Raw genomic sequence first — 57,671 nt, forward strand, 5'->3', positions numbered from 1 at the left:
TCGCGCGCGTCGTCGCAGGCTTCCCAGCGAAAGACGCGCGAGAACATCGCTGCGACGAACGAGCCGAGGATGACGCCGGCGACCGAGCCGATCGCAAAATCGGCGTGGCTGCCCGAGAGCGTGGCGATGTAGAGCAGGCTGTTGCCGAGCGGGGCAACGAAGGTGAGCGAGGCCACCCGCTCCGGATCGAAATCGTCCTGTCCAAGCCATCCCGTGGCAAACCAGCCGAAGCCGACCGCGCCGCCGACCGCGAGCCCGGAGAACAGCAGTCGCGGCGATTTCAGCAGCCGGCCGTCGGCCAGCGCCCAGGCCGCCAGCGCGACCGCCGCGAGGGAGACCACAATCGGCCGGGCGTACGACCCGAGTGCGGGGGACAGCAGCGCGTCCATGCCCTGGGTCATCGCGTCAGGCAGACGCACGGACAGCGGCTCGATCAGGCCGACGCGCATGAAGCCGATGAGCCCGCGCATCGCCGCCAGCGCCGAAATGCCGAGCACGAGGAACACGACGATGGCGCGCAGATCGCCGCCACCGATGCGCACCAGGGTCCCGAAGCCGCAGGTGCCGACCAGCGCCATGCCGATCCCGAACAGCAGGCCGCCCAGGATGGCGCCGCCGAGCGGAATGGAGGAGGTGAGATAGATCGAGCGGGAGAGATCGACCAGGCCGAAGCTGGCGAGCAACTGGGTCGCGACCAGCGCTATGGCGGCGGCCAGGGCGAAGGATTTGAGCCGCCGCGTGTCGGCGCCGAAGAACGCATCCTCGAGCATTGCGAGCGTGCAAAAGCGCCCGGCGCGGCCGGCGACCCCGAGCACGGCGCCGGCCAGCAGTCCGCATATGAACGTCAAAGCTGACGGACCGAGCATGCCTCCCCGATGTCCTTGTTCTTGTCCGGGCGATTGTGCGCCAGGATCGACGGCGAAGCCAGATCTCTTGCCACGGCGGCTGCCGGCGTTCGCGCCCGCCCTTTGCGCGTGCGTCCGAGGATGCCGCAGCGCAGAGCGATGGTCAGCGACGACGCTTGCGGACCGGCTCGCAGAACACGTCGTAGATCGCGGTCAGGATCTTGCGAACGTCCTCGCTGGCGAGACTGTAGTAGATCGTCTTGCCGTCGCGCCGCGTCGTCACCAGCCGGTCGAGCCTGAGACGGGCGAGCTGCTGCGAGACGGTCGACTGCCGCTCGCCGAGGAACTGCTCGAGCTCAGTGACGGATTTCTCACCCTCGGAGAGGATGCACAGCAGCAGCAGCCGGGACTCGTGGGACAGCGCCTTCAGCATTTCGCTGGCTTCCCGCGCCTTCTCGATCATCTGCTCGAGCTCGGCGGAGGTTTCGATGTCCTTCATCTTCGGCAGCGGCATGAATGTGGAATCCTCGATCGTCGGTCAGGAGCGGGCCGGCGTCCCGCTTGTAGCATTTATGATGCGGCCGAGCAGCCCAAAGAAGAACGCATCGCCCGGATAGCCGCGGATCCGGCCGATCTCGCGGCCCTGGTCGAGCACCACGAAGGTCGGCGTGAAGGCGCCGGGATCGATGCCGGCGAGATCCGCCGGCAGCTTCTGGGTAAGGTCGACCCGTCGCAAGGGAAGGGCGCGCCCTTCGTCCGTCTTGGCATAGATCGGCGCGATCTCGGCATTGAACCGGGCGCACCAGCCGCAGCCGGGGCGCTCGAACATCACGAGCTCGGAGGCAGGGAGCGGGGACGACAGGCACAGCAGAGCGATCGCCACCGAGGGCAGCGTTGCGAGCCTGCGAAGTGTGATTTGACCGGACATGCCGCCATCCTCTCTGGACTTGCCAGCCAATCTATCATTAAATTCGAATATGTACTAGTGCGCGATTTCCGAAGCCTGCCGTCCGGGCCGGGTCCGCAGCGCTGGCCCCAGGGGAGGATCGATGGATCTCGACGTCACGCTCGGCGCTGCGCTCGTCGCCGGCCTCCTGTCGTTCCTGTCACCCTGCATTCTGCCGCTGGTCCCGCCGTTCCTGTGCTACATGGCCGGCGTCTCGGCGGCCGATACGATTGCCGAGGGCGGCGTGGTCCAGCGGCGGCGGACGGTGCTGACGGCGCTGTGCTTCGTCGCCGGCTTCTCGCTGGTGTTCATAGGCCTGGGGGCGACAGCCTCCGTGTTCGGGCGCTTCATCGCCGGTCATATCAGTCAGCTCGGAATCGTCGCGGGACTCGTCATCGTCGCGATGGGGTTGCATTTCCTCGGCGTGCTCAGGATTCCGCTGCTGTACCGGAGCGCGACGATCGATGTCGGCCGCAAGCCCGCCGGCCTGCTCGGTGCATTCGTCATGGGACTGGCCTTCGCCTTCGGCTGGACGCCGTGCGCGGGGCCGGTGCTCGCCGCCGTGCTGATGATGGCCGGTGCCGAGGCGACCGTGGGGAAGGGCGCGCTGCTGCTCGCGGCCTATTCGGTCGGAACGGGAATCCCGTTCCTGATCGCGGCGGCTTTCACGGGACAGTTCATGACGATGCTGAAGGGGATCAAGCCGCATCTGCCCTTGGTCGAGAAGACGATGGGCGGCTTTCTCGTCCTCACCGGCGTGGCCTTTCTCGCCGGTGTCATTCCGGAGATGTCGCAATGGATCTTCGAGCGCTTTCCCTCGCTCGCCACCATCGGCTGATCAGCCATAGCGAAAGTCGAGCAGGTTGACGAAGGATTGCAGCTCGATCTCGTAGCGATGCACGAGGCCGACATCGCCCGCGTGTGCAGCGCGGCCGATCTCCTGGGCGCTCGCGATGGCGCCGTCGATCAGGCGGCGAAATTCGGCCTGGCTCGCGACGTCGGGCGCGGCGAGGCCGTTGCAGCGCTGCAACTGCGCGCGCAGCGCGGCGCCGGCCTCGCCGACCTCGCCAGGCGTAGCCTTGGGCGATGCGAACCGCACTGCGACGTTGCGCAACGCGGTCATGACGGGAGCGAGCGCGAACACGCAGTCGCTGAGCTCGATCACACCCGCATCGCGCCTGACCGCGTGGATCGACTCGCGCAGCGCGGCGATGTCCGCCGCCGCGCGGGCGCCATCACCTGCGGTCAGCGCCGCGTCGGCCTTGCCCAGGCGATCGTTGCCGCCGGCGATCAGCCCCGCAAGCGATGTGTCCGAATAGGGGGCCACCGCGCGCTCGGTCACTCCGCCGAGCCTTGCCCACGCCCGCCGGGCATCGTCCAGCTCGATCTGCGCGAGGCCAATATTGCCGGTGCGCGCATAGCTCGCGGCCGCGCGCAGACTGGCCATCGCGGCCGGCATCAGCGCCGCGATGTCCGCTTTCTCCGCGGCATGCAGATGGACGCTTGGGGCGAGACACGACAGTACGAGGGACAGGATGATGGCGCGGCGCAGCATCGAATGTCCTTTTCACATTTTCTTATTCGAATATGGTGTATCGAAGTTCGAGAGGTTTGGCAAAGCGCGCGGGCAGGCTCATGACTTCGACTGGGACGATAACGCGGCGCGATCTCTTTGCCATGCTGCCCGCCGCGACCATTCTGGGTGCCGTGCCGCCGCTGGCGCGCGCCGATGCCGTGCTCGGCGACGACGGGCTCTATCATCAGTCGTGGTTTCTCAACAGCTTCCTCGATCTCCGCGAAGATCTCGACAGCGCGGCATCAGAAGGCAAGCGGCTCGCGATCATGTGGGAGCTGCGCGGCTGTCCCTATTGCCGCGAAACGCATCTGGTGAACTTCGCCGATCCTGCCATCACCGACTACATCCGCGCGAACTTCGAGGTGCTGCAGCTCAATCTGCTCGGCGCCCGGAAGGTGACCGATTTCGACGGCAAGGAGCTCACTGAGAAGGAGCTCGCCGAGCGCTACGCCATCAGGTTCACGCCGACCTTCCAGTTCTTTCCGCCGTCCGCCGACGGTGTCGCCTCCAAGGAGCCGCTCGCGCGCGAGGTGGCGCGCGCGCCGGGCTATCTCCAGCCGCCCCATTTCCTCGCGATGTTTCGTTTCGTGCGCGACAAGGCCTATGAGCGCGGCACGTTCCGCGACTATCTCGCCGCGTCCAAAGGTTGAGTGCACTGCCGTATCGAATTCTGTTGACTTCAATCACATTATCAAATCATAATTTATGAATATGAAGAGCCGTAAGTTCGTCGCATCATCAGGCGAGGGGAAGCCTCGTCGGTCAGGGTGGAAACATGCGCCGTTTGATTCCGGCCGCCTTGTTCTGCGCGTTGCTTTCCGCGACCGCGCGAGGCGACGAGCCGATCACGCTCGATGTCGTAGATTGCGCCATTCCGAAATCACTGACGGGCACGCCCGGCAATGCCGATGCCGGCAAGAAGGTCTTCCTGACGCGGACACTCGGCAATTGCCTGGCCTGCCATCAGGTGTCTTCGCTGAAATCCGAGGAGTTCCACGGCGAGTTCGGTCCGTCGCTCGACGGCGTCGCGACCCGCTACAACACGGCACAGCTGCGCCTCATCGTTGCCGATCCCAAGCGGATCTTCACCGATACGGTGATGCCCGCCTTCTACAAGAACGACGGTCTCAATCGCGTGCGTCCCGAGTTTGTCGGCAAGCCGGTTCTCACCGCCGCGCAGGTCGAGGATGTCGTGGCCTATCTCGAAACATTGAAATAACCGCCTCTGGAGGATGATGCATGGGCGCAATCAACAGACGACAGGCATTCCTTCTCGGCGGCGGTTTCGTCGCCTTGACGGTGCTGCCGATGGCCGCCAACGCCGAGCCGAGCAACGACGCGGCCGAGATGATCAAGAAGTTCACCGGCGGCAAGGAAGCCACGAAGGGCAAGATCACGCTCGATCTGCCCGAGATCGCCGAGAACGGCAACACCGTGCCGCTCGCGCTCTCTGTCGAGAGCCCGATGACGGCTGACAACTACGTCAAGGAGGTGCTGATCGTGGCCGACGGCAATCCGAACGCTGGCGTCGCGACGCTGATGTTCACGCCGATGTCCGGCAAGGCCGAGGCCTCGATCCGCATCCGCTTGGCGCAGACCCAGAACGTGATCGCGGTCGCCAAGATGAGCGACGGCTCGCTGTTCACCGAGCGCAAGACCGTCAAGGTCACCATCGGCGGCTGCGGCGGCTGACACAGGGGAGAGAAGACATGGCAGACAAGCCGCGGATCAAGCTTCCGAAGGAAGCCAAGAAGGGCGAGATCATCCAGATCAAGACGCTGGTCTCGCATCTGATGGAATCGGGCCAGCGCAAGGATGCGCAGGGCAAGCCGATCCCACGCAAGATCATCAACAAGTTCGCGTGCGAGTTCAACGGCAAGCCGGTGTTCTCCTGCGTGCTGGAGCCGGCGATCTCCGCCAATCCGTACATCCAGTTCGACGCGAGGGTCGACGAAGAAGGCACCTTCAAGTTCGCCTGGACGGATGACGACGGCTCGGTGGTGACGGCCGAGGAAAAGATCGCGTTGAAGGCCTGACCGGTTGCGTGTGATCGCTACGGGGAGTGACGGATGTCCATTCGCTACGGTTCTCTCGCTGTCCTGGCCACGGCCGCGCTGACCCTCTCGGTCATTGCGGTGTTCGGCCAGGAGGCGGAACGGAAGGGCATTCCGGCGCCTCCCGGCCACGTCTTCAAGACCATCATCTCGGGCTATCAGTTTCGCACCAAGGAAACGCGCGCACTCCAGGATGACGACCTGGAGAACCCGGGCTTTCTTGCGGTGGAGCGGGCCGCCGACATGTGGAAGACGGTCGAGGGCAGCGAAGGCAAGTCGTGCATGAGCTGCCACGGCGAGGCGGAAACCACCATGAAGGGCGTCGGCGCCGCAATGCCGAAATGGAGCGAGAAGCTCAACAAGCCGGTCAATCTCGAGCAGCAGATCAACATCTGCCGCAGCGAACACATGAAGGCGCAGCCTTGGGACTTCAGGTCCAAGGAGCTGACCGACATGACGACCTTCGTTCGCTTCCAGTCACGCGGCATGCCGGTGGCGGTGAAGACCGATGGTCCGATGTCGCCGTGGTTCGAGAAGGGCAAGGAGATCTACTATACCAGGGTCGGCCAGCTCGATCTCGCCTGCGCCTCCTGCCACGAGAAGAACAATGGCAAGTTCATGCGCGCTGACTTCCTCAGCCAGGGCCAGACCAACGGCTTTCCGACCTACCGGCTGCGAGATCAGCGCCTGATCCCGCTGCACGAGCGGTTCGAGGGCTGCATGTTCGACGTCCGCGGCGTTCCCTACAAGCCGCTGTCCGATGAGTTCCTCGCGCTCGAGCTCTACGTCGCCTGGCGCGGCATCGGTCTGCCCGTCGAGACACCGTCGGTCCGCAACTAGCGGACACAAGGATAGACATCATGATATCGCGTCGCGAATTCGTTCAGGTCGCATTGGCGGCGGCTGCCTTGTCGGGCGGCACGTCCCGCGCCTTTGCGCAGCAGAAGCTGACCGAGAAGGAGCTTCTTGCGTTCGATCCGGTCGGCAATGTCACGCTCGTGCATGTCACGGACATTCACGGCCAGCTGATGCCGCTGTATTTCCGCGAGCCGTCGACCAATCTCGGCGTCGGCGACGCCAAAGGCCAGCCGCCGCATGTCACCGGCAAGGATTTTCTCACCCGCTTCGGCATCGCGCCGGGCTCGTCGTCGGCCTATGCGCTGACCTCCGAGGATTTCGAGGCGCTCGCCAAGACCTATGGGCGGATCGGCGGGCTCGACCGCGCGGCCACCGTCATCAAGGCGATCCGCGCAGAGCGCGGCGACAAGGTCGTGCTGCTCGACGGCGGCGACACCTGGCAGGGATCCTGGACGTCGCTGAAGACACGCGGCCAGGACATGATCGACTGCATGGCGCTGCTCAAGCCCGATGCGATGACCGGGCATTGGGAGTTCACCTACGGCACCGAGCGCGTCAAGCAGGCGGTCGATGGTCTCGGCTTTCCGTTCCTCGGGCTCAACATCCGCGACACCGAATGGAGCGAGCCGGCGTTCGAAGCCTCAACGATGATCGAGCGCGGCGGCGTCAAGATCGCGGTGCTCGGCCAAGCCTTCCCGTACACGCCCGTCGCCAATCCGCGCTGGATGATTCCGAACTGGTCGTTCGGCGTGCGCGAGGAGGATGTTCAGACCCAGGTCGACAAGGCGCGCAAAGACGGTGCGGGTCTGGTGGTGCTGCTGTCGCACAACGGCTTCGACGTCGACCGCAAGCTGGCGAGCCGCGTCAAGGGCCTCGACGTCATCCTCACCGGTCACACCCATGATGCGCTGCCCGAGGCGGTCAAGGTCGGCAAGACCTTGCTGATCGCCTCGGGGGCGTCCGGCAAGTTCGTCTCGCGACTCGATCTCGACGTTGGGGATGGCGAGGTCAAAGCCTATCGTTACAAGCTGATCCCGCTGTTCTCCGACGTGATCACGCCTGATCTGGCGATGGCCGCCAAGATCGCCGAGGTGCGCAAGCCGTTTGCCGCCGATCTCGGCCGCGCGCTGGGACGGACCGAAACGCTGCTGTACCGTCGCGGCAATTTCAACGGCACGTTCGACGACCTGATCTGCCAGGCGCTGCTGCAGGAGCGCGACGCGGAGATCGCGCTGTCGCCGGGCTTCCGCTGGGGCACCAGCGTGATGCCGGGCCAGGACATCACCTTCGAGGACGTCACCAACGCCACCGCGATCACCTATCCGGCAGTGTATCGCATGGGCATGACCGGCACGCGCCTTAAGGAGATCATCGAGGACGTCGCCGACAATCTGTTCAACGTCGACCCCTACTATCAGCAGGGCGGCGACATGGTGCGCATCGGCGGCATGTCCTACGCGATCGACGTCAACAAGCCGCAGGGGCAGCGCATCTCCGACATGCGCCTGATCAAGACCGGCGCCGCGATCGACCCGGCGCGCGAATATCAGGTCGCCGGCTGGGCCAGCGTCAATGAAGGCACGCAGGGGCCGCCGATCTGGGAGGTCGTGTCGAGCTATCTGCAGCGCCAGAAAACCGTGCGTCTCGAGCCCAACCGGGCCGTCAAAGTCTCCGGAGTGTGACGACGGTGTCCAAGGACAAATCTGTTTCCTCAGCCCCGCGCGCGTCGCGTCGCGGCTTCCTGACCGCGGCGGGCGGCCTCGCGGCCACGGCGCTGGCGTCGCAGGCCCGTGCCGGCAACCCCGCCAAACAGCCGCCGAACGTGCCGGAATGGACGCGCACCCTCGGCGAGGGCGTGGCCGTGCGCCCCTACGGCAAGCCGTCGAAGTTCGAGAAGGATGTCATCCGCCGCGATGTCGAATGGCTGACGGCCTCGCGCGAATCCTCGGTCAGTTTCACGCCGCTGCATGAGCTGGAAGGCATCATCACGCCGAACGGGCTGTGCTTCGAGCGCCATCACGGCGGCGTCGCCGAGGTCGATCCGGCCGATCACCGGCTGATGATCCATGGGCTGGTCGAGCGTCCGCTGTTGCTGTCGCTCGACGAGCTCAAGCGCTATCCGCGTGTCAACCGCATCCACTTCATGGAATGCGCGGCCAATTCCGGCATGGAATGGCGCGGCGCCCAGCTCAACGGCTGTCAGTTCACCCATGGCATGATCCACTGCGTGCAGTACACGGGCGTCTCGCTGCGCACGCTGCTGGAAGAGACCGGCGTCAAACCCGGCGGCAAATGGCTGCTGGTCGAGGGCGCCGACTCCGCATCGATGGATCGCAGCCTGCCGATCGAGAAGGCGCTCGACGACTGCATCATCGCCTACAAGATGAACGGCGAGGCGCTGTATCCCGAGCAGGGCTATCCGATGCGGCTCGTGGTGCCGGGATGGCAGGGCAATCTCTGGGTCAAATGGCTGCGCCGCATCGAGGTCGGCGATCAGCCCTGGCATACCCGCGAGGAGACGTCGAAGTACACGGACCTGCTGCCGAACGGCAAGGCGCGGCGCTTCACCTGGTCGATGGATGCGAAGTCGGTGATCACGAGCCCGAGCCCGCAGGCGCCGATCAAGCACGGCAAGGGCTTTACGATCGTCTCGGGCCTGGCGTGGTCGGGCAACGGCAAGGTCAAGCGCGTCGACGTGTCGCTCGATGGCGGCCGCAACTGGTGGCCGGCGCGGATCGACGGCCCGGTGCTCGATAAGGCGCTGACGCGCTTCTACTACGAGTTCGACTGGAATGGCGAGCCGCTGCTGCTGCAGTCGCGCGTGCAGGACGAGACCGGCTACGTGCAGCCGTCCAAGGCCGAGCTGCGCAAGGTGCGCGGCTACAACTCCATCTATCACAACAATGGCATCCAGACCTGGCATGTGCAGGCAAACGGTGAGGTCGAGAATGTCGAGGTCGCCTAAGCTGATTGTTGCAGTCGCGCTCGCCACACTCGCGGGCTCGGTCGCGCTCGCCGGCGGTCCGCGCGAGAAGATCGCGGCCAAGACTGAGGCCAAGTCCGAGACAAAGACGGAGGCCAATGCGCCGCAGCGCTTCAACATCGGCCGCGCGCCGACGGTCGAGGAGATCCGCGGCTGGGACATCGACGTGCGGCCGGACGGGCAGGGCCTGCCGGTCGGCAAGGGCACTGTTGCTCAGGGCGAGAAGCTGTTCATGGACAATTGCGCCAGCTGTCATGGCGAGTTCGGCGAGGGCGCCGGCCGCTGGCCGGTGCTCGCCGGCGGCAAGGGCTCGCTGACCTCGGACAATCCGGTCAAGACGGTCGGTTCGTACTGGCCCTACGCCTCGACCTTGTTCGACTATGTCCGCCACGCGATGCCGTTCGGCAGCCCGCAGTCGCTGAAGGTCGACGAGTACTACGCCCTGGTCGCCTATGTGCTCTATCTGAACGACGTCATCACCGATCAGAACTTCGAGCTGACCGACAAGAACCTCGCCACCATCAAGATGCCGAACGAGGCCGGCTTCATCATGGACGACCGGGCGACCAGCGAGAAAGCCTTCTGGCAGAAGGACCCGTGCATGAAGAACTGCATCGCGCCGGTCAAGATCACCGGACGTGCGACCGCCGTCGACGTCACGCCTGAGGACAAGGACGGCAAGCCGCGGGGCGTCGAGTGATGATGGCCGGATGCAGCCGCCGCCAGATGCTGTTGGCGGCCGCATCCGTCGTGCTCGCGACAAGCGGGCCGCTTCCATCGCCGCCGCAGCCGAGCCGCACAGGCTCGCGCTGCAGATCAGCGATGAGGATCCGGCCAAGATGCGCGCCGTGCTCGACGTCGCCGCCAATATCTCCCGGCACTATTCGGGAGAGGGCGACGAGGTCGAGATCGTGGTCGTGGCGTTCAATGGCGGCCTCGACATGCTGCTGGCGGACCGTTCGCCGGTGAAGGAGCGGGTGCTCGGCTTCGCCAAGTCGATGCCCAATGTCAGCTTCATCGCCTGCGGCAACACCCTGGAGACGCTCGCGAGCAAGGAGGGCCGGCAGCCGCCGCTGCTCGACGGCGTCACTGTCGTCAAGACCGGGGTCGCGACCCTGCTGGAGCTGTCGGAGAAGAACTGGACGATCGTGCGTCCGTGAAGGAATTTGCGATGCGCTGGTGGCTCGCTCTCGTTGTCTGTCTCGTTGCCTCGGCCGCGCTCGCCGCGGAGGAGCCGCGCGAGCTCGTGATCGGAGGCCGCACGGCACTCGCTACGCTCCGGCTGCCGGCGCAGTCGGAGCCGGACGTGCCGCTGGTGCTGATGACGCACGGCACGCTCGCGCACAAGGACATGGAGACGATCCAGGGACTTTCGAAGGCGCTGGCGGAGCGCGGCATCGCTTCGCTCGCGCACAACCTCGTGCTCGGGCTCGATCGCCGCGCCGGCATGTACGACTGCGCCAAGCCGCATGACTACGCACCGGACGATGCGATCGAAGAGATCGCCGCCTGGCTCGCCGAGGCGCGCAAGACAACGTCCCGGATCTTCGTGCTCGGGCATTCGCGCGGCGCCAATCAGCTCGCGCGCTATCTGGTGGCCAACCCGAAAGCCGCGATCGCAGGCGCGATCCTGCTGGCACCGGCTACGGCGGGCATCGAAGCCAGCCTGAAATCCGCCTATGCGGAGAGCTACGGCCAGCCCTTGGCGCCGCTGCTCGACAAGGCTGAAGCCGCTGTGTCCGCAGGCCGTGGCGGAGACTGGATGTCGGTGCCGGGCTTCATCTATTGCCGCGAAGCCAAGGTGACCGCGCGCGCCTTTGCCGCGTTCTATCGCACCGACCGGCGCCAGGACACTGCGGCGCTGATCGCCGATGTGAACCTCCCGGTCCTGGTGCTTGCGGCCGCGCAAGACAAGACAGTGCCGGACGTGGCCGCCTCGTTCGCGCCGCTGGCCGCGCGCGCTGGCAGTCGTGTCCGGCTGGAGACGATCGACGACGCCGATCATTTCTTTCGCGATCTTGCCGCCGAGGATGCCGCGGATCGCATCGCAGGATTCATCGCAGCCGCGCGTTAGGAGTAACTGATGGAACGACGATCTCTAATGCAAGCCGGGCTTGCCGGCCTGTTCGGAATGTTGGGTGTCGGCAGCGCCCGGGCCGCGACGGAGTCTCCGCGCCAGCGCGTCGCCTATCATCTCGCCGACCAGGATCGCGCGCTGTTCGTGCTCGGCAATCTCCAGAATCATGTCGACGGCACCGGCGGGCCCGGTCGCGCCGACATTCGGCTGGTGATCCACGGGCCGGGCTTGCGCGCCTTTCACGCCATCTCGGCCGACCAGACCATTGCGGCTCTGGCCGAGCGGCTGATGAAAGCCGGCGTTGGCTTCGATGCCTGTGCCAACACCATGAAGGCGCAAGGCGTGAAGCTCGACAATCTCTTGCCCGGCTTCGCGGTGGCGGAGAAGGGCGGGGTGGTACGCCTCACCGAGCTGCAACAGAGCGGATATGCCTATCTGCGCCCGTGACGGGCGCGTATGTCGCAGCCGATGCCGCCCGGCGCGTTGAGCGGCAGACAGAACGACGAGAGCGCCCGTGCTCACCGCATTGATCGACCTGTTGGGTGAGGAGCTGGTGTCGCTGCTGTGCGGGCTTGCGGTCGGCGGCGCGTTCGGCTTCTTCGCCCAGCGCAGCCGCTTCTGCCTGCGGGCGGCGACGATCGAATTCGCGCGCGGGCAGGGCGGGCCGCGTCTGGCGGTATGGCTCCTCACCTTCGCCTCGGCGCTGCTCGGCACCCAGGCGCTGGTGGCGATGGGCCTGCTCGATGTCTCCGAGGCGCGCCAGCTGGCGCAGCAGGGCAGCATTTCCGGCGCGATGATCGGCGGCACTCTGTTCGGCTGCGGCATGATCCTGGCGCGCGGCTGCGCCAGCCGGCTGCTGGTGCTTTCGGCCAACGGCAATCTGCGGGCGCTGCTGTCCGGCCTGATCTTCGCGGTGACAGCGCAGTCGGCCTATCGTGGCCTGCTCGCGCCGGCACGCGAGTGGCTCACCAATCTCTGGCTCGTCGACGGCGGGCCGTCGCGCGACATCATGAGCCTGTTCGGCGGCGGCACGCCCGAGAAGCTCGGCTTCGGCATGTTGTGGTTCGTGGCCGGGCTCGCCGCGGTGTCGAAGTTTCAGGTCGGCGCGAAGGTCCTGCGCTCGGCCGTAGCCGCGGGCGCTGCAGTCGCCGTGGGCTGGCTGCTGACCTATCAGCTCGGCCAAGCCTCGTTTGCGCCCGTCCCGCTCAAAAGTCTGACCTTCAGCGGCCCGTCCGCCGAGCTCCTGATGCAGGTGCTGGCCAGCCCGCAACTGAAGCCCGGCTTCGACCTCGGCATCATCCCGGGCGTCTTCATCGGTTCGTTCGTCGCCGCCGCGCTGGCCCGCGAGCTCAATCTCGAAGGCTTCTCCGACGGCCGCGGCATGCGGCGCTATCTGATCGGCGCCGTCCTGATGGGCTTCGGCGCAATGCTCGCCGGCGGCTGCGCCGTCGGTGCCGGCGTCACTGGCGCGTCCGTGTTCGCGTTGACGGCTTGGATCGTGCTCGGCGGCATGTGGGGCGGGGCTGCCATCACCGATTTCGTTGTGGATCGCTGGATGTTTGCCGCCAAGCCGGCGGCAAACGATATGCAGAGCGCTGCATCGACGAAACTATCATAGATTATCTTACGGCAACTCGGCGAACGCCGGCTCGCGATGCGCTCGCGACGTAGTCTGTTAACTTATCTGCGAAGGTTGGATGCTACTTTCGCGGGTACCACGGCGCCATCATGCGGTGGACCGATATGAACCGCTGTTGCAACGAAAGGCGCATGCGATGTCGCAACTCTCAATTCGAGCAAAGATGGCTGCAGTCATTGCGCTGCTGCTGCTGGCCATGACCGCCGTGGGATTGCTGGCGGTCCGCGGCATGCAAACGATCAACACGCACACGGAACAGATCGCCAGGAACTGGCTGCCCAGCGTTCGCGTGCTCGGTGAGCTGCGCTCCGCGATCAATCTCAATCGCGCGCAGCTCCGCGCCTATATGACGGCTGACACGGCTGAGGAGCGGGACAATCTCGACCGCAACATGAAGGCGACGCTTGCGGCTATTACGGCAGCGCGCCGCTCCTATGAGGCGATGATCTCGTCGGCCGAGGAGCGTGATCTGATCGAGAGCTGGTCGCGTGCCTGGGAGCAATATCTGAAGGCGGCGGACGGCGTGCTCGACGTTCTGCGTGCCGGGAACGGCAATGCGACCAAGCAGGCAAGTGATCTGTTCAACAAGACGGTTCGCAGCATCGCCAACCAGTCGGATGAATATTTGAAGAAATTGATCGAGCTCAACAACCGTGGCGCCGACGCGGAGACAGAGATTGCTGCCGATGGTTACACGCGGACATTCGCCCTGATGTCGACGGTCATCGCCCTTGCCGTCTTCGCGGGCATCGGAATCGGAGCCTGGTTCATTCGCGATATTTCCCGGAGCATCGCCTCGATCATCAGACCCATGCAGGCGCTTGGCGAAGGAAATCTGGCGACCGAGATACCCTATCGTCGCCAGAGGACCGAAGTCGGCATGATGGCCGACGCCCTGGAGGTGTTCAGGGACGCATTGATCGCCAAGAAGCAAGCCGACGAGATCGCGTCGAAGGAGGCGGCAGTGAAGCTCGATCGCAGCCGCCGGCTCGACGAGATCACAGGCCGCTTCGAAGCGGCGATCAGCGAGATCGTCGAGACCGTTTCCACTGCATCGAGCAAATTGGAAGGGCACGCCGGAGGACTCAGCGACACGGCTCATCGCGCGCAGAATCTGGCTACGTCCGTGACGGCCGCCTCCGAGGAAGCCTGCACCAACGTGCAGTCGGTGGCCTCGGCCGCGGAGGAACTGTCTGCATCCGTCAACGAGATCAGCAGACAAGTACAGGACTCGGCACGCATGGCCACCGAGGCGGTTGCGCAGGCCCGCAGGACCAATGATCAGGTGAGCGAGCTTTCCAAGTCGGCTGCGCGCATCGGCGACGTCGTCGAGCTGATCAATACGATCGCTGGACAGACTAACCTGCTTGCGCTCAACGCCACCATCGAGGCCGCAAGGGCCGGCGAGGCCGGCCGCGGATTTGCCGTGGTTGCATCCGAGGTCAAGGCGCTGGCCGAGCAGACGGCCAAGGCCACCGGCGAAATCGGCCAGCAGATCTCCGGCATCCAGTCCGCGACCCAGCAGTCGGTCGGGGCGATCCGGGAGATCAGCACGACGATCGAGAAGCTGTCGGAGATATCGTCGACGATTGCGGCGGCCGTGGAGCAGCAGGGAGCCGCGACGCAGGAGATATCCCGCAACGTCCAGCACGCGGCATCCGGTACGCAGCAGGTGTCTGCCAACGTGACGGATGTGCAGCGTGGCGCCGTCGATACCGGTACCGCGGCTTCACAGGTTCTAGCCGCCGCGAAGTCACTGGCGGGCGACAGCGCGAGACTGAGCACTGAAGTGAGGAGGTTCATCGCCGGCGTAAAGGCGGCCTAGCAAGGCGCCTTCGTGGGTGGATGAGGAGGGTAGGCGGCCCGCCTCGGTCGCGCTCGGCGCGGCCTTGTTCGGCATCGGCATGGTGGTCTACGGCTACTGCCCAGGCACCGCGCTCGGCGCCATCGCCAGCGGCAGCGTGCATGCGGCCGTCGGGACCTTCGGCATGATCGTCGGCGCAATCCTGTATGCGTTGAGCTTCGACTGGGTGAAGGCCCACATTCTCAATGTCTGGGCGCTCGGCAAGGTGCGGCTGCCCGACATCACCGGTGTCTCGGACGGCGTCTGGTTCGCCGCGCTCGCGATCGGCGCGGGTGCGTTCTTTGTCTGGGTCGAAGCATCCGAGGCCAAGGCACGGCGTGCGCGGGGCTAGGCGCCATTCGTCCGAGCAGCTACTCGTCAACAGTCGAGAGGTTCTTCCAATGCTAGCAGGATTGTTCAACAAGCTGACGGGATCGACCAGCGTGCCGGCGATCGAGCATGACGAGCTGGTCAAAGCGCATCAGCAGCGCAGCTGCGTCATCGTCGACGTGCGCGAGCCGCACGAGTTCAAGGGCGGTCACATTCCGGGCGCCGTCAATCATCCGCTGTCGCGCTTCGATCCGGAGAGGCTCGGACACGACAAGCCTGTGGTCCTGATCTGCCAGGCTGGCCGCCGCTCGGCCACCGCATTGCGCCGGGCGCTGTCGGCGGGCCGGAAGGACATTCGCCACTATGCCGGCGGCATGAACGGCTGGCGCGCACGCGGTGGTTCTGTCGCCTAGGCGTGCTGCCGATGATCGGTCGGGATGTTCTGATCTGCCGGGATGATGCACTGGGGCCCGCCGAGGGGGGCTCGACGGCCAACCTATCTGTCTCCCAACGAGAGTGTCGTAGATTAATCGTGATCGACGTCCCGCCGCCAGTTTATTGCTGAACAGTCTGCGTCATTAGCTGAGTTGTTCAAGAATAATTAGTTCGGCCGCTACAATACTCGAGCACCAGTCAACGGTCGAGGATTGCATGCTGAAGCTTGGTGGCCCGGATCACTCTGTCCTTGGTGATCGGTGCGGCTGCGACGGCTCTGTTCGTGCTGATGGTCGCCATGTGGATCATTGGCGGCATCATCGACCGCGCCAATGAACGCGAACTCCACGCGAAATATGACGCCTTCAATTCGCGTCTGCAACTGGAGTCGACCCGCGCAGAGGCGATGAGCGCTGTCGTCGCTAGGATTCCCGCCGTCCAGGATGCCATGGCGCAGAACGACCGGGACGCGCTGATGCGGCTGTTCGGCGCGGGCATGGCGAGCCTGAGGTCCGATTACGGCGTCGATCAGTTTCAGTTTCACACCCCGCCCGCGGTCTCGTTCCTGCGCTTGCACCAGCCGGCCAAGTTTGGCGACGATCTGTCGAGATTCCGCAAGACCGTCGTGGCCGCCAACACCGACCGCAAGCCGGTCGTCGGGCTGGAGGGCGGCGTCGCCGGCATCGGCCTGCGCGGCGTGGTGCCGATCGTCTCGGCGGGCAAGCATCTGGGTTCGGTCGAGTTCGGGCTGACCTTCGGCCAAGGCTTCTTCGACGAGTGCAAGCGCAGCCGCAATGTCGACATCGCGTTCGCCTGACGGGCGACGCCGCCTTTAAGCTGTTTGCGACGACGATCGGCGACATGTCGTTCTTTGCTGGCGGCGAGTATCGGGAGGCATCCGCCGGCGGCTTCCTGTCGCGCCAGGGTGCTGGGATCGACCTCGCGCGCGCAAAGGCCGATCTCGCCGGCAGCAGCCCGAGCCAACCGAGATGACGGATGGACATGATGATCTCCCTGCGCGGTCAGCGCATGTCGCCAGCGGTCGTGGCGCGGTCCGGCGCAGAGCGGCCCGACGATAAGGCCGCGCTGCTCGATCCGTTCGATGCGCGATCGATGATGGAATTTCGCTCGCGCGGACCACGGCGTTACAATTGCAATCTTCGGCTAGGAGCGAGTTCCTGCTTTGCGCAATTGAGCGACGAGCGGTGTAACGCGGCGAGCGAATAACAGTGCGACAACCCAAGGCGCTTGACAGCGCCGCTGACCCAAATGCGTAAAATGTTTTAGGAAGCGCAGTTAGTGTCTTGCCGCCATCGCGTCCTCATAATCCGGATTAAAAACCGGTGACTTCGCGCAAACGATTCGGAGATCGCTGAGGACCTGCCGCGTCAGGCTTTGCGGGCTCGGCTAACGCCAATTCGCCGCAGCCCTGTCGTCCTTTCGTGTGCCAGCGTAGGGGCAACGGTCGCCTTATCCGACATGCAATCGATGATAAGGGTTAGGTACATCATTGATCTTTACTGGCGCAGGCGGATGCGAGTTGGACTGGTCGGGTTCGGGTCAAAGTGGTCTGATCCGAGTATTGTGCGTCACGTCCGGCTTGCGGTTTAGCTGGCTTGTACCTGCACGATAGTCCGATGATCTACAGCTCAATTCTGTGTTGGACGCAGATGCGAAGGCGGACAACCGACATGGCGTGCAAAAGCGACGCTGAAACCGCTCGCCGACTGATAGCCGCAGGCGAAGGCGATCTCCGAAATCGATACCCCTTGGCTGATCATTTCTTTGGCCAGCGCCATCCGCCATCTTAGAAGGTATTGCATTGGCGGTAGGCCGACGATCTCGCTGAAGCGCTGCGCAAATACCGATCGGGATGCGCCGGCGGCCTTCGCCAACGTGGCGACCGTCCAGTCCCGGGACGGATCCTGGTGTAAGGCTTGTAGGCATGCGGCGATCTGCGGATCGGCAAGACCGGCCAGCAGGCCGGGGTTCACGTTCGCTTGCTTCTCGCCCTGATCGCGCATGACCTCGATCAACAGGATTTCCAGCAGACGTTCGATGACCAGGGCGGACCCCGGTCGACCTTCCCACGCTTCCGTGCCGAGCATCTTCAGGAGCGACGCCACGCGTGTTGCGCCCGATGTGGCAAAACCGATCTCGACCACGGATGGGAGTATGTCCTTCAACAGTCCCAAATGCGTGCGGTCGAACGAGAAGCGGCCGCCCAGCAGCTTGAATGTGGGAGCCGTGCTCGATGGATCAGTGACGATCGACCGTGCCGACGGGTTGGATTGAGGAGGCTGAAACCTGATCGGCTTGGTCTCCTCGCTGTCCCCCATCATCCATTCTTCAGGCGCCGTCATCATCAGGAAGTCGCCGGCGACCATCGTGCGCGTCGGTCGGCCAGGAAGCTGAAGCCTGGCGCTTCCCCCCGTGACCAGAACGAAAATCGTGTCCTGGAGCGAAGGATAGCGAATGGCCCATGGGCCTCGCGCTTCGAACTGCTTCCAGAGCAGCGCGCGCGGTTTGAGGAGCCGGACGACCTGCGTCAGGGGATCGGAAATAGGACGATCTCGAAAGAATTGCGGACGCCTCGATATAGAGCATCCCGAAAGCCGTCGCTAGGGTCATCGCTACAGAATGACCCTAGAAGAGCAGGTCGATGAAAAGCGTTGCTGACGCCATCGAGGCGCAATGGATCGACGTCCAGCCGGATGTGAACCTGTCGAACTGGAGGCAATCGCCTCAAAATCATCGTGCGTTCCATCATCTCCCGTGCGAAGTCGCAACAGCACGCGTTCGCGCCGGTAGCAAAGGAGCCCGGTTTCCTGGCTCATCCGAGTCCATCGATGCGTTTTCGCTCCGGTTACCGAATGGCTCGTCCATGGGCCTCGAGCCGTTTCTGGCGGCGACGTCGACCGACGCCATGATCGTGCTGCACGACGGGCGGCTTGTTTACGAGGCTTATCGCAACGGCATGGAGCCCAACTCGCGCCACATCGCGATGTCCGCGACCAAGGCTGTCATTGGGCTGTTGACGGAGATCCTGGCGGCGGATGGAGCAATCAAGCTCGAGAGGCCCGTTACCGATTATGTGCCGGAGGTCGCCAACTCGCCCTACGCGGCCGCGCGCGCGAGGGACTTGCTCGACATGCGGGTCGCTGTCCTTTTCGACGCGACGCAGGAGAAGAGCTACTCACGATCGGTTGGATGGGAGCCGCCCGGGGATCCCAAGACAGATATCCGGAGCTTTCTCTCCCGGCTCAGCGGCCCGGCTTGGCGATGCGGGGGCGGCTTCGCCTACCATTCCGCAAACACCGATCTGCTTGGATGGGTCATCGAGAGAGCAACCTCCGCAAAGGTGCAAGACCTGCTATCCGAGAAACTATGGGCTGCGATAGCCAGCGATGATGCCGAGCTCACACTGGATTGGGACGGCTTTGCCCGCAGCGCAGGTGGGCTCTGTGCGACGATCCGCGACCTGGCGCGGCTCGGACAGGTGGTTTGCCTCGACGGTTCCTCCGGCAGCGCGCAGATCTTCCCGAACCACATCGTTCATGGTCTCGCAACCGGCGGTGATCGCAAGGCGTGGAGCTCCGGCCAGTGGGGTGAATCGTTCGCTCCCATCAGCCGAAGCATGAGCTATCGCAGCGGATGGTATACGGTCGACACCGATCCGGAAATCTTGTTCGCGATGGGCATCCACGGTCAGAATCTGCTCGTTGATCGCAAGAACAGGATCGTCATGGCCAAATTCTCATCCTGGCCGCAACCCGTCGATGGTCGAACGACGTGGCTGACACATGCCGCGTTTGACGAAGTGCGCAGGTGCTTGCCACCGAGCCGATGATGCTCGGCCGCCGCCTGCGGCTTCTCCTGGTCCTACGCACACACCGGTTCGGATTTCAGTCCTGTTCGGCCTCGGCGCCACCGCCAGCGATCTCCCCATGAGGCTTACTGGCCATCATCCTGAGAGCGGTTGACGATCCGTCGTGCGTTAACCTTTGAGCTCTCCGTTTAGGCAAGTTCGGTGCGCGGTCCGTCCGATTTCATGCATTGCGGCCACCTGCTTCCGCGCCTGTGTTCGCACAGTTCCAGCTGCTGGAATCCGCGTGATGCTGGTCCCCAGATGCTTGGCCTAGATATTCTCGAGCGAAAATCGCATGATCGACATAATCTCGCGCATGGATAGAGCCGCTCTGATGCCAGCAATCACACGTGTCCGCGTGGCCGTGCTCGACGATTTTCAGAACGTTGCGCGCTCGCTCGCCGACTGGAGCTCGCTCGAGCCCCGTGCCACGACGACGTTCTTCAACGACAACGTCACGGGGGACGTGCTCGTGGCGCGATTGCGGCCGTTCGACGTGATCATGCTCATCCGCGAGCGGACCAAATTGCCGGCGTCGCTGATCGCTGGCCTGCCCAACCTCAAGCTGGTTGTCACCGCTGGCATGCGCAATCTGGGCATCGACGTGGCCGGGTGCACGGCGCGCGGCATCCCGGTCTGCGGCACCGATACCGGCAGCAGCTCGACTGCCGAGCTGGCGTTCGGGATGCTGCTGGCGCTGTCGCGGAACATCGTGGTGGAGGACCGCGCGCTGCGCGAGGGACGCTGGCAGACGCGCATGGGCCATGCGGTCAAGGGTTTGACGCTCGGCATCCTCGGGCTCGGGCGGCTCGGCGCTCAGATGGCCGGATATGGCAGGGCGTTCGGCATGGATGTCATCGCCTGGAGTCAGAACTTGACCCCGGCGGATGCGGCAGCGGCAGGCGCCGAGTTCGTCGAAAAGGACGACCTGTTTCGGCGCTCGGACTTCATCAGCCTGCACGTCGTGTTGAGCGAGCGGACCCGCAACATCGTGGGCGCTGCGGAACTGGCGCGGATGAAGCCGTCGGCTTGTCTGATCAATACGTCGCGTGCCGGGCTCGTGGACGAGGCCGCCCTGATCGCCGCCCTGACGGAGGGCCGGATTGCGGGCGCAGCGCTTGATGTGTTCGATGTCGAGCCGTTGCCGCCGGATGCGCCGATCCTGTCGGCGCCCAACACCTTGCTGACGCCGCATCTCGGCTACGCCGCGCGCGACAGCTACAAGACCTATTTCAGCCAGGCGGTGGAGGACATCGCCGCCTGGCTCGACGGCCAGCCGATCCGGGTCCTGACCGCCTGATCTCCGGACTCTCGCACCGGCTTCAAGCCTGATATGTCTCGGCGGGTCGCGTGGTGGCTGGCGCTGTCCGGTTCGGCTCGCTGCTCGACGTCTTGTCCGGTCGGCGCCGCGCCACGAGCCCGGCCACGATCTGCCAGGCGAAGATCAGGGCGACGATCCCGAGAATGCCTCCGCTGATCGGATGCTCGACGAACGTCGTGAAGCTGCCGTGGCTGAGCAGCATTGCGCGCCTGAAATTCTCCTCTAGGATCGGTCCGAGGATGAAGCCAAGCATCAAGGGCGCAGGATCGAGGCTGAGCCGGAAGAAGATGTAGCCGAGCACGCCGAAGAAGGCCGTGGTGTAGATGTCGTCCAAGCTGTTGTTCACGCTGTATGTACCGACGCAGCAGAAGAACAGGATGGAAGGAAACAGCGCGCTGTAGGGAATCTTGAAGACCGTCAGCCAGTAACGGACCAGCGGAACATTAAGGACGACGAGGAAGAGATTTCCGATCCACATGCTCGCGACCAGCCCCCAGAACAGATCCGGATGATCCGCGATCATGGTGGGTCCGGGCTTGATGCCGTTGATGATGAAGGCCGCCATCATCAGCGCCATCACGGCGTTCTCCGGAATGCCGATGCTCATCAGCGGAATGAAGCTCGTTCGCGCAGCCGCTTCGTCGGCTGCCGCCTGTCCGGCAACGCCCTCGATCGCGCCCTTGCCGATCTCGTCGCGGTACTTGCTGAATTTCTTGTCGACGGCGTAGGCCGCGAACTGAGCGATGACGGGACCGCCGCCCGGCAGCAGCCCGAGCAGAGAACCGGCGGCGCTGCCGCGGAGCGCGCTCGGGATGATGCGCTTGAACTCGGTCCAGCTCGGTATCAGCTTGATCTCGCCGCGAAACGGCGACGTCTGCCGGTCCTTGTCGAGATTCTTGGTGATCTCGGCAATGCCGAAGCAGCCGAGCGACAGGCTGACGAGCGCGATCCCGTCGTACAGCTGAGGAAGGCCCATGGTGAACCTGAGGGTGCCGGTATTGACGTCGGTGCCGACGAGGCCGAGCAGCACGCCGACGAGGCACATCGACAGGCCGTCGAGCACGCTCCCGGTCGTCACGAGGCTGACGCAGAGGAAGCCCAGCAGCACGAGCGCGCAGTATTCGGTGGGGCCGAACATCAGCGCCACCTGGCTCAAGGGCGGCGCGAGCGATGCCAGCACGATCGTCGCGATCGTGCCGCCGATGAAGCTGGAAATGCCCGCCGTGAACAGTGCAAGACCGGTCTTGCCCTTGAGCGTCATCTCATAGCCGTCGATGCAGGCGATGATGCTGGACGCGTGCGGCATCCGCATCGTGATGGCGCTGACATTGTCGCCGTATTGGGCGCCGTAATAGATCCCGGCCAGCATGATCAGCGCGCCGTCGGTCGGCAATGAGTAGGTCAACGGCAGTAGCAGGCTGATCGTCGCTAGCGGCCCGAGGCCCGGCAGCAGGCCTACCAGCGTGCCAATGGTGCAGCCGGCGGCGCAGAACAGCAGGTTGTTAAGCGTCAGCGCGTGACCGAAGCCGAACGAGAGATTGGACAGGATATCCATGGGTCGCGCCTCAATAGAGCGGGAGCTGCAGTCCGAGGCCAAGCTTCATCGCCAGCGCGACGGACGCGAGCACGGCGCTCAGCGCAAGAGCGCGCGACAGCTTGAAATCCGAGGCCGCATAGGAAGTGATGAGCACCATGGCGACGAGGCCGACAAGCATGTTCACGTGTTCGGAGAGCAGCACGAAACTGAGCAGGCCGGCGGCCACCAGTGCGATGTTCCTCGCTCTGAATGCGAGTGCGTCCCCATTGATGATGAGGGCGCGAATGACGATCGCGAGGCCGACCAGGAAGAGCAGGGCAGACACGACGAGCGGAAACATGCCAGGTCCCGCACGGCCTAGCGTCCCCAAGGAATATCCGCGAGCCTGCAGGCCGAAGAACAGGGCTATGGCGAGCAGGCTTAGCCCCTTCGCCAGGTCTCGGTTGATCGTCATGTTTCCTCCGCGGGGCGTGCACTTGAGATCGGCACATTGTCCCATGAGGAGGCAGCCCAGCCCGCGACGGACTTCGTCACGTGCATAGTCGTCTGGTCGGCTCGATTTACTCGGAGCCGGGCGGAACAGACGTGATGGGCTTCCTCCACTCGCATCCAGGATAGCTGCCGTGCTAGGGTCGAGATGCACCTGAATTCCATCTGCTGGAACGCGAGAAAATGGCGGCCGACCACAGCTATGACAGCCTGAATCGCTCGCTGGAGCGAGGCATCGCGATATTGCGGGCGTTCAAGCCGGGCGTCGCCGATCTCGGCAATGCCGAGATCGCGGAACGCACGGGGCTTGCCAAGGCGACCGTCAGTCGGTTGACGCAGACGTTGGTGAACGGAGGGCTGTTGCAGAGAGATCCGGGACGCCGGGTCTACAGGTTGGCGCCGGCTGTTCTCAGCTTGGCGCACGCGATGCGTCTCAGCTCGCCGATGCTGTCGGTGGTCGCGCCCCTGCTGCGGGCCGAAGCATCGCGGCGTCGCGTCAATGTCGGGCTGGCCGCAGCGGACCAGGACATGATGGTCTATCTGGAGTCGTTCCGCTACCACCCGCGACTGACACATCGGACGGTGGTGTCGGGCCAGCGCATCCCTGTCGAACTGACCTCGCTCGGGCGCGCCTATCTGTGGGCACTCGAGCCCTCCGCCCGCGAACGTGAGTATGCCGCGATCGCAAAACGGCGCCCGAAAAACTACAAGCGGCTCATTCGCGAGATCGAGAGATCCTTCACGGAGCTAGACAAGCTCGGCTATTGCGCGGTCGGCTGGCAGCCAGGAGTCGTGGCGGTGGCGACGACGCTGCCTTTTGGCGCAGGTGAGCCGCACGTCATGAACATGAGCATTGGGAGCGTCGAGCCACTCGAAGAGGCCTCGCACCGCCTGGCGCCATGGCTGCTCGACCTGAAACGCCGATGCCTCAATCGGCTCGAGCATGCAGTCACATCGGAACTGAGCTGAGCTCGCGTCCCGCGCAGCTCAATTCCAATAGGTGGAATTGGGGGCGCCCCGCACGCGCCGTCGCATCGTAGTCTCCTCCGCAACAAGGTCCGGCGGCCTACGCCGGACGCGACGGAGGAAACCTGCAATGACAGATCATCGCGTAGGACGACTCGTCTTGATGCTGGCGAGCCTGGGACTGGCCATCGTCGGCGCAATCCCCGGAGCGGCCCGGGCCGAGTATCCCGATCGACCGATCAAGCTCGTGGTTCCTTTCTCGCCCGGCGGCGGGACGGATCTGATCGCGCGGACGCTGGCGAAGCCGATGGCTGCGAAGCTCGGCCAATCGATCGTGGTGGAGAACAAGGCCGGCGCGGGCACCATCATCGGCTCGGATGCCGTCGCCCGAAGCCAGCCGGATGGCTACACGTTCCTGATTGCGACGCTCGCCCATTCGGTCAATCCGAGCCTTCACGCCAAGTTGCCCTACGACACGGAGAAGGCGTTCGCCCCGGTCACGCTGATCGGCACCTACCAGAACATCCTGGTCGTCAAGCCGGAGAGCCCGTTCCAAACCGTCGATGACATCATCAAGGCAGCCAAGGCAAATCCCGGAAAGTACACCTATGCCTCGCAGGGCATCGGGACGTCGGCGCATCTGGCGGGCGAGCTTCTGAACAATCTTGCTCACATCGAGCTGACGCATATCCCCTACAAGGGCGCGGGCCCTGCATTGACCGATGTCCTCGGCGGACAGGTCGACATGATGTTTGCTAGCAGCGCCGCAGTGTCCGGCTTCATCGCGAGCAAGAGCCTGCGGCCGATTGCCGTCACTGGCGCCAAGGGGCAGACCCAAGTGCCGGGCGTCCCCAGTGTCGAGGAGACCGTGCCCGGCTACGTGTTCGACAGCTGGTACGGGCTCTACGTGCCGGCGAAGACGCCGAAACCCGTCGTCGACAAGCTGCTCGAGGCCGTCAAATTCGCCGCGCAGGATCCGGACTTCCTCAAGCGGGCGCAGGACGAAGGCTTGCTGATGCGGGTCGGGACTCCTGAAGAACTCGATGCCTACGTCAAGGCGGATACCGTTCGCTGGCGCAAGGTCGTGACTGAAAACAAGATCAAACCGGAATAGACACCATGGATTCGGATATCGTTCTGAAGACTATCAGCGACGGCATTGCGACCGTGACGCTAAATCGCCCCGACAAACGCAATGCGATGAGCGACGAGATGCGCTCGTCGCTCATCGAGGTGCTTGAGGAGATCGCTGCAGACAAATCGGTTCGCGCGCTCGTGCTTACGGGGGCCGGCAAGGGGTTCTGTGCCGGCGGCGATGTCGCCGGCATGAAGCGGCGGATGGAGGCGCCGGCGGGCGAGGTCGGATTCAACGGCTGGGCGCGCCAGCAACGCGTGCACCGGACCCAGATGTTGCTCCATACCATGCCCAAGCCGACGATCGCCGCTGTGAACGGAGCGGCGGCGGGGCTTGGCGCGGACACGGCGTTGGCGTGCGACTTCGTGATCGCGAGCCCCTTTGCCAAGTTCGTGTGGTCCTACATCCTGCGTGGTCTCATTCCGGACGGCGGAGGCATGTACTTCCTGCCACGGCGCGTTGGACTGCCGAAGGCGAAGGAACTGATCTTCACCGGTCGGCAGGTCGGTGCTGACGAGGCGGTCAAGATTGGCATCATCGATCGCATGAGTTCGCCCGAGACGTTGCTTACGGATGCGCAAGCCTGGGCACGCGAACTCTCCGCGGGGTCGAGCACTGCCATCGCGCTCGGCAAGGCCATTCTCAACCGGTCGTTCGAGACAGAGGCCAACAACATCTTTGCGAGCGGAAGTCAGGCGCAGGGCATCTGCTACACCAGCAGCGAACATCGCGAACAGGTCCTCGCATTCCTCGCCAAGTCGAGCAACTGACGAGCGCAGCCGATGTCCCTGGACGCCTTGTTCAATCCACGCAGCATTGCCATCGTCGGTGCCTCCGCCGACTCGACCAAGACGTCCGGTCTGCCGATCCGGTTCTTACGTCAGCAGGCGTTCGGCGGCCAGATCTACCCGGTCAACCCGCGCGTGGCCGAGATAGATGGACTTCGCTGCTACAACAGCATCGAAGCACTGCCGTCGTCACCAGACGTCGCGATGGTTCTGCTCGGGTCGGCTCACGCGGTGGAGGCGGTGCGTGAGCTGGCGGCGCGGGGCACGAGATACGCGATCGTCCTGGCCGGCGGATTCGGCGAGAGCGGAGAAGACGGACGGGAGCGCCAGCAGCAGCTGCTTGCTGCGGCAGGCGGAATGCGTCTCCTCGGACCGAATACGATCGGCCTCGTGAACGTCTCGAACGCCGTGCCGCTGTCGGCAAGCGGCGCGCTGTCGGCCGGCACACTGCTGAAGGGCTCCGTCAGCGTGGTCTCCCAGAGCGGCGGAATTCTGGGCGCATTGCTCTCGCGGTTGACCGCAAATGGCGTCGGGCTCTCCAAGCTGATTGCGACCGGCAACGAGGCCGATCTCGAGCTTTCCGACTTCGTCGAGCATCTCGCCGATGACCCCGACACAAGCGTGATCGCTCTCTACATCGAGGCGATCCGGCATCCCGCGAAGTTCCGCCGCGCGGCGCGCCGGGCGCGAGAGGCGGGCAAGACGATCGTTGCCTTGAAGATCGGCCGGTCGGCAGCCGGCGCACGCGCCGCAGCCTCGCACACCGGAGCGATGGCCGGCACGGACCGAACCTATGATGCGTTCTTCCGTGACATCGGCATCATCCGAGCGCAGACCTTCGGCGACCTTGTCGACATCCCCGCTGCATTGGCGACGCAGCCGGCATTGATGGGACGCCGTGTCGCAATCCTGACGTCGACCGGCGGGGCAGGGACCCTCATCGTCGACAGTTTAGGCCTGAACGGCTTCGAAGCGCCCGATCCGGACACGAGTACCGCAGCGCAACTCGCCGCCCTCATGCCCGATGGTCCATCGTCCCTGGGGACCAATCCGATCGACGTCACCCTCGCGGGCCTGCAGCCGGCGATCCTGAAGGGCTGCATCGAAACGCTGCTCGGCAGCCCCGCCTACGACGCGCTGGTGGTGATCGTCGGGGCGACGAGCGTGCGCAACCCCGACCTGATCAGCAATGCCATCCGCGAGGCGAGGTCCGACGGTTCGAAGCCATTGCTGGCCTATGTGAGCCCGCATGCGCCTGAAGCCGTGTCACGGTTGACGACACAGGGCGTTCCGACCTTCAGCACGCCGGAGGCGGTGACCGTTGCTCTCAATGCCCTGTGGGCTGTTGGGCGCCCGCTCCATCAGCTCGAAGGACCTCGACCGCGCCCGGCCGTCGACATTCCCCATGACTGGGTTGGCTCGCTGGACGAGCACAAGGCCAAGGCGCTGTTCGCGAGGTTCGGCATCCCCGTCGTCCGGGAGAAGATCGTTGCCAACGGGGCCGAAGCTCATGAAGCGGCACGAGATTTCGGTGGCCACGTCGTCCTGAAGATTCTCTCGTCTGAGATCACCCACAAGAGCGATATTGGGGGCGTCGCCGTCGGCCTCGACGCCGCTACGGTCGGGGCTGCTCTCGATCGGATGCGGGACGTCGTCACGGCCAAAGCAGGGTGCGCTCCGGAAGCTTACATTGTTCAGGAAATGGTTCAAGGCGGCGAATTGGAACTGATCCTCGGTTGCCACCGCGATCCGCTCGGCCTGGTTCTGCTGCTCGGCATGGGCGGCGTCACGGCCGAGCTCATGAACGACACGGTCATCCGGCTGCTGTCTTCGGAGACGTCGTTGTCGCATGACCTTGCGCTGGAGATGATTAAAGACCTCCGGTGCTGGCCCTTGCTCAACGGCTATCGGGGGCGTGCGAAACTCGATGTCGAGGCATTGGTCGACGCGATCGTCAATTTCGCCGCGATGGCTGTCGCGCTCGACGGGCGCATCGTCGAGGCCGAAATCAACCCGCTGTTTGTTCTTCCGGCAGGCGCGGGCGTCCGCGCTGCCGACGCGGTGGCCGTGCTGACGAGCGGTCCAGCTTCGGAGGGATGATCTCTCGCACAGCAGCTCCTTGCGCTCGCGCCGGGAGTTGACTGCACACGGGAGCGCCGACCCTGGACGGCGCAGCACAATCGTTGCCTGTGTGACTCCGGCCTATGCTGCGAGCGCCGCCTCGCTCTCGTCATGGACCACAGTGGAACGATAATGGGGCGTGTTCGACAAGGTTTGCCGACATCCTTCCATGACGATGTGGAGACGGTCGTGCATCTCTAGGCTGACCGCATTCTGCTCTTCGACATCCAGGCCGCCCTGATCGCCGGAGCCTTGACGGACCGGGCGAGGGGTTCGGCCATGCGCCGGGCTTGCCGACATCATCATCGCCGCGACCGCGCGCCGGCATCAACTCACTATCCTGTCCCGCAACCTGCGCCAGTTCGAGCGCATGGGGGTCGCCGTGCGCGATCCGTTGGCGGCGTCGCCCTGAACGCGGCGAGTGGTTTCAGACACAGGTAGCGCTGGTCTCACGCAAGACCACGGCTGCACCCTTCGTGCTAGACGGCCCATTGTTTGGTTGTGGGCCAGTGGCCCAGGCGACTTTTAAGCCCTCCCCCTGAGGAGCCCCGCTGAAGGCGGGCGTCTCGAAGGGCGATGCCACAACTGGGGGCCTCATAGTTCGAGACGCACCTCCTTGGCAGTCGCGGGGCAGGATGCGGAGAACGGCGCTCCTTACCATCCGGGGCCAGCCCCGGAATCCGCGCGGCAGATGGCCGTGAGTAGCATGTTCATAGAGAGGAGTAACGCGGCCAAGCCGCGAGCTGTATCGACGTGTTGTGTGTCGCCGACTGATTGACCGATCATCTGCCGGGCAGGCACGTTGCATGTCCCGTATGCCGCGACTACCCGTCGTGCCAGTTTGTCGCGCACTTCTCCCTTGCCATGTCGGGCAAATCACCTCCACATTTCAGCGCATCCCGGCTCGCTGAAGAGGGACGTTTCGCGATCGTTATGACGCGTCGAGCCGGAGATGCGGCGGGCGTGTTGCTCCGCAGCCGGGTGTCACAGCCCGGCCGACGAACGGAGTGAGGCGACGGCGAAATGGTGTGGTCCAGGTCTCCCGACGCTGAGACCAAGCCGGTAGTCATGATGATCCGCTGGTGACGGGGGCAAGACAGCCGGTCCCCGGGGAGAGCACCTACAAGTCGCAAACCGTCGCGCAGGGAAGGCCGGATATTGGGCTATACCTTGGTTCTGCCGCGTGCTTATTTGCTGCACGCGGACCGCGGGGGCAGCCGATACCCGGTCTTCCCTGCGCCTCTTCTTCGGAAGAGGAGAGGTTTCACGTGAGCGCACAACTCGGGCGCAGACCGTCGCGAGATGGCTCAGCCGTGTCCGCTGTTTGAAACGTCGAACGCGCGCTTGTGCGATGTCTCGCGCCCAATCGATCAGAGCAGGTGATCTGCGGTCGCTCCGGCGGATTCGAGTCCGCTGTCGAGTCGCATCAACGCCCGTCACTGTCCAGGAGGCCGAGCGAGCGGACAGTGACGCTCAATGCTTCGCGGCAGCCATCTGCTGACGCAGGCTGAGAGGGCGCATGTCGGTCCAGATGCTGTTGATGTAGTCGAGGCATTGTGGCTTCGCGGCCTTTTCGCCGACGATCGACCAGCCTTTGGGTGGATCGCGATCGGCGCGCCAGATGGAGTACTGCTCCTCGGAGTTGACGACGACGTAGTACAGGCGGTCGGAATGCGCGTCGTCATTGTCCATTTCTGGATCTCCTTGTTGGAAAGACGTCAGTCGATCAACTCAACTTGAGGTTATTGTTGATTTCGAACGTGCACAAGATCATTAGCATACCTCTGCGATGATTTTTCGTGGGCGAGCGGAGGTGACACCTCGCGCATGCAGGATGTGCCTGATGTCGGTTCGTGAGATAGGCTTCCGCAAGACGGTGTTGCGCAGGGTCCTCGTTGGCGTCGCGCTCGCTCTCTTTATATGTGTGGCTGCCGCTGGAAGCGTTCTACTTTGGTTGCGTGGCGGCCTGCCGCAACCGTCACTGACGTTGGTGAGGCCCGAAACGAACGCGTCAATCCTCGTCACGCGCGATGAGGCGGGATTGCCGACGATCGAGGCGCCGACCGCCGATGACGGCGCATTTGGCCTCGGCTACGTTCATGCGCAGGACCGTCTGTTCCAGATGGATCTGGCGCGACGGTACGGGGCAGGGCGGCTGTCCCAATGGTTCGGTCGCCCCAGTCTTGGCAGCGATCGCTTCATGCGGACGCTCGGGCTGAGCGGGTTGGTCGAAAAGCAATATCGCCAGCTCTCGGCGCCGGTGCAGGGGATGCTGCGAAGCTACGCGGACGGGGTGAATGCTTATGCCATGTCAGGACCCCGGGCGCTGTCGCCGGAGTATTACGCGCTCAACGTCGGCTTCGAGCACTGGCGTCCGGAAGATTGCCTGCTCTGGGCCAAGCTGATCGATCTCGAGCTGACCGGAAACTTCAGGGACGAGCTGTTGCACGCGCAGCTGCTGCGCAAGCTGCCGCCTGCCGATCTCGATGTCCTGTTTCCGGCTTACCCGCGAACGGCACCTGTCGTGCTCGAGCGGATGCGGGCCGAGCTCGACGACATTCCTCTCGAGCAGATCTATGCCAGCCTGCCGGATCGCGTCGGTGCGTTCGAGGCGTCCAACAACTGGGTCCTGTCAGGAGAGCGAACCGCGTCCGGAAAGCCGCTGCTCGCCAACGATCCTCATTTAAAATTCGGGATCCCGAGCGCGTGGTATCTGGCGCGCGTGAAGACCCCCACGGAGACCCTAGCCGGCGCAAGCGCGCCCGGAACTCCGTTCATCCTGATCGGACACAACCGGCACATTGCATGGGGGATCACGGCGACCCGGAGCGACGTCGCAGACCTCTTTATCGAGAAGGTCGATGCCGCCAACCGCGAGGCCTATTTGACGCCCGACGGGTCGGAGCCGTTCGAGCGACGCGAGGAGATCATTGCGATCAAAGGCGAGGCGCCTGTTGTGATGACCGTTCGCAGCACTCGGCATGGTCCCGTGATCTCGGACCTGGCCGAGTTTGCCAAGCAGGTTCCCTCGGCCGACCACGTCCTGTCGCTGCAGGCGACCTGGCTCGGCAGCGAAGACACCTCGCCTGAAGCAGCCTGGGGCTTGAGCCGCGCGCAGAACTGGGACGAATTCCGTCAGGCGCTGCGCAAGTTGACCGCGCCGCAACAGAATTATGTCTATGCCGATACGTCCGGCAACATCGGCTTCATCGCGCCGGCGCGGATTCCGGTCCGCTCCAAGGGTGACGGCTGGCTGCCCGTGCCGGGCTGGGACGGCAAGCATGATTGGAGCGCGATCGTCCCCTTCGACGATCTGCCGGCAAGCTTCAACCCGTCGAACGGCGTGATCGTGACCGCCAACAACAAGCTGCAGGAAGGCAACTATCCGTTTCTCGCCCGCGACTGGATTCCGCCGTTTCGCGCCGAGCGGATCAAGGAGCTGCTCGGGCGGGACCAGAAATTCTCCGCAGACGACATGGGTGATATCCAGCATGACACGGTGTCGCTGGCCGCGCGGCAACTCGTGCCGTTTCTCAGCGAGGTCAAATTATCGACCTCGCTGTCGCAAGATCTCTCCGGCCGGTTGCAGCGGTGGGACGCGCGGATGGCGGCGGATCGCATCGAGCCGCTGATCTTCTCGACCTGGCTCAAGGAGTTGAACAGGTCATTGCTGCAGCCTCGCCTCGGGCCGCTCTATCAGAGCTACGGAAGCTTCCATCCGGACGTCATTTATTTGATCCTGACCCAGCATCCGGACTGGTGTGACGATCCCGCGACGAGCGAAGCCGAGACGTGTGACACCAGGATTTCGAAAGCGTTCGACCTCGCTGTCTCGCAGCTCGTCGCGCGCCTCGGTCAGCCTTCGGAGCGCTGGCGCTGGGGCGATGCCCACCATGCCATTTTTTCCCACCCGCTGTGGTCGCGCGTGCCCGTCATCGCGGGTTTGTCCAACTTCGAGCCGGCAGCCGAAGGAAGCACCGACACCATCAGCAATGCCGCGATCTCGTTTCCCAATGATGTCGGAAGGTTTCCGAGCTACTTCGGCTCGACGCTGCGAATGGTCGTCGATCTCGCCGATCTCGATGCCAGCCGTTTCATGATCGTGCCCGGCCAATCCGGGAACCTGATGTCGAGGCACTACAGCGACCTGCTGCCGTCCTGGCAGAGTCGGCAGTGGCTGCAATTCAAAAAGCCGTGACGCGAATGGCGAGGTCGCGAAGGAGCGTGTGCAATCATCTTTCTCAGTTGCATCAAGCAATTAAAGGTTGTGCTATTACTTCGGAGATGGAACCGGTGGCCCTTCTCCTCATGTCGAGATTTGCTGATCTGCAAAGCTATTAGTTCTTGAAAAAATCCGATTGACTCCGTTGCAACCTTAGCGAAAATACCTCTCATAAGACGACCGTAAATTCTGCGGGATTTTGATTGTTCGTTATCCTGCGGGGGGAAGTAGGTGGTGTTATGTTGCGTGGCGCCACGTCTCGAACGATCAATGATCTCGTGCGTGATCGTTCGATCAATCAGCCAGACGATATTGCCTATCGCTTTCTGTCCGATGACGGCGCCGCTTGCAAAGAGATCTCGTATCGCTCTCTTGACGAGAGTTCGCGCCGGATTGGTGCGTGGGTCGAGTCGCGAGGTCTTTTCGGCCGGCCGATTCCGCTGATCTTTGCGCCCGGGCTCGACTTCATCTGCGCATTTTATGGCTGCCTTCGCGGCGGAGCCATTGCCGTCCCCCTCAGCCTTCCAAGCTTCGCCGGCGGCGCTGGACGCGTGAGTGCAGCGCTCGCTGACATTAGTCCGTCGGTCATCCTGGTGGGAGCCTCGGAGGCGGAGCGTGTTCGTCGAGAGCTCGCGCGGGGCAGGGCGGGGCTCGCGTTCGACATCGTGTCGTTCCCCGAGGCGCTCGAGAGCCAGCACCACGGGCACGAGCCTGACATCGATCCGGATGTCCTCGCCTTTCTTCAGTACACGTCGGGTTCGACGGCCTCGCCGAAAGGCGTCGAGATCTCGCACCGCAACCTGCTGCACAATATCGGCCTGATGGCGGCGGCATCTCAGGTCGATGAACGAAGCGTGGGTGTGAGCTGGCTGCCGCACTTCCATGACATGGGTTTGATCGGCGGAATTCTGATGCCGCTGTATGCGGGATTTCCGGTCACCTTGATGTCACCGGCGTCGTTCCTGCGTCGCCCGATCCGATGGTTGGAGGCAATCTCCAGATTTGCAGCGACGATCAGCGGTGCGCCGAACTTTGGCTATGAGCATTGCCAGCGTGAGTTCGCCGGTGACGCGTTGCAAGCGATCGACCTGTCGTCGTGGCGAACGGCTTACACGGGCGCGGAGCCGATCCGCGCAGAGACAATAGAACGCTTCTGTGCCGCCTTTGGTCGGGTCGGCTTCCGCAGAGAGGCGATGTTTCCTTGCTACGGGCTGGCTGAGGCGACGCTGATGGTCAGCGGGCAAGGCTGGAGCGATCGCAGCGTGCAGCGCTTCGATCGATCATCGCTGGAGATCGGTGGCGCGGCACAGCCTGCTCGCGACACGGAGGGAGTGGCCTTGATCGGAGCGGGCGCGGTGCTCGATGGCCACCGCGTGCTGATCGTCGATCCTGCGTCGAGGATGATCTGTCCCGATGGCGTCGTGGGCGAAATTTGGCTGCGCAGCGAGAGTGTCGGCCGGGGATATTGGAATCGTCCCGACGAAAGCCAGGAGGTGTTTCGGGCGCGTCCGCTCGGCATGGACGAGGAATTCCTGCGCACGGGCGATCTCGGATTTGTGTGGCACGATCAGTTGTTCGTCACCGGCCGGCACAAGGATCTCCTGATCATTCGCGGCGCAAACTTCCATCCGCACGACATCGAGCATGTTCTCGAGTCGGCGATCCCTTGGCTTCGGGCCGGCTTTGGCGCGGTGTTCTCGGTCGAGGAGGAGCGCGAGGAAAGGCTGGTCGTTGCCTACGAGCTGGGCGATATGGGACGCAGGCCGTCGGATGCTGACTTCGATGCTGTCGTGAGCGTGCTGTCCCGGGAGTTCGGACTGCAGCCACACGCCATCGTGCTGGTCAGGCGCAACAGGATTCCGAGGACCACAAGCGGGAAGATCCGGCGCCAGCAATGCCGCGCAGAATTCCTCGCCGGGCAGCTCGCGGTGCTCGCGGAGTGGCAGTCTCCGATCAGCCGGGCACAGAGCGAGGCGGATAGCCTGGAGATTCGCCTGAGCGATGTCGGCGATGTAGAGCAGGCGGTTCGGCACATCTTCAAGGCGCATCTCGCCGAGTTGCTCGATGTGCCGGCGGATCACATCGATGAGGGCCGATCGATCTACGATCTCGGCGTCGATTCGCTGATGGCCGCGCGTCTCCAGAACAGGATCGAGGACAGCCTGGGCATCAGGCTCGAGCTGGCCAGAGTGCTGGATGCCGGAACCGTCGGCAGCATGGTGCAGCAGGTGGCGGCGCAGGTGAGCGGTCGCGCGCGGCCTCGATCCGCAGCCATCATCGACGAGATGTTCGAGCGGGTCGCCGGCCTTTCGGATGACGAAGTGTCCCGTCTGCTGGCCTTGGGCGAGCACCTAGAAGCTGGGGAACGTCGTGAATAAGCAGCATGACTTTGGTGCTCTGTCCGACGACAGGCGGCGGCTTCTTGAACGATTGCTGAAACAGGAGGGCATCGGCCGAACGAGCCAGCCCGCCGCGCGGCGTCGCGTCGGCGAACGTCTGCCAGTGTCCTTTGCGCAGAAGCCGCTGTTGTTCGGCGAGCAGCTGTTCGGAGACGATGCGGTCTACAATATCTGTGCCGCAGCAGAGCTGAGCGGTGCGCTGGACGCAGAGGTGTTGCGGCAATGCCTCGAGGAGATCGTACGCAGGCACGAGACGTTGCGGACGCGGTTCGAGATCGTGGACGGGGACGGCGCGCAAGTGGTCGATGCGCCCAGGCCGTTCCACATCGACATGGCTGATCTCTCCGGCCTCGGGACGGCTGTGCGGCAGGAGGCAAGTCGCGGCCTGATGGAGGAGGAGGCACGCCGCCCCTTCGTTCTGGCGCAGGCGCCGTTGCTGCGAGCCAAGATCATCCGGCTCGGCGACCGCGAGCATCTGGTGATCGTCACGATGCACCACATCGTGTCCGACGGCCTGTCGATGGGACTTCTGATCAGCGAACTTGCGACGCTCTATGACGCGTTCATCCAGCGTCAGCCGTCGCCGTTGCTGGAGCCGGCGATTCAGTTCGCCGACTTCGTGCAGTGGCAGCGGGCCGCGCTGGACGACGAGACGCTGAAGAAGCATGTCGACTATTGGAAGATGCGGCTGCGGGACGCGCCTGCGGCTCTCGACCTTCCGACTGACCGGCCGAGGTCGAAAACCACAAGCTCCGCAGGCGCAGCGCTGAATTTTGCGCTGTCGCCGGATTTGACGGAGACGTTGCGCGCGTTCGTCCGGCACGAGCAGGTGACTTTATACATGGTGCTGCTGGCGGCGTTTCAGCTCCTCCTGAAGCGCTACAGCGGCCAGCTCGACATCATGATCGGCACACCGATCGCGGGACGGCCGCGCCGGGAGTTCGAAGGACTGATCGGGCTGTTCGTCAACACGGTGGTGATGCGGACGGACCTGTCGGGCGACCCGACGGTTCGTGAACTGCTGAAGCGGGTCAAGGATGTTGCCCTCGGTGCTTATGAACACCAGGGGCTGCCGTTCGCAACGCTCGTGGAAGAACTGATGCCGTCTCGCGACCCGGGCCGGCATCCGCTCGTTCAAGTCTTGTTTGCGCTTCAGCCGACGGATTTGCCGGTCAAGACCTTTGGTGGACTGACGCTGACGCGCTATGAGGAGGTCAAGACCGCCGCAAAGTTCGATCTCTCGCTCTACATGACGCCGGGGGATCACACGCTCGAAGGGCAGATCGAGTACGCGCGGGATCTTTTCGATCCCGCCACGATCGAGCGGTTGGCTGGACATTACGAGGCGCTGCTTGAGGCGATGGTCGTCTCGCCCGAGAGGCGCTTGTCCAAGCTGGCCATGCTGCCCGCGACCGAGCGGCATCGGCTGGTGGAGGAATGGAACGCGACGACGGCCGCGGCGCCGCGTGATGTGTGCATCCATGGGCTGGTGGCGCGACAGGCGGAGCTGACGCCGGACGCGGTCGCGATTGTCCATGAGGACCAGGGTCTGAGTTATCGCGACCTGGATGATCGCGCCAACAGACTGGCGCATCATCTCCGGGAGATCGGAGTCGGACCGGAGGTCGTGGTCGGACTATGCGTCGAGCGTGGTCTGGACATGGTGGTCGGGCTGCTCGGCATCCTGAAGGCGGGTGGGGCCTATCTGCCGCTGGATCCGAGTTATCCGCGGGAGCGGCTGGCCTTCATGATGTCCGATGTCGGGGCGTCGGTGCTGCTGACTCAGGAGGAGCTCGTCGGCGCATGGTCCGATCATGACGGCCATCTCGTGCGGATCGATGCCGATTGGAAGGACATCGAGTCGAGGCCGGCCACGGCGCCCGTCGGCCATTGTCCATCTCCCGACAATCTTGCCTACGTCATCTATACCTCGGGATCCACCGGGACGCCGAAAGGCGTGCTGGTGACGCATGCGTCCGTGGTCAATTTCCTCCACGACATGGCGAAGGCACCGGGGATCAATGCAACCGATGTGCTGGCTGCGGTCACGCCGATCTCGTTCGACATCGCTGCGCTCGAGATCTATCTGCCGCTGACGACAGGCGCGTGCGTGGTGATCGTTCCACGGCGCGTCGCCGTCGATGGCGTGGAGTTGGCGCGCGTCCTCGACGAATCCGGGGCAACTATCGTCCAGGCCACTCCGTCCACCTGGCGTCTGCTGGCGGAAGCAAACTTTCGCCCGGCACGACCGCTGAAGTGCCTGTGTGGCGGCGAGGCGATGCCGGTCGATCTTCCGGCGCAGCTTACGCGGATGGCGTCCTCGATCTGGAACATGTATGGCCCGACCGAAACGACGATCTGGTCCACGCTCTGCAGGCTGGATCCGGCGCAGGACGTCGTCATCGGTCGCCCGATCGCAAACACGACGATCTATGTGCTGGATGAGGATGACAATGTCGTCCCGATCGGTGTCGTCGGAGAGCTCTACATCGGCGGCGCTGGTCTAGCCCGCGGCTATTGGCGCCGCCCCGACCTGACGGCCGAGCGCTTCGTGTCGGATCCGTTCGGTGACGGCACGCGGCTATACCGGACGGGCGATCTGGTGCGTTATCGCGCCGACGGTCATCTCGAGTATATCGGGCGGATCGATCATCAGATCAAGGTCCGCGGCTACAGGGTCGAGCTTGGTGAGATCGAGGCCGCGCTCGCGGACCATGAGGCTGTGGCACAGGCGGTCGTGGTGGCGAGCGGCGACGACACGGACCGGCATCTCGTTGCCTATGTCGTTCCTCATCAGCGGCCCGCAACGGCCGAACCGGCCCTGCCGTTCGGTCTGTTCTACTTCGCCGAGGGCGGCGGCAACGACAATCCGTCAGACATCTATCGTCTCTATCTCGACAGTGCGCGACGCGCCGATCAACTCGGACTGTCAGCGATCTGGACGCCGGAGCGGCACTTCACCGACGTGGCCGCGGCCTATCCGAATCCATCGCTGCTCGCGGCCGCGATTGCAACGTCGACTACGCGCGTGAAGCTGAGGGCCGGCAGCGTCGTGCTGCCGCTGCACGAGCCGCTCAGGGTGGCGGAGGAATGGGCGGTCGTGGACAACCTGTCCGGCGGCAGGGCGGGCGTGGCCTTTGCGCCGGGATGGCTGGTCGACGATTTCGTCTTCGCGCCCGGACGCTATGCCGAGCGGGCGGCGCAGACCCTGTCGATGATCGATGAGGTGCGCCGGCTCTGGCGGGGCGACGCCGTCGAGCGCTGCAACGGTGCTGGACAAACGGTTGCCGTGCGCACACTTCCGCGCCCCATCCAGCGCGAGCTGCCGGCCTGGTTGACGACATCAGGCTCGGCGCGAAGCTTCGAATCCGCTGCTGAAAACGGTCTCAACGTCCTGACCGGACTGTTGAACCAATCGTTCGAAGAGCTTGCGGACAACATCGCGCGCTACCGCAGCACGCTGCAGTCAAAAGGTTTCGATCCGGCCAAGTTCGTTGTCACTGTGATGCTCCATACGCTGGTGGCCGACAATGATGAGACGGCTGTTGCGCTCGCGCGAGAGCCGATGCGCAAGTACCTGGCCTCGCACGCGGAGCTGAGGCGGCGTCTGCTCGGTTCCGGCAATCTGGCTGCCGAAGCCGGCGATGTGAGCACCGATCTGCTGCTCGACGAGCTGTTGAAGCGGTATGTCGGGCAGATTTCGCTGCTCGGCTCGCCAAGCAGCTGCGCCGACCTTGCCGAGCGGCTGCATGCGATCGGGGTCGACGAGATTGCTTGCCTGATCGACTTCGGCGTGCCCGAGCACGACATCCTCGGCAATCTCCACCACATCAAGCGTCTCCAGGACGTCTGCGATCTTCGCCTGAAACGCGGCGAGCTGCAGGATCGGCTCGCACGTCGCCTGCCACCGCACATGATGCCGCAGGAGATCGTGGTCCTGGACCGGCTGCCGCTCACGGCAAATGGCAAGGTCGACCGGCGACGGCTGTCGAGCCATGTCGCCGCCGGCGATGGGAGCTCCGCCGCGCCGGTCGCCGCGCGCACCGCGACTGAACGAACGTTGGCGGCGATCTGGGCTCATGTGCTGCACCGGAGCGCGCCCGGCATTCGCGACAACTTCTTTCAGCTCGGCGGTCATTCGTTGCAGGCCCTTCGCCTCGTCGAACGAATTCGATCGGAGATGGGAGTAGACCTGTCGCTCCGCCAACTGTTCGAAGCGCCCACCATCGAAAGGCTGGCGCAGCATATCGATCAACGGGCGGACCAGACGACCGCTGCAGATCCGACGACACTCTTGGTTCCTGATGAGGATGCCCGGTTTCGACCTTTCCCGCTGACGGATATCCAGCAGGCCTATTGGGCCGGCCGCGGCAGCGCATTCCCGCTCGGCAATATCGGCGCTCACAGCTATTACGAGTTCGATGCTGCCGAGCTCGACCTTCGGCGGTTCGAGCAGGCGGTCAGATCGGTCATCGAACGACATGACATGCTGCGCGCGGTCATCCTCTCCTCAGGAGAGCAGCAGGTCCTGCCGGAGGTCACGCCCTATCAGGTGCGGATCGACGATCTGCGTGACCTGACGTCCGACGAGGCGGCGGAACGCATGTCCGCCTTGCGGAGACGAATGTCCCATCAGGTGTTCGACGTCTCGCGATGGCCGCTGTTCGAGATCCGGGCAGCCGTGCTGCCGGGAGGCAGGACACGAGTCTTCGTCAGCTTCGACATCCTGATCGGAGATGCCTGGAGCTTCTCGATCTTCAATCGGGACCTCAAGGAATTCTACCAGGATCCGTCCAGGCAGGTTGTGCGTCCGGCTTGCGCCTTCCGCGACTATGTCCTGGCGCGTCAAGAGGGCGGAGCGGCCGCTGAGCGCGCGCGACATTATTGGGAACAGCGGCTGACGGATTTTCCGCCGGCTCCGGCGCTGCCGCTGACGCAGGATATCCGGCGCATCGAGCGGCCGGAGTTCAGACGGTTGTCCAGGACGGTGGCGGCGAGCGCATGGCAAGAGCTGCAGCGCCAGGCCAAGCAGTCGGGCGTGACGCCGGCCGTCGTCCTGCTCACCCGATTCGCCGATGTCCTGGCGCAGTTCAGCGGCCAGTCGCGCTTCGCCCTCAATCTGATCCTGTTCGATCGCAAGCCGCTGCATCCGGCCATCGCTGACGTGATCGGCGACTTCACGTCGATGACGCTGCTGGACGTCAATCTCGCGTCCGACACGCCGTTCGCGTCGCGGGCGCGGCGCGTGCAGGACCGGCTCTGGCAGGATCTCGACCATAGCGCCATCAGCGGTGTTCAGGTTTTGCGTTTGCTGTCGCAGCAGGCCGGGAAACCTGTCCTGATGCCGATCGTGTTCACGAGCCTGCTGGGCGCCGGCGAGCCGGACGGCGAGGTAAAAGAGTTGCTCGGCGCGTCGGAAGTCAGCTTCAATCTGACGCAGACGCCGCAAGTCATTCTCGACTGTCAGGTCTCCGAAAGCAGGGACGGGCTGCACGTCGCCTGGGATGCGGTGTTCGCGCTGTTGCCGGACGGTCTGCTGGAGGCAATGTTCGAGAGTTATCTGAGGTCGCTGAACAGCCTCGCCGCAGATGCTCGCCGTTTGCAGGATGCCAGTCGTCCGGAGCTGCCGGACGAGCAGGCGGCGGTCCGGATGCGGGTCAACGCCACCTCGAAGGCGATCCTGCCGCGCGCTCTGCATCACGAGTTTCTGGCGCGCGCCAAGGCGACGCCGCAGGCGCCGGCGCTGTTGGCGGATGATTGCGAGATGAGCTACGCCGAGCTCGAGCGGCGGTCTCGCCTGTTGGCCAGCCGGCTCGTCGCGATGGGAGCGGTCCCGAACCGCCTCGTCGCCGTCGTGATGGACAAGGGATGGGAGCAGGTCGTTGCGGTCCTCGCCGTGCTGCGGGCGGGCGGCGCCTACCTTCCGATCGATGCCCGGCTTCCGGACGCGCGCCTGCAATTTCTGCTCAGCAACGGCGAAGTCAGCATCGCCCTCACGCAGCCGTGGCTTGCCGAGACGATCGGCTGGCCGGAGGCCGTGACTCCGGTCGTCGTGGTGGAGGAAAGCGACGGCGCTACAGCGCTGGACCATCGGCTACCGGAGGTCGACCCATCCGACATCGCCTATGTGATCTACACCTCAGGCTCGACAGGCCAGCCGAAGGGAGTGGTCATCGCCCATGAGGCGGCATTCAACACGGTCCTCGACATCAATGACCGGTGCCGGCTTGGCGCCAGCGATCGGGTGTATGCGCTCTCCTCGCTGAGCTTCGATCTCTCGGTCTATGATATTTTCGGGCCGCTGTCGGCGGGGGCTGCGATCGTCGTTCCGGGTCTGGCAGAGACGGCCGATCAGGGGAAATGGACATCCGCGGTCAGGCGCTGGAACGTGACGGTCTGGAATTCGGTTCCGGCGCTGTTCGATCTTCTGATCGAAGAGGCGCTGGCGACGCAGGTGATGCTTCCGAGCCTGCGGATCGCGATGCTGAGCGGCGACTGGATTCCGCTCGGTCTGCCCGCCAAAGCGCGACGTGTCGCGCAAGGGCTCGGTGTGCTGGCGATGGGCGGCGCGACCGAAGCAGCGATCTGGTCGAACTACAAATGGGTGGACGAGATCGAGCCGGATTGGAGCAGCATTCCCTACGGCTATCCGTTGACCAACCAGTTCTACGAGATCCTCAATGAAGATCTCGAGCCGTGTCCCGACTGGGTCGAGGGCGACCTCTATATCGGCGGCCTCGGATTGGCGCGGGGATATTGGCGCGACGCCGAGCGAACGGCCCGGAGCTTCTTCGTTCATCCTCAAACCGGACGGCGTCTGTATCGCACGGGCGACCGCGCCCGGTACCGGCCGGATGGCGAGATCGAATTCCTTGGCCGGCGCGATCAGCAGGTGAAAGTGCAGGGGTATCGGATCGAGCTGTCCGAGATCGAGCAGGCGCTGCTCGAAAGCCCCGAAGTGCGGGCGGCCGCGGTCGTGATGGTCGGGGATCGGTTCGGCGCAAAACGCCTCGTCGCTTACGTCGTTTCGCCGCCGGAGTTCGACGTCGAGGTGCTGCGGGATCAGCTGGCGGATCGCATTCCCGACTACATGATCCCCAGCGTCTTCGTCCGCATGGACAGGCTCCCGCTTTCGTCGAACGGAAAGGTCGACCGCATGGCGCTTCCTCAAGTCCTTTCATCACCGTCCGCGGCCAAGGGGACCGAGGCTCCCAGCGACGAGATTGAACGCTTCATCTCCGGCGTATGGGCCGAAGTGCTCGATATCGACAGCCCCGGCCTTCATGACAATTTCTTCGAGATTGGCGGCCAGTCGATCTCGCTGATGCGGATCCGCAGAATTCTCCAGACCAAGTTCGAGCGCGATGTTCCGGCTGCGATCTTCTTCGAGCGGCCGACGATCGCGACGCTCGCACAGTTCTTCCGCAACGCCGATGCGGGCGGCAATCTCGACCGGAGCCAGTCACGCGGTGAAAACCGCAGAAGACGACTCGCGCGGCGTGGATCGGACCAGTTGCCGACCCAGTCGGTCGCCGACGAGCATGAGGACAGCTGGCAGGTCCTGACGCGGATCTATCAGACGCCCGACTCGTGGCGTGCTCATGTCGAGCGCGACCCGATCGTTCCCTCGCTTCAATCGGAGGTCGCGCGCGAGGAGTTCAAGCGCCGGCGGCCGGGAATTCGTTCGGGTGTCGTGCTGTCATCGATCGCGCTGGCCGGCGCAGGTCCGGACGATGCGGCACTGCGCCGCCGCAGCAGCGCGCGCGACTTCGAGGATGCTCCGATCGATGCCGCTGACCTGGCGGACCTCCTGTGCAATCTTCGCAGCACGGGCGCGACCGACATGATCAAGTATCGCTACGCCTCCGCAGGCGGGCTGTATCCCGTACAGCTCTATCTGGCCATTCATCGGATGACGGAGGCCAGAGGCGTCGAGGGGATCGAGAACGGGAGCTATTACTACAATCCCGATCGCCATGCGCTGGAGCTGATCAGTCCGGATGAACCGTCGGCATCGGGGCTGCACCTTCCGATCAATCGACCGGTGTTCAAGCGGGCGTCGTTTTCGCTGTTCCTGATCTGCGACCAGGATGCGATCGCTCCGGTCTATGGTGGTGAGAGCCTCCGGTTTGCGTTCCTCGAAGCGGGGATGATGTGCCAGCTGCTCGACGATGCCGCGCCGGACTGCGGCATCGGCCTGGCTCATCTGGGAGGAGTCGATTTCGACGCCTATCGATCACAGTTCCAACTCGGCCCGCAGCACGTCCTTCTCCATGCCTATCTTGGAGGAGCGCACAAGAAGGTGTTTGCCGAGGTCTAGATATTTGGGTCGATTGACGGGATCGGCTCGGGGAAATGGGAGAAGAGGATGGTGGACGCCCACGAACACAGCATCGCTGTGATCGGCATGGCTGGAAGATTTCCCGGCGCGCCCGATCTCACGACCTATTGGTCGAACCTGACGCAGGGCGTCGAGTCGATCAGGCGGGTGTCGGAGCAGGATCTCAAGGACGCCGGCCTGAGCGCGGACAGGGTTGCCGATCCCAACTACGTCCGGGCATTCCCCGCGATCGAGGGAGCAACGCTGTTCGATGCCCGCTACTTCAACATCAGTGCAAAGGAGGTCGAATACATCGATCCCCAGCACCGGATCTTCCTCGAATGCGCCGTGCATGCGCTGGAGGATTCCGGGTGCGATCCGAAGCGCTACGACGGCAATATCGGCGTGTTCGGCGGGGTCAATCCGAACGCCTATCAGTTTCTCGCGCTTCGCAACCGGCTGCTGTCGGGAGCGCATGGATCGGTCGAGGACATCTTCGAGTCGCTCGAGACCGATCTGATGTTCTTCCTCGGGGGCGACAAGGACTATTTGTCGACCCGCGTTTCCTACAAGCTCGATCTGCGGGGACCGAGTTTGAGCGTGCAGACCGCATGCTCCACCTCGCTCGTCGCCATCCATCTCGCCTGCCAGAGCCTGCTCTCGGGAGAGTGCGAGGCGGCGCTCGCGGGCGGCGTTTCGGCCACACCGGGCAGCTTCATGAAGCTCGGCTATATGGTGTCTCCCGGCATGACGTCGGCCGACGGGCATTGCCGACCGTTTGACCACCGCGCCAACGGCACTGTGTTCGGCGACGGCGTCGGCATCGTCGTGTTGAAGCGGCTGGATCGTGCGCTGGCCGATGGCGACAATATCAGGGCCATCATCCGCGGATCGGCCATCAACAATGATGGCTCGTCAAAGGTGGGATTTGCAGCGCCGAGCCTGGAAGGTCAGGCGTCAGTGGTCGTGGAGGCGCATGCGGTCGCCGGCGTGCCCGCGTCGGAGATCAGCTATGTCGAGGCTCATGGCACCGGGACATCGCTCGGAGATCCGATCGAAGTCGCCTCGCTCACCCGTGCGTTCCGCAATTCGAGCGCGAGCACCGGCTTCTGCGGTCTCGGCTCGGTCAAGTCCAACCTGGGACATCTCAACACGGCAGCCGGCGTCGCCGGGCTGATCAAGGTCATCCTGGCGCTCGAGAACGAATGCTTGCCTCCGAGCATCAACTACGAGGCGCCGAACCCGCAGATCGATTTCGAACAGACGCCGTTTTTCGTGGTCAACTCGCTGCGAGACTGGCCGCGCTCCGGGAAGCCGCGGCTCGCCGGGGTCAATGCTTTCGGGATCGGCGGCACCAATGCGCATCTCGTCGTCGAGGAGGCGCCGCTCCGCCGGCCGATCCCGTCCCGCAAGACCTGGCACGTGCTGCCCATATCGGCAAAAAGCGAGCAGGCGCTGACGCGCCTGGCGGATCGCCTGCAGGACCACATGTCGGCGGAGCGGGAGATCGAGATTGCCGACGTCGCCCACACGCTCGCCACTGGCCGCGCACTGCACAAGGTCCGGCGAGCCATCGTGTGCCAGGACCGCGCCTCGGCGATCGAAGCCCTGCGTTGGGCATCGGCGCGCATTGTTGCCGCCAGCGACAACTGCCCGGTGTACTTCATGTTTCCGGGGCAGGGCACGCAGCGGCTGGACATGGGGCGGGCGCTCTATCTCGAGGAGCCGGCCTACCGCTCGGCGTTCGACGACTGCGCCAATGGTCTGAAGCGGCATCTCGAAGCGGATCTGCGCGAAATCGTATTTCCGCGCAATGGGGCCAGCGATGACGCCGCTGCGAGGTTGACGTCGACCGAGTTCGCGCAGCCGGCCATTTTCTCGGTCAGCTATGCGATGGCGGCGCTGTGGCGCTCGCGCGGGGTCGAGCCGGCCGGCATGATCGGGCACAGCGTCGGCGAGTTTGCTGCGGCCTGCATCGCCGGTGTGTTGACACTCGACGATGCGCTGAAGGCCGTCGCGTTGCGCGGGCGTCTGATGCAGCAGCAGCCCAGCGGAAAGATGCTCGTCGTGCCGATGGCGTTGGACGACGTCCTGCCGCTGATGGGAGACGATGTGTCGGTCGCCGCGATCAATGCGCCGGGCGCCGTTGTCGTGTCGGGGCCTGCAGCCGCGATGGCCGTGCTCGAGGCCAGGCTGCGTGAGCGGGCCGTCATGTGCTCGGCGCTGCACACCTCGCATGCGTTCCATTCGGCCATGATGAGCGGAGCGGTGAAGCCGCTCGTCGAGGTGATGAGTGGGATCACGCTCCGTGCACCGAGGATTCCCTACGTGTCCAACGTCAGCGGAACGTGGATCACGGCGGAGCAGGCGACGAATCCGGCCTATTGGGGCGAGCAGCTGCGAGCGCCCGTGCGCTTTTCCGACGGCGTGCGGACGATCCTGGGTCACAACCCGGGCGCGTTGATCGAAGTCGGACCGGGCCGCGCGCTGTCGAGCCTGGCGCGGCAGAACCTGCGCGAGTCCGACAGCGCCGTGATCCTGAGCTCGATGCCGAGTCCGGGCGACCTCGCCGGAGAGGTGAGGTCATTCAACCAGGCGCTCGGCGAGGCCTGGATGTCGGGTTGCGCGATCCGCTGGGACGCGCAGTATCGCGATGAGCGACGGGTGAAGGTGTCGTTGCCGAACTACCCGTTTGAAGGCGAGGAGATCCTGCACAAGATCACTCTGGGGTCTGAGCGGCCAGCGCGCGCCAACGTTCCTCGGCCGTCCGAACCGCAATCCCAGGCGCCTGATTTCATCCTGGCTCCGTATTGGCGATCCACGAGTGCAGCAGGGCGTTCGGCTGCCGACGTCCAGCTCGACGGCCAGAGCTGGCTGGTGTTCGCCGGCGCCAATGGTCTGAGTGGTGCGTTGGTCGATCATCTGAACCGGCGCGGAGCAAACGTCGTCGTCGTCCGGTCCGGCCGCGACTTCGGTGTGTCGGGCAACGAGATATCCTTGTCGGGCGTCACCCCGGACCAGGTCGAGAAGCTGTTCAGCGAGCTCGAAGGGCGCTCCTTCGCGCCCCAGCGTGTCGTCTATCTCTGGTCCCTCGATGCGCCGCGCATCGATCTGGACAATATCGACGCGGTGCTCAATGCGGATTTTTTTGGCTTGATGTATCTGGTGCAATGGATCGACCGGACCCAGTCGGGACGACGGATCCGGATCGCGATCGCGGCAACGCGAAGCGTCGACGTGGTCGGTGGCGAGATCGTCGATCCCACGGCGGCGATCGTGCGGGGGCCCTGGCTGGTTGCGCCGATCGAGCACAAATCCATCTCGTGTCTCTACGTCGACATTCCGGAGAGCTGCAGGTTGCCGGCAGACCAGGACGAGGATGTCGTCAGCAGGCTGATCGGAGATGTCGCGGCCGAGGACACGCCGACGCTGCTTGCCTACCGACAGGACCGGACGTGGACCACCGCGTTCGAAAAGATCGCGCTCAAGGCGCCGGACCAGGACAAGCCCATCATTCGCCCGGGCGGTGCCTATCTGATCACGGGAGGGCTGGGCGACCTCGGCCTCGCGGTGGCCTCGGCGCTCGCGGAGATGGGGGCCGGCAGCCTCGTCCTGACCGGACGCACGCGGTTGCCGCCGCGCGCGGCGTGGGACAGCTGCCTGGCAACCGACGACGGCGACTCGCGAGTGGCGCAGATCCTGGCCAGCATCCGTCAGATCGAGGCGAAGGGCACCACCGTGATCATCGGGACGGCGGATGTCGCTGACCGCAACGCCATGCGGGCCGTCGTCGACGACGCGCGCAAGGCGTGCGGCCAGATCAACGGCGTGTTCCACGCGGCTGGCCTGCCTGGCCGCGACATCATCGTGTCGCGAACGCGGGAGGACGCGCTCACCGTGCTGCTGCCCAAGATCGCGGGAACGCTGATCCTCGACGAACTGCTCCGCGGCGAGCCGCTGGATTTCGTCGTGCTGTTCTCGTCGCTCAGCGCCGTGGCCGGCGGAGTCGGCATGGTCGACTACGTGGCCGGCAATGCCTTCCTGGACGCGTTCGCCGTCAGCCGCCGTGCCGCGAAGCGTCCGCCGAAGATCGTGTCGATCGATTGGGACATCTGGAGCGAGATCGGGATCGCGGCCCGCCTGGCGCAGGACTTCAAGGGCTCGGGCAGCCTGCGTCTGCGCGACGGACTGGCGACCGACGAAGCGATCGACGCCTTGATGCGGATCCTGCAAAGCGGCCTGTCCCAGGTCGTCGTGTCGAAAAATCTCAGCAGGAAGCTCGGTCATATGTCGGCCGAGGGAGCAATGAGCGGGCCCGCGGACGAGCCGGCCGGCGGCGCTCCTGATGGCGGTCGGAAGGAGACAGGGCAGCGCCGCGTGCGGCCGGACATCAGCGCCAGGTTCATGGAGCCGAGCAACGAGATCGAGCAGGTGATCGCTGAATTCTGGGCGACCGCCTTGAACCTCGACCGCGTCGGCACCGAGGACGATTTCTTCGAACTGGGCGGCGACTCGCTGTTGGCGATGCAGATGATCCCGAAGCTCATCAACCGCTTCCAGATCGAGCTGATGCCGCGAGACCTGTTCGAGGGCGGCACGGTCGCAGGCATCGCACGGGTCATCGAGAACAAGCTGATCGACGAGATCGACGCACTCGAGGACGCATAGTCGGCGCCGGCTTCGACCGGCCTGACGAACTGTTTGACCGACGAGCTGTTGCTCTTGGAGACTGGTCATGGAGACGATGGATCCCGCGACGCGCCGCAAGCGATTGTCGGCGCGCCAGCAGATGCTTCTCGAAGAGCGCATCAAGGGAACGAGAGGTGCGCCTGCGCCGATCCCGGTCAGGCGTGAAGCTGCGGGATCTCCCGTGTCCTACGCTCAGGAGTCCCTCTGGTTCCTGGACCAACTCGGATTTGCCGGCGCCGCCTACAACCTGCCGTTTGAGGTTCGGCTGGAAGGCGCGCTGGATACGGCGGTGCTCGAGCGGAGCCTGTTGGAGATCGTGCGGCGTCACGAGGTGCTGCGGAGCCGGCTCGACGTGGAGCACGAACGGCCGGTTCTGGTGGTTGATCCCCCCGGCGGCTTCCGGCTCGAACGCGTCGATATCTCCGCCCTTGCGCCAGAGCTCAGGGAGGCGGAAATCATACGTCTTGCCGACGAGGAGATTGAACGACCGTTCGATCTCCGGCGCGGACCGCTGTTTCGGGCGACGCTGGTTCGTGTCGACGATGCCGACCATGTCGTGCTCGTGACCATGCATCATGTCGTCTGTGATGGGTGGTCAATCGCTCTTCTCATCGATGAGGTCAGCGCGCTCTACGAGGCCTTCAGCCAGGGCGGCGCCTCGCCGCTGGCGGAGCTGCCGATCCAGTACGGCGACTACGCGATCTGGCAACGCGACGCGGCGCAGGAGCGCGTCCTGGACAAGCAGGTCGGCTATTGGAAGGAGAGGCTCGCAGGCGCACCTGCCGCGCTGGATCTGCCGTTCGACCGTGTCCGGCCCAAGATGGCGAGCTTCAATGCCGGCACGATCAACGTCGCGCTGTCGGCGGGCCTGTCGCGCCAGTTGTTCGAGCTCGCGCGGCGCGAAGGGGCCACGCTGTACATGCTGCTTCTCGCCGCCTATCAGGTCCTGCTGCAGCGCTATAGCGGGCAGGACGACATCGTCGTCGGATCGCCGACTGCGGGGCGATCCCGCGCTGAATTCCAGGGGATGATCGGTGTCTTCGTCAATACGATCGTCTTGAGGACGGATTTGTCGGGTGATCCGTCCTTTCTGGAGCTGCTGAAGCGCGTCAAGCAGGTGGCGATCGGTGCCTATGCGCATCAGGATGTGCCGTTCGAGCGGCTGGTGAAGGAGCTGAACCCCGTCCGCGATCTCAACCGGTCTGCGATCTTTCAGACGGTGTTCTCGCTGGAGAACCTGCCGCAGCGGCTGCTGACATTCGCCGGCATCAAAGCGCGGTGGATTCGCAGCAACATGCCGAGAGCCAAGCACGAGCTCGCGGTCTATTTCTACGAGCGCGGGGACCGGCTCGAGGGCCATGTCGAATATGCCAAGGACCTGTTCGAAGCGGCGACCATCGAGCGGCTGGTCGCGCATTTCCAGGTCCTGCTCGAGGCCGTGGTGGCGCGGCCCGAGGCGCGTCTGTCGGATTTGCCTCTGCTCGGCGAGGCCGAGCGCCATCGCCTGATCGTGGAGTGGAACGCGACGACATCAGCGTATCCGGCCGACAAGTGCCTGCATGAGTTGTTCCAGATCCAGGCGAGACGGACGCCGGAGGCAATCGCGGTCGTGTGTGGCGATGCATCGCTGAGCTATCGCGAGCTAGACCGTCGTTCTAACCAGCTTGCACACCATCTGCGCCGCCTCGGAATAGGCCCCGACCTGGTGGTAGGGCTCGGTCTGGAGCGCAGCCTCGAGATGATCGTCGCGCTGCTCGGGATTCTCAAGGCGGGCGGCGCCTATCTGCCGCTCGACCTGAGCTATCCGGATGACCGGCTGGACGTCATGCTGGACGATGCGGCCGCGACAGTTGTGGTCACACTCGCTGCATTCGCGGCACGGTTCGCGAGACCAGGGCGTCGCGCGGTTGCTGTCGACGTCGATCTTGCGGACGCCGGAGATCTGCTCGATCGCGCTCCGTTGAGCGGCGTGCTGCCGGGCAACATGGCCTACCTGCTCTATACGTCCGGATCGACCGGTCGACCGAAGGGAGTTGTCCTCGAGCATCGGCATGTCACGAACTACGTGTCGGCAGTCGTGGAGGCCGCGGGGCTGGCGGAGACATCCAGCTATATGATGCTGCAGCCCTTGACTGTCGATTCCTCGGTGAGCGTGCTGTACCCATCGCTGCTGAGCGGCGGAACGCTGCATCTGGTCGGTTATGAGGAGAGCCTGGACGCGCAATATCTGTCGAGCTACGTCAGGGACAACCCGATCGACTGCCTCAAGATCGCTCCGCCGCATCTGCATTCGCTGCTGGATGCCGCTGGCGGCAGCGAGTTGCTGCCAAGGAAGGTTCTGATCGTCGGCGGTGACGTCAGTCGGTGGGAATGGGTCGACAGACTCAGAGCCGCGGCGCCCGGCTGCCGGATCTTCAATCACTATGGACCGACGGAGACGACGGTCGGGGTCACCGTCCAGAGCGTCGATCGCTGCACCCAGCGCGGCACCACCGAGTGTGTTCCGATCGGGCGGCCGCTCGCCAACACCCAGACCTTCATCTTGGACGGGAATCTCGATCCGGCTCCGATCGGGGTGGTGGGTGACCTGTATATCGGTGGGGCGCAGGTCGCGCGCGGCTATCTCGGTCGCGCGGACCTCACGGCGAGCAGCTTCATTCCAGATCCGTTTTCGGATGTCGGGCGCAGGCTGTATCGCACCGGCGATCGGGCCCGTTTTCTCCCAGACGGCAGCATCGAGTTTCTGGGGCGGGGTGACGATCAGGTCAAGATCCGAGGTCACCGCATCGAGCCCGAGGAGATCACCGCCGCGCTGCTGACGCATCCTGCGGTTCGGCAGGCCGTCACCGTGGCGCGCGCCATCGGCCACGAGAAGACGCTGCTCGGCTACGTGGTTTTGCATGACGGATCCCGCGCGGATGCCGCCGAGCTTCGCGGTCATCTCGCCGTCCGGCTGCCTCCGCATATGCTGCCCTCGGCCATTGTGCAACTCCAGGAATTGCCGCGAACCGCACACGGCAAGCTCGACCGCCGCGCTCTGCCGGTGCCGGACCTGCAACGCCTCACTGAGACCTATACGGCGCCGCGCAACCCGGCGGAGGACATGCTGGCGGCGATCTGGTGCGAGGTGTTGAGACGCGATCGGATCGGCATCGACGAGAACTTCTTCGAGCTCGGCGGACATTCCCTGCTGGCGACGCGCGTGATGGCCCGGCTGCGCGACGCGCTGCAGGTCGAGCTGCCGCTGCGCGCGTTGTTCGAAGCGCCGACGATCAGGGATCTCGCAGCCCGGATCGAGGCGGAGCAGCCCGGCGGAGCGGGGGCTGTGCTGCCGCCCTTGCTCCGGCTCCCGGACCGCTCGGACCGGCCGGCGATGTCCTATGCGCAGGAGCGGCTGTGGTTCCTGGACCAGCTTGGTCTGGTGGGAGCGGCCTACAACATGCCGTTCGCGCTCAGACTCGAGGGTGAGCTCGATGTATTCGCGCTGGAGCGGAGCCTGTCGGAGTTGGTGCGGCGGCACGAGGCGTTGCGGACACATTTCGAGACACTGGACGGGCAGGGCGTGCAGGTGATCGACGCTGCGGGCTCGTTTTGTCTTGCCAAGTGGGACGTGTCGGAGCTTGGCGTCGACGCACAGCAGGCAGAGGTTCGCCGCCTGGTACAGGACGAAGTCTCGCATCGCTTCGCGCTGACGCACGGGCCTTTGTTCCGGGCGATGCTAATCCGACTGGGCGAGAGAGACCACGTGCTGCTGACGACGATGCATCACATCGTGTCGGATGGCTGGTCCATCGGCATTCTGACGCGTGAGGTGGCCGCGCTGTATCAGGCGTTCAGCGCCGGCAATCCATCGCCGCTGGCGGAGCTTCCGGTCCAGTATGCCGACTATGCGTCGTGGCAGCGGAGCTGGTTGCAGGGAGAGGTGTTGCAGCAGCAGATCGGCTACTGGAGGCGCCAACTGGAGGGAGCGCCGCCCGCCTTGGATCTGCCGGCCGACCGGCCGCGGGCGGCGGTCGCCAGCTTCGCCGGTGGCGCGGTTAACTTCGCGCTCCTAGGCGAACTGTCGGGGAAGCTCGCGGCGCTGGCGCGTCGCGAAGGCGTGACGCTGTATATGCTCTTGCTGGCGGCGTATCAGCTGCTGCTGAGCCGCTACAGTGGTCAGGATGACATCGTGGTCGGCGCGCCGATCGCCGGGCGCCGGCGGCCCGAGCTGGAAGGACTGATCGGATTCTTCGTCAATACTCTGGCGATGCGGACGGACCTGTCGGGAGATCCGACCTTCGTGCAGCTGTTGAAACGCGTGAGGGATGTGGCGCTCGGCGCCTATGCGCATCAGGATCTGCCGTTTGAGAAGCTCGTCGAGGAGCTGCAGCCGGCCCGGGATCTGAGCCGGCAGCCCGTGTTCCAGGTCTGTTTCAGCCTGCAGAACACGCCGCGTGAGGCCGTCGAGCTGCCTGCATTGACGCTTCGCATGCTCAGCGGCGAGCACCGGACGTCATTGTTCGACCTGACGCTATTCATGCGCGAGACCGACGCGGGCCTGATCGGGACGTTCGAATATGCATCGGATCTGTTCGACCGCACCACGATCGAGCGGCTGGCGGACCACTTCGCGCGGCTGCTGGAAGGCATTGTGGCAACGCCCGACGCACGCCTGTCGGAATTGACGTTACTGAGCGAAGCGGAGCATCACCGGCTCATCGTGGAGTGGAATGCGACCGCGGCGAATGGTCCTTCGGACAAGTGCCTGCATCAGCTGTTCGAAGCGCAGGCGATGCGAACACCCGATGCGATTGCCCTCGTCGACGACGATCGGCAGCTGAGCTATGCGGAGCTCGACGCGCGCGCGAACCGTGTGGCGCACCATCTGCGTCATCTCGGGGTGGGACCGGAGGTCGTGGTCGGGCTGTGCATCGAGCGCAGCCTCGAGATGATGATCGCGCTGCTCGGCATCCTCAAGGCGGGCGGCGCCTATCTTCCGCTGGATCCGTCCTATCCGGCCGAACGCTTGGCCTACATGCTGAGCGATGCGAAAGCGCCGCTCGTGGTCACCATGGCGCATCTGGTGCCGCACTTGCCCGCTCATGCCGGCTCCATGTTGCGGCTCGATGCGGACTGGGAGGATATCGCGCGTCAGCCCGCGACCCCGCCGGAGAACATCTCCTTTCCTGCGAACCTCGCCTACATCATCTACACCTCGGGCTCCACCGGTCGGCCGAAGGGGGTGTGCGGACTGCACCAGGGGATGGTGAACCGGATCGTGGCGCAGGACGGCATCGACGAGTTCGACGACGACGATGTCTGCTGCCAGAAGACCTCGATCGGCTTTGTCGACTCCATCTTCGAAAGTCTCGGACCGCTCTGTCGCGGACTTCGCCTGGTCGTTGCGCGCGACGCTGTCGGCCGGCAGCCGACGGAGCTGGTCGCGATGATGGCCGAGCGCGGAGTAACGCGTGTCGTCATCGTGCCGTCCCTGGCGTTCGCGCTGGCGTCCGATGCGGCGACGAGAGCGCATCTGTCTGGCCTGCGAAGCTGTACGCTGAGCGGCGAGGCCCTGAGCAGAGAATTGATGGTCCGTCTGACGGAGGCGTTGCCGCATTGCCGCTTCGTCAACATCTACGGCTCGTCCGAAGTCTCTGCCGACGCGTCCTCTTATGTCGTCGGAGCGCCAATCCCTGCGGCCATTCCCATCGGCCGGCCGATCGCGAACATGAAGCTCTTTGTCCTCGATCCCGATCTTCGCCCCGTCCCCATTGGGGTTGCGGGGGAATTATATGTCGGCGGCGTCGGTCTTGCGCGCGGCTATCTTGGCCGCCCCGATCTCACGGCGGAGCGGTTCGTGCCGAATCCGTTCGGCGACGGCGAGCGATTGTACCGGACCGGCGATCGCGTGCGGTGGTGCGCCGATGGCAATCTGGAATTCCTGGGCCGGTCGGACCATCAGGTCAAGATCCGCGGCTTCCGGATCGAGCTCGGCGAGGTCGAGGCGGCGCTGCTCGCTGATGAAGCCGTCGAGCAGGCTGCGGTGGTCGCGCACGAGGAGGAGGGCGATAAGCGCCTCGTCGCCTATGTGGTCGGAGTGGAGAATGGCGGGCCGCTCGATGCCGACAAGCTTCGCAATCATCTGAAGCGGAGCCTCCCCGATTACATGGTGCCTTCGTCCTTCATGGCGATGGAGACCTTCCCGTTGACGCCGACCGGCAAGCTCGACCGCCATGCCTTGCCGGCCCCGGGGCCGCGAGCCTCGTCACGCCCCTATGTTCCGCCCCGTACGCCGGTGGAGCAGACGCTCGCAGCGATCTGGTGCGACGTCCTGAAGCTGGATCGGATCGGGATCGACGACAACTTCTTCGAGCTTGGCGGGCATTCGCTGCTGGCGATGCGGATGATGGCGCGGCTGCGCGAAGCGCTCGCGATCGATGTGCCGCTCCGCGCGCTGTTCGAAGCGCCGACCTTGGCTCGGCTGGCCGACTGGATCGATACGGTGCGTTGGGCGGCCCAGCCGGGAGCGACCGATATCGCAGACCGCTCGGAGAATCGTGACGAAGAGGTGGGGATCGTATGAGCACGGTCCAGGCTCTCCTGACGTCCCTGCGCAAGAATGGCGTGAGCATCTGGCTCGACAACGGTCAGCTCAAATACCGGGCGCCGGCCGGCCTGTCACAGGCCGAGCTGGCAGAGCTCCGCGCGAACAAGGAAGGTGTGATCGGCTTCCTGACATCAGCGCATCGCGCTGCGGCCGGCCGGCCAAGGCTGGCCGCGAGAGCGCCGTCGGATCGTGTGACGATGTCGTATGCGCAGGAACGCTTGTGGTTCCTGGATCAGCTCGGGCTGGTGGGATCGGCCTACAACATGCCGTTCGCGCTCCGGCTGGATGGCGGGCTTGACGCGGCTGCGCTGGAGCAGAGCCTGGCGGAGGTTGTGCGACGGCACGAGGCCTTGCGGACGCATATCGAGTTGGTGGACGGGCAGGGCGTGCAGGTGATCGATGCGGCCGCCTCGTTCCGTCTTGAGCTGCTGGATCTGTCGCACCTTGGTGTCGATGCTCAGGAAGCTGAGATTCGACGTCTGGCCAAGGAGGAGGCCTCGTACCGCTTCGAGCTGACGCGCGGCCCGCTGTTCAGGGCAACGCTGATCCGGGCCAGTGCCCGGGATCACGTGGTGCTGGCGACGATGCATCACATCGTCTCGGATGGCTGGTCGATCGGCGTTCTCACGCGCGAGGTGGCGGCGCTTTATGAGGCGTTCAGCCAGGGCAGGCCATCCCCGCTGCCGGAGCTCACGGTCCAGTATGCCGACTATGCGCTCTGGCAGCGGGCCTGGCTGCAGGGCGAGGCGCTGGAGCGTCAGCTTGCTTATTGGAAGGAACGGCTGAAGGGAGCGCCGGCGGCGCTCGAGCTACCGACAGACCGGCCGCGTCCGTCGGTGGCGAGCTTTGCAGGCGGCATGGTGCCGTTCACGCTGTCTCGCGAGCTGTCGGATGGGCTGACGGCGCTGTCGCGTCGTTCGGGCGCGACGCTCTACATGGTGCTGTTGGCCTCGTATCAGGTTCTGTTGTCGCGCTACAGTGGCCAGGCCGACATCGTCGTGGGCTCGCCGATCGCCGGACGCGTCGACCGCCAGCTGGAGGGGCTGATCGGGTTCTTCGTCAACACGCTCGCGATGCGCACGGACCTGTCGGGTGATCCGAGCTTCATGGAGCTGCTGGCGCGGGTGAAGGAGATGGCGCTCGGCGCCTTTGCGCATCAGGATCTCCCGTTCGAGAGACTGGTGGAGCAGCTGCAACCGGTCCGCGACCTGAGCCGGCAGCCGGTGTTCCAGGTGAGCTTCAGCCTGCAGAACGTACCACAGGAAGCGATCGAGCTCTCGGCTCTGACGCTTCGCCCGCTCGCAGGCGAGCAGCGGACCTCGGTGTTCGATCTGTCCTTGTTCGCCTGGGAGATCGACGACCGCTTGCAGGGCCGTTTGGAATATGCGCTCGATCTGTTCGATCGCGGGACGATCGAGCGGTTTGCGCACCATCTCGAGGTGCTGCTGGAAGGGATCGTCGCGGCGCCGGAGCGTCGGCTGTCATCAATGCCGGTGCTGAGCGCCGCGGATCGGCGCGTTCTGCTGGAGGATTGGGCCGGCCAGACGACGGCCTATCCCGGGGGCTGCCTGCACGCGCTGTTCGGGGCGCAGGCTGCGCGTACGCCCGACGCCGTGGCGGTGGTGTTCGAGGGCGAGCAGCTGAGCTACCGCGAGCTGGACGCACGTTCGAACCAGCTGGCGCATCATCTGCGCGGCCTCGGCGTGGGGCCGGAGGTCGTAGTGGGGCTTTGCGTCGAACGCAGCCTGGAGCTGGTGGTGGCGCTGCTGGGAATCCTGAAGGCCGGCGGCGCCTATCTGCCGCTCGACCCGGGCTACCCTGCCGATCGGCTGAGCTACATGCTGGACGATGCGGGCGCGCCGGTCATCGTGACCCAGCGGCATCTGGCCGGCGTGCTGCCTGCTCATGCAGCGCGGGTGGTGGAGCTCGATGCGGATGCGGCTGCTATCGCGGCCTGGCCGCGGCAGGCGCCGGTCGATACCGGCCGGCCGGCCAACCTCGCTTATGTCATCTACACCTCGGGCTCGACCGGTCGGCCGAAGGGAGTCGCCGTCACCCATTCCAATATCGTCCGACTGGTCAAGAACACGAACTATGTCAGCGTCGGGGCTGACGACGCATTCCTGCATCTGGCGCCGCTCGCCTTCGATGCCTCGACATTCGAAATCTGGATGCCGTTGTTGAACGGCGCGAGGCTCGTCGTCTACCCCCGGGGATTTGTCGAGGTCGCGACGCTGAAGCGGGTGATCGCGGAATCCCATGTCACGGTGCTCTGGCTGACGGCGGGACTGTTCCATACCGTCATCGAGCACGACATCGAGCTTGTCAGACCGTTGCGCTATCTGCTGGCGGGCGGAGACGTGCTCTCGCCGTCGCATGTCCAACGCGTCCTCGACGAGATGCCCGATTGCCAGCTCGTCAATGGCTACGGGCCGACGGAAGGCACCACCTTCAGCGCCTGTTTTGCAGTCGCGCCGCGGCCTGGGCTGGCCGTCAACGTGCCCATCGGCCGGCCGATCTCGAATACCCAGCTGTACGTTCTGGATGAGCAGGGTGAGCTCGTGCCCGTAGGAGTCGCCGGTGAGCTGTACATTGGCGGGGCAGGGCTCGCGCGCGGCTATTTCGGCCGCGCCGATTTGACGGCGGAGCGGTTCGTGCCGAGCCCGTTCGGCCGTGGCGAGCGGCTGTACCGCACGGGCGACCTGGCGCGATGGCTGGCGGATGGCGTGCTCGAATATCTCGGGCGACGCGACCAGCAGGTGAAGATCCGCGGCTTCCGGATCGAGCCTGGCGAGATCGAGGCGGCGCTGGCCGAGCACGCCGATGTATCGCAGGCGGTGGTGGCGGTGCAGGAGGATGGCCGCGGCGGCAAGCGGCTGGTGGCCTATGTCGTGGGAGATGCGGAGCTTGGCGCCGAAGATCTGCGAGCCCATCTTGCGCATCGTCTTCCCGACTACATGATGCCGTCGGCCTTTATGCAGCTGGCGACTCTGCCGTTGACGGCCAACGGCAAGCTGGATCGCGAGGCGCTGCCCGCACCGGAAGCGGCCGCATTTCCGAATGACGGCTACGAAGCTCCGCAGGGCGAGACGGAGGAGCGGCTGGCGCAGATCTGGTGCGAGCTGCTGAAGGTCGCGCGTGTCGGCCGTCACGATGACTTCTTCGCACTCGGGGGCCACTCGCTGCTGGCGATCACGCTGATCGAGCAGATGCGTCGAGCGGGCCTCGTTGCGGATATCCGGGCCGTGTTCAGTGCGTCGGATCTCGCCGGGCTTGCGGCCGCAGCCGGCAGCGAGGTGCCATCTGTCGATGTGCCCGCCAATCTCATCCCCGAGGGCTGCACGGCGATCACGCCGGCGATGCTGCCGCTGGTCGAGCTGAGCCAAAGTGAGATCGACCTGATTGCCGCGTCCGTCGAAGGCGGCATGGCCAACATTCAGGACATCTATCCTCTCGCGCCGCTGCAGGAAGGCGTCCTCTTCCATCACATGATGGATGCGGGCCATGATGCGTATCTGCTGTCGAGCGTGCTGGCATTCGACACGCGGTCGCGGCTCGACGGCTTCGTCGCGGCATTGGACGCCGTGATCGGCCGGCACGACATTCTGCGAACGGCGGTGATGTGGGAGCAATTGCCGCAG

Annotated in this window: 38 protein-coding genes and 1 pseudogene (2 of these 39 only partly in view); 31 read left to right on the forward strand and 8 right to left on the reverse strand. The window is 64.6% G+C overall.

Annotation, left to right across the window (positions count from 1 at the left end; genetic code table 11):
- The 3 genes from BRAD285_RS13030 to BRAD285_RS13040 all read right to left on the reverse strand — a co-directional run.
- Positions 1-866 carry the 5' portion of a YeeE/YedE family protein gene (locus BRAD285_RS13030; RefSeq protein ID WP_006614313.1) on the reverse strand. 220 nt of this gene lie to the left of the window's left edge, so only the first 866 of its 1,086 coding nucleotides appear in the window; the start codon lies at positions 864-866; its stop codon lies off the left edge, out of view.
- 142 nt (positions 867-1,008) lie between these two features.
- Positions 1,009-1,359 (reverse strand): helix-turn-helix transcriptional regulator, encoded by a 351-nt coding sequence (locus BRAD285_RS13035; protein ID WP_006614312.1) that lies wholly within the window; start codon positions 1,357-1,359, stop codon positions 1,009-1,011.
- 24 nt (positions 1,360-1,383) lie between these two features.
- On the reverse strand, positions 1,384-1,773 hold the full coding sequence (locus BRAD285_RS13040) for a hypothetical protein (RefSeq protein ID WP_006614311.1): 390 nt from the start codon (positions 1,771-1,773) through the stop codon (positions 1,384-1,386).
- 121 nt (positions 1,774-1,894) lie between these two features.
- Between BRAD285_RS13040 and BRAD285_RS13045 the strand changes: the two genes are divergently transcribed.
- Positions 1,895-2,629, forward strand: a complete 735-nt coding sequence (locus tag BRAD285_RS13045) for a cytochrome c biogenesis CcdA family protein (protein WP_006614310.1) — start codon at positions 1,895-1,897, stop codon at positions 2,627-2,629.
- On the opposite strand, the gene BRAD285_RS13050 is transcribed toward BRAD285_RS13045, so the two are convergent.
- Positions 2,630-3,346 carry a hypothetical protein gene (locus tag BRAD285_RS13050; RefSeq protein WP_006614309.1) on the reverse strand — a complete coding sequence of 239 codons (717 nt, stop codon included), beginning with the start codon at positions 3,344-3,346 and terminating at the stop codon, positions 2,630-2,632. It lies immediately after the preceding gene.
- A 122-nt stretch (positions 3,347-3,468) separates the two neighbouring features.
- Here BRAD285_RS13050 and BRAD285_RS13055 point away from each other — a divergent pair, with 122 nt between their 5' ends.
- The 18 genes and pseudogenes from BRAD285_RS13055 to BRAD285_RS13135 all read left to right on the forward strand — a co-directional run bounded on the left by BRAD285_RS13055 (position 3,469) and on the right by BRAD285_RS13135 (position 16,813).
- The gene (locus tag BRAD285_RS13055; protein ID WP_006614308.1) at positions 3,469-4,017 is read left to right on the forward strand and encodes a thioredoxin family protein; all 549 of its coding nucleotides are present in this window, start codon (positions 3,469-3,471) and stop codon (positions 4,015-4,017) included.
- A 125-nt stretch (positions 4,018-4,142) separates the two neighbouring features.
- Positions 4,143-4,586 (forward strand): sulfur oxidation c-type cytochrome SoxX, encoded by a 444-nt coding sequence (gene soxX / locus BRAD285_RS13060; protein ID WP_006614307.1) that lies wholly within the window; start codon positions 4,143-4,145, stop codon positions 4,584-4,586.
- A gap of 20 nt (positions 4,587-4,606) precedes the next feature.
- Positions 4,607-5,059, forward strand: coding sequence for a thiosulfate oxidation carrier protein SoxY (gene soxY, locus BRAD285_RS13065; RefSeq protein WP_006614306.1), 453 nt, complete (start codon positions 4,607-4,609; stop codon positions 5,057-5,059).
- Between the two features lie 17 nt (positions 5,060-5,076).
- Positions 5,077-5,403 carry a thiosulfate oxidation carrier complex protein SoxZ gene (gene soxZ, locus BRAD285_RS13070; RefSeq protein WP_006614305.1) on the forward strand — a complete coding sequence of 109 codons (327 nt, stop codon included), beginning with the start codon at positions 5,077-5,079 and terminating at the stop codon, positions 5,401-5,403.
- Positions 5,404-5,436: 33 nt separating this feature from the next.
- On the forward strand, positions 5,437-6,261 hold the full coding sequence (gene soxA / locus BRAD285_RS13075; RefSeq protein ID WP_006614304.1) for a sulfur oxidation c-type cytochrome SoxA: 825 nt from the start codon (positions 5,437-5,439) through the stop codon (positions 6,259-6,261).
- A gap of 20 nt (positions 6,262-6,281) precedes the next feature.
- Positions 6,282-7,961, forward strand: coding sequence for a thiosulfohydrolase SoxB (soxB, locus tag BRAD285_RS13080; protein WP_006614303.1), 1,680 nt, complete (start codon positions 6,282-6,284; stop codon positions 7,959-7,961).
- A gap of 5 nt (positions 7,962-7,966) precedes the next feature.
- Positions 7,967-9,244 carry a sulfite dehydrogenase gene (gene soxC, locus BRAD285_RS13085; protein ID WP_006614302.1) on the forward strand — a complete coding sequence of 426 codons (1,278 nt, stop codon included), beginning with the start codon at positions 7,967-7,969 and terminating at the stop codon, positions 9,242-9,244.
- Positions 9,183-9,962 (forward strand): c-type cytochrome, encoded by a 780-nt coding sequence (locus BRAD285_RS13090; RefSeq protein WP_006614301.1) that lies wholly within the window; start codon positions 9,183-9,185, stop codon positions 9,960-9,962. The genes soxC and BRAD285_RS13090 overlap by 62 nt, the downstream gene beginning before the upstream one ends.
- Positions 9,963-9,988: 26 nt before the next feature.
- Positions 9,989-10,422: pseudogene (locus tag BRAD285_RS13095) on the forward strand (hypothetical protein).
- 11 nt (positions 10,423-10,433) lie between these two features.
- The gene (locus tag BRAD285_RS13100) at positions 10,434-11,336 is read left to right on the forward strand and encodes an alpha/beta hydrolase (protein ID WP_006614299.1); all 903 of its coding nucleotides are present in this window, start codon (positions 10,434-10,436) and stop codon (positions 11,334-11,336) included.
- A 9-nt stretch (positions 11,337-11,345) separates the two neighbouring features.
- Positions 11,346-11,786 (forward strand): DsrE family protein, encoded by a 441-nt coding sequence (locus BRAD285_RS13105; RefSeq protein ID WP_035648154.1) that lies wholly within the window; start codon positions 11,346-11,348, stop codon positions 11,784-11,786.
- A gap of 67 nt (positions 11,787-11,853) precedes the next feature.
- The gene (locus tag BRAD285_RS13110) at positions 11,854-12,957 is read left to right on the forward strand and encodes a YeeE/YedE family protein (protein WP_006614297.1); all 1,104 of its coding nucleotides are present in this window, start codon (positions 11,854-11,856) and stop codon (positions 12,955-12,957) included.
- Positions 12,958-13,114: 157 nt separating this feature from the next.
- A complete protein-coding gene (locus BRAD285_RS13115) occupies positions 13,115-14,803 on the forward strand; it encodes a methyl-accepting chemotaxis protein (protein WP_035648152.1) in 1,689 nt (562 codons plus the stop codon).
- 16 nt (positions 14,804-14,819) lie between these two features.
- Positions 14,820-15,173, forward strand: a complete 354-nt coding sequence (locus BRAD285_RS13120) for a YeeE/YedE thiosulfate transporter family protein (RefSeq protein ID WP_006614295.1) — start codon at positions 14,820-14,822, stop codon at positions 15,171-15,173.
- A 49-nt stretch (positions 15,174-15,222) separates the two neighbouring features.
- Positions 15,223-15,564 carry a rhodanese-like domain-containing protein gene (locus BRAD285_RS13125; RefSeq protein WP_006614294.1) on the forward strand — a complete coding sequence of 114 codons (342 nt, stop codon included), beginning with the start codon at positions 15,223-15,225 and terminating at the stop codon, positions 15,562-15,564.
- 251 nt (positions 15,565-15,815) lie between these two features.
- Positions 15,816-16,403, forward strand: a complete 588-nt coding sequence (locus tag BRAD285_RS13130) for a cache domain-containing protein (RefSeq protein ID WP_244422337.1) — start codon at positions 15,816-15,818, stop codon at positions 16,401-16,403.
- 44 nt (positions 16,404-16,447) lie between these two features.
- Positions 16,448-16,579: a hypothetical protein gene (locus tag BRAD285_RS36510; protein ID WP_256387679.1), complete on the forward strand. Its 132-nt coding sequence runs from the start codon at positions 16,448-16,450 to the stop codon at positions 16,577-16,579.
- A 3-nt stretch (positions 16,580-16,582) separates the two neighbouring features.
- Positions 16,583-16,813: a hypothetical protein gene (locus tag BRAD285_RS13135; protein ID WP_035648150.1), complete on the forward strand. Its 231-nt coding sequence runs from the start codon at positions 16,583-16,585 to the stop codon at positions 16,811-16,813.
- 422 nt (positions 16,814-17,235) lie between these two features.
- Here BRAD285_RS13135 and BRAD285_RS13140 read toward each other — a convergent pair whose 3' ends face one another.
- Positions 17,236-18,186 carry an AraC family transcriptional regulator gene (locus tag BRAD285_RS13140; protein ID WP_371507706.1) on the reverse strand — a complete coding sequence of 317 codons (951 nt, stop codon included), beginning with the start codon at positions 18,184-18,186 and terminating at the stop codon, positions 17,236-17,238.
- Between the two features lie 62 nt (positions 18,187-18,248).
- Between BRAD285_RS13140 and BRAD285_RS13145 the strand changes: the two genes are divergently transcribed.
- On the forward strand, positions 18,249-19,436 hold the full coding sequence (locus tag BRAD285_RS13145; RefSeq protein WP_006614291.1) for a serine hydrolase: 1,188 nt from the start codon (positions 18,249-18,251) through the stop codon (positions 19,434-19,436).
- 376 nt (positions 19,437-19,812) lie between these two features.
- A complete protein-coding gene (locus tag BRAD285_RS13150) occupies positions 19,813-20,754 on the forward strand; it encodes a D-2-hydroxyacid dehydrogenase family protein (protein WP_244422335.1) in 942 nt (313 codons plus the stop codon).
- Between the two features lie 22 nt (positions 20,755-20,776).
- Here BRAD285_RS13150 and BRAD285_RS13155 read toward each other — a convergent pair whose 3' ends face one another.
- A complete protein-coding gene (locus BRAD285_RS13155; protein ID WP_050886952.1) occupies positions 20,777-22,330 on the reverse strand; it encodes a tripartite tricarboxylate transporter permease in 1,554 nt (517 codons plus the stop codon).
- Positions 22,331-22,340: 10 nt separating this feature from the next.
- Positions 22,341-22,766 carry a tripartite tricarboxylate transporter TctB family protein gene (locus BRAD285_RS13160; protein ID WP_035648140.1) on the reverse strand — a complete coding sequence of 142 codons (426 nt, stop codon included), beginning with the start codon at positions 22,764-22,766 and terminating at the stop codon, positions 22,341-22,343.
- Positions 22,767-22,984: 218 nt separating this feature from the next.
- Here BRAD285_RS13160 and BRAD285_RS13165 point away from each other — a divergent pair, with 218 nt between their 5' ends.
- From BRAD285_RS13165 to BRAD285_RS13180, 4 genes are all read left to right on the forward strand, one after another.
- Positions 22,985-23,770, forward strand: a complete 786-nt coding sequence (locus tag BRAD285_RS13165) for an IclR family transcriptional regulator (protein ID WP_006614287.1) — start codon at positions 22,985-22,987, stop codon at positions 23,768-23,770.
- A 127-nt stretch (positions 23,771-23,897) separates the two neighbouring features.
- Positions 23,898-24,881, forward strand: a complete 984-nt coding sequence (locus BRAD285_RS13170; RefSeq protein ID WP_006614286.1) for a tripartite tricarboxylate transporter substrate binding protein — start codon at positions 23,898-23,900, stop codon at positions 24,879-24,881.
- A gap of 5 nt (positions 24,882-24,886) precedes the next feature.
- A complete protein-coding gene (locus tag BRAD285_RS13175; RefSeq protein WP_006614285.1) occupies positions 24,887-25,672 on the forward strand; it encodes an enoyl-CoA hydratase/isomerase family protein in 786 nt (261 codons plus the stop codon).
- A gap of 12 nt (positions 25,673-25,684) precedes the next feature.
- On the forward strand, positions 25,685-27,790 hold the full coding sequence (locus BRAD285_RS13180; RefSeq protein ID WP_006614284.1) for an acetate--CoA ligase family protein: 2,106 nt from the start codon (positions 25,685-25,687) through the stop codon (positions 27,788-27,790).
- 1,494 nt (positions 27,791-29,284) lie between these two features.
- Here the strand turns inward: BRAD285_RS13180 and BRAD285_RS13190 are convergent.
- A complete protein-coding gene (locus BRAD285_RS13190; RefSeq protein WP_006614281.1) occupies positions 29,285-29,503 on the reverse strand; it encodes an MbtH family NRPS accessory protein in 219 nt (72 codons plus the stop codon).
- 151 nt (positions 29,504-29,654) lie between these two features.
- Here BRAD285_RS13190 and BRAD285_RS13195 point away from each other — a divergent pair, with 151 nt between their 5' ends.
- From BRAD285_RS13195 to BRAD285_RS13220, 6 genes are all read left to right on the forward strand, one after another.
- On the forward strand, positions 29,655-32,009 hold the full coding sequence (locus BRAD285_RS13195) for a penicillin acylase family protein (RefSeq protein WP_157681679.1): 2,355 nt from the start codon (positions 29,655-29,657) through the stop codon (positions 32,007-32,009).
- 227 nt (positions 32,010-32,236) lie between these two features.
- Entirely contained in the window at positions 32,237-34,411 is a 2,175-nt protein-coding gene (locus BRAD285_RS13200) for an AMP-binding protein (protein ID WP_006614279.1), read from the forward strand.
- Positions 34,404-42,752 carry a non-ribosomal peptide synthetase gene (locus BRAD285_RS13205; protein ID WP_006614278.1) on the forward strand — a complete coding sequence of 2,783 codons (8,349 nt, stop codon included), beginning with the start codon at positions 34,404-34,406 and terminating at the stop codon, positions 42,750-42,752. Before BRAD285_RS13200 ends, BRAD285_RS13205 begins: the two co-directional genes overlap by 8 nt.
- A 48-nt stretch (positions 42,753-42,800) precedes the next feature.
- The gene (locus tag BRAD285_RS13210) at positions 42,801-47,420 is read left to right on the forward strand and encodes a type I polyketide synthase (protein WP_006614277.1); all 4,620 of its coding nucleotides are present in this window, start codon (positions 42,801-42,803) and stop codon (positions 47,418-47,420) included.
- A 67-nt stretch (positions 47,421-47,487) separates the two neighbouring features.
- Positions 47,488-54,006: a non-ribosomal peptide synthetase gene (locus tag BRAD285_RS13215; RefSeq protein WP_006614276.1), complete on the forward strand. Its 6,519-nt coding sequence runs from the start codon at positions 47,488-47,490 to the stop codon at positions 54,004-54,006.
- On the forward strand, positions 54,003-57,671 hold the start of the coding sequence (locus BRAD285_RS13220; RefSeq protein ID WP_006614275.1) for a non-ribosomal peptide synthetase. The gene runs 6,960 nt beyond the window's last position; the window shows 3,669 of its 10,629 coding nt (coding positions 1-3,669); it begins with the start codon at positions 54,003-54,005; its stop codon lies beyond the right edge, outside the window. The genes BRAD285_RS13215 and BRAD285_RS13220 overlap by 4 nt, the downstream gene beginning before the upstream one ends.

Source organism: Bradyrhizobium sp. ORS 285, assembly GCF_900176205.1.
Lineage (GTDB): Bacteria > Pseudomonadota > Alphaproteobacteria > Rhizobiales > Xanthobacteraceae > Bradyrhizobium.

Coding starts and splice junctions, on each gene's coding strand:
- soxB (WP_006614303.1), top strand. CDS start 6,282: ATGATATCGCGTCGCGAATTCGTTCAGGTCGCATTGGCGGCGGCTGCC.
- soxX (WP_006614307.1), top strand. CDS start 4,143: ATGCGCCGTTTGATTCCGGCCGCCTTGTTCTGCGCGTTGCTTTCCGCG.
- BRAD285_RS13105 (WP_035648154.1), top strand. CDS start 11,346: ATGGAACGACGATCTCTAATGCAAGCCGGGCTTGCCGGCCTGTTCGGA.
- BRAD285_RS13155 (WP_050886952.1), bottom strand. CDS start 22,330: ATGGATATCCTGTCCAATCTCTCGTTCGGCTTCGGTCACGCGCTGACG.
- BRAD285_RS13195 (WP_157681679.1), top strand. CDS start 29,655: ATGTCGGTTCGTGAGATAGGCTTCCGCAAGACGGTGTTGCGCAGGGTC.
- soxY (WP_006614306.1), top strand. CDS start 4,607: ATGGGCGCAATCAACAGACGACAGGCATTCCTTCTCGGCGGCGGTTTC.
- BRAD285_RS13125 (WP_006614294.1), top strand. CDS start 15,223: ATGCTAGCAGGATTGTTCAACAAGCTGACGGGATCGACCAGCGTGCCG.
- BRAD285_RS13135 (WP_035648150.1), top strand. CDS start 16,583: ATGGACATGATGATCTCCCTGCGCGGTCAGCGCATGTCGCCAGCGGTC.
- BRAD285_RS13035 (WP_006614312.1), bottom strand. CDS start 1,359: ATGCCGCTGCCGAAGATGAAGGACATCGAAACCTCCGCCGAGCTCGAG.
- soxA (WP_006614304.1), top strand. CDS start 5,437: ATGTCCATTCGCTACGGTTCTCTCGCTGTCCTGGCCACGGCCGCGCTG.
- BRAD285_RS13115 (WP_035648152.1), top strand. CDS start 13,115: ATGTCGCAACTCTCAATTCGAGCAAAGATGGCTGCAGTCATTGCGCTG.
- BRAD285_RS13190 (WP_006614281.1), bottom strand. CDS start 29,503: ATGGACAATGACGACGCGCATTCCGACCGCCTGTACTACGTCGTCGTC.
- BRAD285_RS13210 (WP_006614277.1), top strand. CDS start 42,801: ATGGTGGACGCCCACGAACACAGCATCGCTGTGATCGGCATGGCTGGA.
- BRAD285_RS36510 (WP_256387679.1), top strand. CDS start 16,448: ATGTCGTTCTTTGCTGGCGGCGAGTATCGGGAGGCATCCGCCGGCGGC.
- BRAD285_RS13045 (WP_006614310.1), top strand. CDS start 1,895: ATGGATCTCGACGTCACGCTCGGCGCTGCGCTCGTCGCCGGCCTCCTG.
- BRAD285_RS13040 (WP_006614311.1), bottom strand. CDS start 1,773: ATGTCCGGTCAAATCACACTTCGCAGGCTCGCAACGCTGCCCTCGGTG.
- BRAD285_RS13090 (WP_006614301.1), top strand. CDS start 9,183: ATGGCATCCAGACCTGGCATGTGCAGGCAAACGGTGAGGTCGAGAATG.
- BRAD285_RS13100 (WP_006614299.1), top strand. CDS start 10,434: ATGCGCTGGTGGCTCGCTCTCGTTGTCTGTCTCGTTGCCTCGGCCGCG.
- BRAD285_RS13175 (WP_006614285.1), top strand. CDS start 24,887: ATGGATTCGGATATCGTTCTGAAGACTATCAGCGACGGCATTGCGACC.
- BRAD285_RS13050 (WP_006614309.1), bottom strand. CDS start 3,346: ATGCTGCGCCGCGCCATCATCCTGTCCCTCGTACTGTCGTGTCTCGCC.
- BRAD285_RS13145 (WP_006614291.1), top strand. CDS start 18,249: ATGAAAAGCGTTGCTGACGCCATCGAGGCGCAATGGATCGACGTCCAG.
- BRAD285_RS13215 (WP_006614276.1), top strand. CDS start 47,488: ATGGAGACGATGGATCCCGCGACGCGCCGCAAGCGATTGTCGGCGCGC.
- soxZ (WP_006614305.1), top strand. CDS start 5,077: ATGGCAGACAAGCCGCGGATCAAGCTTCCGAAGGAAGCCAAGAAGGGC.
- BRAD285_RS13055 (WP_006614308.1), top strand. CDS start 3,469: ATGCTGCCCGCCGCGACCATTCTGGGTGCCGTGCCGCCGCTGGCGCGC.
- BRAD285_RS13180 (WP_006614284.1), top strand. CDS start 25,685: ATGTCCCTGGACGCCTTGTTCAATCCACGCAGCATTGCCATCGTCGGT.
- BRAD285_RS13170 (WP_006614286.1), top strand. CDS start 23,898: ATGACAGATCATCGCGTAGGACGACTCGTCTTGATGCTGGCGAGCCTG.
- BRAD285_RS13160 (WP_035648140.1), bottom strand. CDS start 22,766: ATGACGATCAACCGAGACCTGGCGAAGGGGCTAAGCCTGCTCGCCATA.
- BRAD285_RS13165 (WP_006614287.1), top strand. CDS start 22,985: ATGGCGGCCGACCACAGCTATGACAGCCTGAATCGCTCGCTGGAGCGA.